We start from the raw sequence: 57,671 nt of genomic DNA on the forward strand, positions 1-57,671 counted from the left end.
AAAGAACCTGCGACCAGACCTCGGTGTGGGCGATGTGTCGGGCAGCGCTACCCGCGTGATCGCCGGACGCCCAAAGGCCCGTTCGAGTTCTCCACCGCTGCCCAGGGTCGCGGACAGGTAAATGCGCTGTGCAGCGTGCGTGAAGACGGGGTTCTTGCTCGTGGGCGGGATGCCCGGCCGGATCAAAATGGCACCATAGGAGACGTATGCCAGGCAGCTCGGAATAGCGTCCCTGATCATGGAGTATCGGTACGTCCAGGGCGCTGGGAGCTGGGCGAGAACCCTGTCGATCTTGCTGACCATCTCGGGCTGGCGCAGGGGGACGACCAGGCGAGCGCTGCGGTACATGCCGGGATCCGGCGTGTAGTCGCGCAGCCGTTGCAAGGGGATGCCGTCGATCGCCGGCGCGAGGACGTCGAGGAGATCGTTGTACGCCTTCTCATTCGCCGATCGCCGGATCTGGATGGCGTACTGCTCGCCGACGTACTGCTCTCCGGCGTGCGCGTCGTCGAACAGGAGCAGCTCTGGTACCGCTAGGTGCGGGTTGCTGTTGAAGATTGTGTTGTAGGTGGTCACCGCGACTGCGTCGGCAGCCTCGTACGCCGCGCGGTCCGCGATGGACCAGCTTGCGTGGCTGCCCACGAGGGTTACGGCAGGAACGCCCTCCCGAGCGGCCACTTTCGCGACCTGTGAGGCGAGCTGTTGGGTAGGGCAGGCATAGGCAACTCGACCTGCTCGGGTGGCCCTGACCCAGTTGGCGATTACGAGTCCGGGCAGCGTCTTGCCGGTACCGGTCGGTAGTTCCAGCGCGAGGTCAGGATCTGTGGTGTGGTCGGTGGCATACCGCCGTAGAAGATCCCCTTGGTGAGTCCATAGCCCCGGCACCGCATTGGGCCTGCGTGGGAGGTCGCGGTACATAGCTTCGGGGTTGGCCGCCGTAACAGCCTTCTTCGCCCCGCCCTTGAACGCCACGCTCGCCCCTTCCTCCCCGGTTGCCGTCCGGGGATTCTATCGGTGGGCCGGGTGGGCGGCCGAGGTCGCGGGCGCATCGGGTGTCGTGTCAGGGTGAGCCAGCCGCGCGGGTCGCGGCGGTGACGTCCCCGCGCAGGGTGCGGTTCTTGCCGTCGACACGGATGGTCAACTGAATCCAGTCGTACCGCTCCACCTCACGCGGGCCAACCAGCTTGACCACCAGCAACACCGTGCCCGGTGCTCCCCTCGGTCAGCACCAGATGAGAACCCCGACATATCTTGACTCGGCCGAAGCGAACTGGTTGCGCCGTCGGCCGCCACCAACGATCCTGTAGAGCTGGCATCACGCCGGCCTTTCCAGCAGGGAATACGAGAAGTGAGGTCGGCGTGACCAACCCAGGTTTCGATGAGCGGGCAGCAGCGGCCGAACCGCTCGTGCGAGCGGTGCTCGGCAAGCTTGCCAGCGAAGTGGGAACGCCTCGGATAGACCGGCTCCCGGACAGCCAGCATTGGTGGCGCTACGGGCAGGAGTCGTTTGTCGGTTTGCGCCCTCGCGCCTGGCTGATGCCGCCGGACGTCCCGATTGTCGGCTGGCTCGACCGTTTTCCGGAAATGGGAGCCGTGCGTGCATCCTATGCTGCGGACCCCGTGCGCGGTCCCCGAGTCGATGCGTTGCTTGGGACCATCGCCTCCCGAACCGCTCGCAACTTCGACTGGCTGCTCATCCAGCACGTTATCGAGCCGATGGTGCTGTCCACCGGCAGCTACGAGTTTCGCGAGGATGTCTTCTGGCGGGTGTACGCACAGTTCGAGCTGGGCTTCGGGGCCACCACGGTCACGATGGTGGAGTTTCTACCGCTTAACGGCTTCGAGTCGGCGATGCCCTGTCTGGAACTGCCCGAAGGTCTGGTCCTGCAGCCGATGAGCGACGCGCAGATGGACCACGCGATCAGCGCGCTCGCCGTGCCACGAGTCGCTGCCAGCGGTGTCAATGGGGTGCAGGTCTCGCGCCTGGATCAGTGGGCGCTGACCCGGTCGCGCGTCGTTGAGGTGGTCGCCGGCCATGTTGATGTGGTGCCGCCCGACGCGGATCAGTTTCCGACCCTGCGGGAGCCCGCGTCGTTGCTGATCACAGCGCTGCGGATCGTCTGCGGTGGTTCGGCCATTACCACCCGTCAGATGTACGCGCAGGCCGACGACGAGTTCCCCATCGTGCTGGGGGCGCGTGCCGCGCTGACATCGTTCGGTGCAGCGGACAACGCCCGCCCGACTCACCTGATGCCGCAGGACGCCGACGCCGTCCGCATCGTCTACCTGGCGCTTGGCCTGCACACCGTTCAGCAGGACCGCTCCCTGCAGGTTGCAATCCGGCGCCTCGTCGCCGCCGGCACGAGAAACGACGACGGCGACCGGCTGATCGATTTGTCGATCGCCGCCGAGGCCCTGTTCATCCAGCGTGGGAACCTCGCCGGGGCGAGCAAGGGGGACAAGATCGCGGCCGGGGCCGCGCAGATGCTCGGCAACGACCCGCAAGTGACTGCGGACCCGACTGAGATCAGCGATTTCATGGCCGAGATCTATCGGGCACGCAGCGCCGAGATCCACGGCGACGGCCAGCCCTACGGTCGGCTACGGCGACTCTCCGGGGTGCCGACCGAATCGCTAGCACTGGCCGTCGCCGACGCGGAACTCGTGATGCGCCGTGCGGTGCACTTGGTCTTGCAGAACCACGTCACGGCCCGCGAGTTGGCCCTCGCGGCACAGACCAGATAGGTACGCGCACCGGCACTAGCCTGCGTGCTCGAGGATCGATCGGAGCGACGCCACGAGGGCAACCTGGCATCGAGACGGCCTGCATCGGTGCCAACCCAGGCTCAGGTACGCAGCTATCCCCTAGATCCACCGGTCGGGCGCGCCGTGGCGATGCTCTTCGCCGCTGCGGTAGACGGCCCCCGCCGCCGCGCACCCCGCGCCGGAAACGCCGGCGCGGAGTGCGCCGGTCGGTGGCTTGCGGGCCGGGCCGGCTCCACCTGCACGCGACCGTGGCCAGCCACCCGGACGGCGAACTCTATGCTTGCCGGAGGTGTCGGATGATCATCTTTGCGCAGCGGTCGGCGTCGCGGACGATCTCGCCGCCCCAGAAAGACAGCACCGTCCATCCGGCGGCGGCGAGTTCATCGCGCTTGGCTTTGTCGGATGCTTGCCGTTCAGGGGTGTGGTGGTGTTGCCACCCGTCGCAGAAGACCGTGACTTTACGTTCGGGCCAGGCGAAGTCGGCGATGGTGACGGGGCGAGGGGTGCCGTCGGTTGAGCCGAGGTCCCCCCATGCGTATTGGGCGTACCCGCGGGGGGCGCCGGCGTTGATGAGTGCTCCGGCGAGGAGTCGTTCGATTGGTGAGCGGGGTAGTCCGATGATCCCGTCGGTGAAGACGGGGATGCGCCGCCCCTCCACGTCGGGCGCACCTGCTAAAGTGCGCAGGAAGTCAGCAGCGACGTGCCGGTCGAGGAGATCAGCTTCTACTTGGTTGTTGTAGGAGCGGAGGCAAGCGTAGCAGGACTGTTCGCAGGAGCAGCCATCGAGGACAGGGACAAGGGTGGCGGCTACCTCGCCAAATTGCTGTGCGAGTTGCCGTAAGTAGCCGGCGCCGCCCGGTACTTCCTCATAGAGAACGGCCAGCCGCATCAGGGCCTCGTCGCTGTTTGGGTCGGGGCGCGGCCAGTCGAACCCCGCCACTTCGGCGTCGCCAGCCTGCAGCACTGTACGGCAGCCGAGGTCCAGCGATGCGCGGACGCTAGCGAGAAACGCAGGTAGCTGTGCCGGCGGGATACCGACAGCCTCCATATCCGGCAGCAGCTGGAGACAATCGACCTTGCGTTCGGTCATGAGGACGCTGAGCTTCAGGTCTTGGTTGGTGCACCGCTTGTCGTGTCGGGCGAAGCGCTCTCGCTGTGCCCTGGTCGGTTTGGGGGCCGGCTGCGCTTCGAACCACATGCCGCATCCGGTGCACACCAGGAACTGCTCGGGTGGCATGCCCGGCTGGCTGTTCTGACTGATTCGGCCGCGGTTGAGGACGGTCAAGGCGGCGCCGCGTTCCCATTGCAGCAGGAGACCGGGGCGCTCGAACAACCATGTCTCGGCGGTCATCGGGGCGCCGAGGTGGTGGGTGACTTCAAACGGCCGACGCGAGCGTGCCTCCTCGTCGGCCGTGATCCGCTGGCGCCGCTCAGCGCGTAGCGCCCGCATCGGCACGGTGACCTGCGGCACCAGGTTGAGGTTGTCGCAGGACAGGCACGACGCGGCAGTGTTGTCGTTGACGGTGTCGCAGCGCGGGCAGATGTTCTTGCTCGGTATGGCGCCGGCGCCGTCGGCGTTGACGAGGTTCGCGCGGCGCAGGTCGATCTCGTCGACGAACCACTTGGCGCCCCGTGCGTACACGAGCTGACCGGGTGCGTAGTCCTTCAGAGCCTGCACAGAGTCGTGCGACAGCTCCACGCTTTCCCGTTCCAGTGACAAGGTCGTGGTGTCCGTGGGAAACGCGTATGACGGCAGGAAACCCATCGAGTTCAGGTAGGACAGCACATAGGCGCGGGAGCGGTCGGTGTATCGCATCGCATCCAGGCTTGCCCCGATGCTGGTGATTGCTCGGGTCGCCTCGCGGCCGGGCTTGGCTGCCGCTTGCTGCCACTCCTCCAGGAGGGTCTTCTGGCGAACCCGGTACGGCTCGATCGCCTTGTCGAGGTCGGAGACGAAACCGTCGATGACCTGCCGGCACCATGGGAGCGTAAGCCACGGAAGATCGTCGTCGCCGAGGCCACACCTGAATACCTCATGGATCCGGGCGGCGATCTCCTCGGCACGGCCAGACAACGCGGCCTGAACATCTTCGATGTTGAGAAGCTCGCCGGCCTCTTCCTCAGAGACGAGGTCTCGCATCCACAGCGGGAGATCCTCCCCACACAACTCCAGGGCGAGTGAACGGGCGTGCCGTTGAATAACGCGGGCGTTGTCCAACAAAAACGTAGGTGGCCGGATCGAGCCGCGAATCATCTCCACGGGACGGGCGTAGTAGTAGCTGTCATGAGGCATGGTTCCAGCGAAGGTAACGATGAGCGCCACCCGCTCCTCACGCCGCCCGGCTCGCCCGGCGCGCTGGGCGTAGTTACTCGGGCGCGGCGGCACGTTGCGCAGGATGACCGCGAGGAGCTGACCAAGATCGACGCCAAGTTCCAGGGTCATGGTGCAGACGAGCAGGTTCAGATCACCGGTCTTGAACCGCTCTTCGATCTGTTCACGCATCTCCAGAGGCACCTGCCCGGAGTGTTCCTCGGCCTTGACTACGAGAGGGTCGTCGCCGCATGCGAGCTGCCGCTCGTGGTCGGAGGGGTCGCCGTCCCACGGTTGCACCACGCCTTTGCAGTTGTAGGTGGAGCACCTGGCTCTCGGGGAAGGGCCGGGCTGTACCGCGCGGCAGGCCAAGCATCGGTGCAGCGTCTCCGACGGTGGCCTGACCTCGATGGCTTGAGGTTCTACCTGCCGTAGCCGCACCTGCGCTTTGCCGGTTCCGACCTGAACGTCATTGAGTAATCGGTGTTGTATGAGAAGCTCCACGGCAGCCTTGATGGTCCGCTCGATGGCATCCGGCGTGGACACGGAAAAGACCTTGCGGACCATGTTGGCCAGCGAGCTGCGGTAGCCCATGCTGATCGGCTGCGTGCCGGGGATCTTGACGGTTGTCTCGCCGAGTCCCGCAACCGGGGCACCGACACGTACCGTCGCGCCGGCATCGATCAGGTCGGCCTCTGTCTTGGCGTCCAGCCGGGCGCGGAGCAGGTCGTGGCCGACCGCGCGGCGGGTCCGCGCGAGGTCCAGGATCCGTGCGAGGAACCACCGCGCCCCGCTCTCGTCGGCGCCGGTGTGGACGAACAGCGGGTCGAGGTCGTCTGTCGTTAGCGCGTCTAGGCCGGGATAGCCGACGCTGATCAGGCCGAGGCGTTCCAGCGTTGGTGGGCGCCGCTCGTCGTTGGCGACCTCACCGAGCACGTCCCACTCACATACCCGCAGCACCCGCTGCCGAGCGTCAGCCCCGACTGGGTCGTCATACAGGCCGGCAGCCTGTCCACGCCGGAACACATCCTCAACAAGTCCATTGAAGCTGGCCGGCGGTTGGTCCCGGTGCTGACGGTCGCGTACGGCCTCGACGATGAATCGCCGTACCTGAATTGCACGGGATCGTGCCCGAATGTATCCGGCCTGGAAGGCGGTGTCTTGCCGGGAGTCGGCGAAGACCAGCAACCGGCGAAGCTGCTCGTCGTCGCTCTGCCCGGCCAGGCCGCTGTGCAGGCTGAACGCGGTCGCGGTCACCGCCGCGGCGGTCCGCGCAGTGAACCCCTCCACCGCACCCGCGCTGCGCCCGTACCCGCACACCGGACACCGGGTTAGCTCTTTACCCGCCTCCGGGACAGCGACGATGACTCCCCGCATCGCCGCTCCGCAGCCCTGACAGTAGCTGCCATTGCCGGCCTTCCCACAACGCACGCACCGCAAGCTCGGATACCAGTCGGGGCTGCGTCGGTCCGGATCCTGGACCGGATCGGTGTGCAGCCGACGCGCCAGGTACCGCACCACGGGCCCATCCGGCTCCGCCCGCTCCAGGTCGTAGTCCTGCCCGCAGCCCAAGCACACCCCGAGCGGGAAGGTCGCCTGCGCCTCACACCCCTCCCGGTGGCACACCGTCGCACCGTTGAGCAGCAGGTGCTCACGATCGCCAGTGCAGCGCATCAGCCGCGGCAGACCACGCAGGAAGAGGTGGACCTTGGCCTCCAATACCGGCGGTCCTGCCGGAGTGTGGGTACTGGCGCCCAACAGCAGCCAGCCGGCCACCTCATCCCGCAAATCCTCGACAGCGACACCGGCACGCTGCGGCAATGCACCGAGCACGGCTTCGAGCTCCGCCACGGTACGCGGCTGGGCCAGCTCCGCTCGCAACAGGTCCACCACGGGGCTGTCTTGTGGGTCGCCCAACAGGGCACGCAGCCGTTGCGTGTCCCCACCGTCGGCCAAGGCGGCCCGCAGCGCTGCTGCGTCCGGTGCGGCGCCGATCCGAGTCGAATCGGCGATGGGCGCTGGCACCGGTGTTTCCTCGACGATGCCATCGACATCTAACGGCGCTGCGAACAGGGCGGACGCGAAGGTGGCCGTGCGCCGTAGGTCCGCATCGTGATCTCCACCCGCGCTGACTGTTGCGGACAACCCGACGCAAACCAGGCCCTCCTCCGAGTCGACGTGCCCACGCAGCCGCCGCACCAGACAGGCGATCTCGGTGCCGAGCGCGCCCTGATAGGTGTGGATCTCATCGAGAACCAGGTGACGCAGTACGCCGGCGCCGAACAGCTTGCGGTCCTCACGCCGGGTGAGGATGAACTCCAACATGGAGTAGTTGGTCAACAGGATGTCCGGCGGGTTCTCTTGCATGTCGTCGCGCTTGTGCTGCGGGGTCGCCCCGGTGTAGACGCCGTACCGAAGGCCCAGCGCCTCGCAGGCGATGCGGACCCGGTCTTCCTGGTCGTTGACTAGAGCGTTCATGGGATACAGGGCGATTGCCTTCACGCCCGGCCGGTGCCGCGTCCGGTAGGCGTGAGCAACCACGGGGACCAGGAACGACTCGGTCTTGCCCGAGCCGGTTCCAGTCGCCACCAGGGTGTCGCCGCCCGCAGCGATTCGCTCTATCGCTCGCACCTGATGCGTGAACAACCGATCTACCTGCGGAAACGCCCGCACCAGCTCGGGTGGCAGCCCGATCCGGCCGACAAGTTCATCAAGCGTCTCGTCGAGCTGGAATCGCGGCTGCACCGACAGATACGGCCCCCGCCACAACAGCGAGTCCTCATCGGTCAGCCGTTCCAGCCTGCTCTTCAATCCCGGGTCCGCGACCGGGTAGGTCGTCCAGGTGAACCGCCGGTAGTCATCCCGCAGCCGATCGGCCAGCTCCAGCGGGTTCATCAGGCACGCCCTCCAACGCTCACATCATGAAATGCCGGCGGGGCCGGGGGGTTCCGCGGACACGCCTTCCGCGGCGGAAGGCGGCTCCACGCTCACACGGTGAGGGTAGTCCGCACCACCGACAACAACAGTCCGCGAGGCGGCCTGGTTTACTCGGCCAAGGCGGCGAAGTACTGCCGTACAAGATCCTTGTAACCTTCATCCGGGCGTACCGGGCTGCTCTCGGCGCTCTCTGTCCGACGAAAATCCGACAAGATCACTTCGAGGTGCTTCGCTGTTAGGCCGTATAGGTGGGCCACTCGTGCATCGATCTGGGCTCGTAGTTGGCGCTCCTCATCGAGTGAAATCGGCACAGATTCAACACCCAAAACCCTTGCCAGCTCATCGAACTCCGGCCCTCGACAAGTCAAGCGCGCAGACAGACGAACAACCTCCGCCCCGGGCCCGACAACGAGAGAGGTGTCTGCGATAGGGAGCGCCGACATGATCGTCTTGCTGACGGTGGTTGAGACCTTTCGCCGTGCCACAAAGTCGAGGACAAGGCTGTTCAGCAGGCCGACGACGTACACCATGGCTTTTGCGCCCAAGACGGTTTTGTAACCATTGGCAGCGTGGTCGAATTCGGATCGATAGAAGAAATGCATCTCGGTAACCGCAGTTCCGGGCGGAATGATTGCGGCAATAAGCGTCCGCTCGTCGCCAGAACGCGCCTTTCGTCGGACTACGGGGCGATACGAATCCATCGGTACCTCCAGGACGTTCAGCCGTGGCCCCGGCACGCTAAGAAATGCCTCGCCTTTGTTGCGCTTAACCGATCGTCCGTCGCCCTTACTGGCAAGCTTTCGCGCGCGCGACACCAACGCATTTTCGCCCGTTTCCTCAACCAGCCGGTAGGTCGGGTCTGCGAAATTGTGGACGTACTGGTGAATGTCTTTTCCGTCGCGCATTGGCGGACCGCCGCCATCCGGCGCGAAGTACCGCTTGTCGTCACTCAGATGAAACTCGCGACCCCAACTGATCCTCCATTGGCCCACCGGCATCGCATCCAGGAAGAGAGGGCGGTTAGTGCTGAGAATCTCCATCAAATCAACAAGGATTGGATCGCGGACGTCAGGAACGGCCATTGTCTCTGGGGACAGCACCTCAAGGGTTTTACGAGAGATATTCAACGTCCGGCTGTCCAGTTCGACCAGATGTTCGAGGCGGGAGACGCCGCTTGTAAAGCGGAGCGGGTCGGTCAAGCCGCCCCTTTGCGCAACAAGGATTAGAAACTGCTCCCGACTATCGATTGGAAATATCTTGTTCGTGTTGTCACAAAGGACGAACCAGTCGACCGTGCACTCGTCGAGGAGGGCTCGTCGGTGTGCAGTCGTTGCCGCATCTGAGGCCACGCCGGAGTCGATGGTAACGCCAAGCCGGCCAACCGGAGAGAGTAGTTCCAGCTCGCGTTCGAGAAAGATGCGGTAGTAGTTGAACGTTGTACCGTGGCCATAGAGCATCCGGTATAGGCCGGAGTTCTTGATGAAGCTCTTTACGCCGGCGAGCCTTCGGTCCGCCCCGGCCCGTACGGCACTAACATTGGCGAGTGCCATAAGGAAGGCTTCGCGCTGTTCCTTTTCGTCCTTCTTTTTCAACAACGTGTACGACGGATCGAACCGTCCGAAGAACTCGGCGGATTTGAAGGTAACTCCCTCCCAAGGAGGATTCCCGATGATGGCATCGAAGCCGGCGTCCGGTCGACGGTTTCCATTTGATTCGAAGAAGACCTCGGGGAACTCGATATCCCAATGGAAGGGTCTAATCTCATGCCGAATGTAGTCGGCTACGCGCTGGCGTAGATCGGCAATTGCTGGATATGGTGACGGCTGGTTATGGGCAATCTGGCTTCGCCCTTGGCGCCACCCACCGGCGTAACGGGCGAACTCCGGAAGGAAGAAGGGGGCGACCCACCAGTCGCCGAGGGCGCGTAGGCGGGTGAAGTCGTCGCCTTCGATGAGACGAGCGAACCTCTTCTCCTTGGCGCGCACGTGGAGCCGGTCCTCTGACGGGGCCTCGGCCAACGCCTGGCGGACGTTGATAATGGTCGTGAGATCCGGCTCGTCAAGGTCGAAGAGGCTGTCCTGGGATTCGCTGAGGTCGGCACCGGTGTCCCGATTGTTTTGAGCGGGTAGCGGCACACCCTCCCATGTGGCAATCGAGGCGCCAATGACGCTGTTGCCGCAACGGAGATGCGCGTCGAGGAAGGATAGTGGCTTGCCGGATGCGGCGGTTGCCAGCCAGAGGGAGACCTTCGCTAGGTCGACGGCCATGGGGTTGAGGTCGACGCCATAGATGCAGCGTTCGACGATGAGACGCCGGTAGGCGGCGCGTTCGGCGTCGTCGAGCTTGTGGTCGATGTCTTCGCCGGCGCGGGCGAGGGCTTCGCCGTAGGCTTCGGTGAGTTGGTGCACTGCGGGCACGAGGAACGCGCCGGAGCCCATCGCGGGATCGCATACCCGTAGGTTCAGGATCTGCTCCGGGGTGGCGTTCTCGACGAGCGGGCGCAGGGTTTCCACCACAACGAAGTGGGCAAGTGCCCGTGGGGTGTAGTAGGAGCCGGATCCCTTGCGTTCGCCGGTGGCCTCGAACTGGTAGAAGGTGCCCGTCGGGAGCTCGGCTAGGATCTCGGCGTTCTGGGGCACCTGGTCGGCGTTAATGACTTGCTCGATGGCGCTTTGCCCGCGCCCAACCCGTACCACCGCCTTGGGGCATTCGGCGATGTGGGGTTCGTATGCGAGGAGCCCTTCGTAGACGCTGCCGAGCTGCTCGACGCCAAGTTCCCGGTAGTTGATGGGGCGGCGGCCCACGGTGTCGCGGCGGTTGATGCTGCGGGTGGGTTGTGTGAAGGCCAGAGCATCGATGGCGGCACGTACGAACGTGTCGCCGACGGTGAGGTTCGGGTGGTCGAGAATCGGGCACTGGTCGGTGTCGAACAATCCGCCGTTGAATCCGGTGATCTTCAGTTCCCCGGCATCGGCGCCTTCACGTAGTAGACCCCATTGGGCGCGGAGCGCCTGCCAGAGGTGGCCGCTGTCGGGTTCCCAGAAGACGGTGCGCGGGTCGGTGATTTCGGTGCGCAGACGGCGGAGGGAGTATCCGCTGTCGTATATCGGGGTGCCGACTGGAAGTAGGCCGCGGTCTTCGGCGTAGGAGACGAACAGCAGTCGGTAGGCGATGCGTAGCACGTCGGCGAACAGGTCGCGCGCGGCAGGGTCCGGCACGCCGCGGAGGCGCAGATCGGCCAGTGCACCGTTGGCAATCGCTGCGATGGCGATGCGGACACCTTCGGAGAGGTTTTCGCTGACCCGGGTTGCGGCCTGGAGGCTAGCCTGCTCGACCGCATCCCACAGGATTGTGCCGGTGCCATCAGGGGTGAACGCCTCTGGGCGGAGCAGCGCCCAGATGACATTCCATTCATGATCGTCGCCCAGTTCCGCGAGCCCGGCCAGATCGATGGCGAGGTAGTTCGCTTCGCCGCCCAGGCCAGGATCACGTCGGATTACCCGCAGCTCGGTGCCATTGGTCACCAGCACGGCCGGTAGCGTGCCGCCCCGTACACAGACTTCGGCCTGGCGCTGTGGGCGTAGCTTGCCAGCACGCCGCCCGGTCGGGGATGCGTCCAGGTGCTGTCCGGGCGGGGTGACTAGCACCCAGGCGCGTTCAGTCTCAGCGTCGTCGCATCCGGGCAACGGTTCGTCCAGGCCATTGACTCGGGAAACGAATCGCCATCCGAAGCACGCCAGCCAGCCGAGAATGCGAGCGCGAGCTTGCCCAAGCGGAGTGGTCTCGTCAATGTCCGCGGCAAGGCGACGCAGCTCCTTGCGTGCGTACCGGAGGTCGTCGGTGGCTTCAGCGCCGATGCGGGCGCGTTGCTCGCGTAGAAACAGGGCCGGGTCAGCCAGGTAGTAGGTGGACAGTGCGGTCCCCGTGACGGTGATGTTCAGCACGAGCCGACCTCCACGCACAGCAGGCAGCCGACCGGTTCGGGGTCGGCCACACCGGCGACGCCGAAGCCGCGTTGGAGTGCGTCGCGGCGGCGGTTGAACTCCTCCTCCACGATCTTTTCCGCCTCGTCAATGGTGTGGAAGGCGCCGTGGCCGGCGTCGGCGAAGATGCTGAGCTGGACGGCGTCACCGAACCCGGTGGCGAACCGTCGCCGTGCCTCGGCGAGTTCGGCCTGGAGCCACCGTTCCAGGTCCGCCGCGAGCCGATCCGCGTCGGCGGCCAGCTGGGCGCGGATCTGCTGCGCACGTTCGGCCAGCCGCCGCGCCGCCTCTCCCATGGCGGCGTGCCGGGCAGCGGCGAAACCATCGGCCAGGCGGTCCCGGGCCGCTGCGACCACGTCACCGGAGCTGCGCGCGGAACTGGCGCGTAGGAGCTTGGCGTCCGCAGTCTCATCACGGCTCGGCCTGCCAGGGGTGCCATCATCCATGCGGGGAACGAACACCGGGATCAGCGGTTCCTCCAGCAGGCGGCCATCGTCGGCCTGGACGCGTCCTGTCGCGGTGAACAACCAGCCGCTGCCGGTGCCCGCGACCGGGCGCACCGCCACCCGGTCTTCGGCCCGCGCGTCATAAAGGCGGGTGCGCACGCGTTGCAGGACCGCGCGCACCAGGGGGTGTACCGGGGTGAGGAAGGCGACCCCACGGTGTTCGGGGTCGAGGGCGACCGCCCGTAGGAACGTGGCGGGGAATGGTTCAGCAGGAACGTGCGGATACTGGGCCAGCAGCGGGCCCGCCGTGATCGTAATGATCATGTCGCCGCCATGGATGTGACCGCCGCACTGCCTCACGACCGAGGTCACCAGCTCCCGATACTCGTCGAAATCCGGCAGAAGCCATGAGGCACGCTGCCGGGAGTCGGCGGTGTCGGCCTCGGCTTGCCCTTCGTTCGGCAGGCTACGCAGCACCTCGAGGGCGCCGCTGGTGGACAGGTAGTCACGGACCTGCTGTGCTGCGCGCTCCAGGCGTGCCTCCAGCTCCTCCAACGGCAGGTCCTCCAGCAGGGCGTCAATCACCTGGCTTTGCCCGCCGACGCCGAGCACGTCACTGCTGGAGCCAAGCTGCCGGGCGATCTCGGCGAGCTTCTCCCGAAGTCGCTGCAAGATCTCCTCATCGCGGGTGTCCGCAAGATACAAGTAGGAGATCTCTACAACGTTGACCTGGCCGTAGCGGTCCACCCGGCCATTGCGCTGTTCCAACCGGTTGGGATTCCAGGGCAGCTCGTAGTGAACGACGACGTGGCAGGCATCCTGCAGGTTCAGGCCCTCACCGGCGGCGTCTGTGGCCAGCAGGATCGCGCCGGGCGTGTGTGCGAACGTCTCCAGCACCTCGCGGCGCTTGCGCAGCGGCAGGCTGCCGTCGATACGCAGGATCGGCCCAAGCCCAAGATGCTCCTCTAAGTAGTCCAGGGTGTCGCGGTACTCGGTGAACACGATGACCCGATCACCACGACGCCCTGCCCGAAAGCCTTCCAACCAGCTGTGCAGCCGGGTCAGCTTGCTGTCGTCGGCCGGGGTGACGGCCTCCACCAGCTCCAGCAGCGTTCCTACCAATCGCTGCTCTTCGCGTAGGTCATCCTCCGGTAGGTGCGCAGCGACGCCGGACAGCGCCAGTTCCTCCGTCTCCCACAGGTCAGTTTCGGTAAGGGCAATGTCACCGCGGTACTGCTGGAGAGCCTCCAGCCGGTGCCGCCCAGCGCGATCGAGCTTCGCAACGCCGAGGCTCGCCGCCCGCCGCTGCAAGCTTGTCCGCAGCGCACGAGGACTCGACAGCGCACGCTTACGCAGCACCTCCAACGCGAACGCTTCCACGTGATAGGAGTCTGTGTCGCGCAGAGCACGCAGTACCCGCTTGCTGTGCCCACGTAGCCGTCGGTGGATCTCCTTCTCCCGCGCGGTTGGCGCTACCTCAATCGGCTGCGGCGGGTTGCGGCGGCTGATCGGCTGCGGCGGATTCCCTCGCGCCACGTCGTCTTTCAGCCGGCGCACCACATACGGCTTGACCATCTCCGGATCCAGCCGGCCATCATCGGCTGCCAGATGCACTGACAGCAGTTGCAGGAGGCTAGCGAAGGACTCCTGGTAGCCGTTGTGCGGCGTGGCCGACAACAAGATGAGCTCCCGGGTGTGATCAGCAAGCGTGCGCGCCAACCGGCTACGGTCGGTCGCCGTGGAGCGACCTTCACCCGCGTAGGCCCGGGCAACGTGGTGCGCCTCGTCGATGATCACCACATCGAACGGCGGAGCAGCCTGGATAGCCGTGAGGTTGGTCTTCAGGTAGTCGATCGACGAGACCGCGAACGGTGCAGCGGTCCACGGGCTTACCGTCGTTGGATAACTGCGCCGCAGGTCGAGCCACTTGCGGCTGTCAACCTTCGTGAACTCAAGATTGAACCGGAAACGCATCTCATCAACCCACTGGTCCTGCAGACCCGCCGGACAAGCGATCAACACCCGGTCGGCTCGGCCACGCCGAGCCAACTCCATCAGGACCAGACCCGCTTCGATCGTCTTACCAAGACCGACGTCGTCAGCGACCAGCAGCCGCACCTTCGGCTGGCGCATCGCAGCAAGCACCGGAACGAGCTGGTAAGGCTCCACGTCGATACGGCCATGCTCCACCGCGAGCAGGTCCGCTCGGCCGTGCGCCATCGTCAGCGCGAGCGCGTTGTGCAACTCGCTCAGGCGGACCGGATTACCGACCTCAAACCGTAGCTCGGTGGCGGGCTCTAGACGCAGCGTCGGTTCAAGCCCCGCAACGACCGTCAGACGGCGCGGCCCCGGTCGCTCGTCAGCCCGCCGAAGATCGAGAAGCGCCTCGGCGCCGGCACCCTTAACGCCCTCGACCTCCCACAGGCGGTCCCGCAGCCGCACCCGCATCCCGCGCTCGAACATCCCGACAGCTCCTCGCCCCCACCGGCTAACCAACGAAGAGTACTTAGCGTGCAGCCCCCGTCAACTCACAGGCGGGAACACAACGCTGCGGCTGTCCGGAGCGACCTCGGCCGTTCGCCTTGCCCGTCGGACGCCGCTCAATGAGCCCGTCGACCGGCGTCGGATGCGAGTCAAACTACCCCGGCGCCACACGACACCCACGCGCCATGTGGCCGGTAGGAGCGACCGGCTCAGCGGAATCCCTCGCGGATCGGCACCTCGGCCAACCCTCGCAAGTCGCCCGCATGTGGCGTCAGCTTGTACGAGGCAAGTTCGTTGCCCAGTCCATCCCCGCGGTGGGTGTACCAGTTCCCGATTCCATCCAGATAGTCAAGGCATGCAGTACGTCGTGGACGTCGCCAATGCCCATCTTGTATTGCACCGCCTTGCCGCCTTGCTCGGCGAATGCGGCGCAGTTGTCAGCGCGGTCGTCGATCAGTGCAGCGTCGGCGAAGGTAAAGCCATGTTTGGCGAGCCAAGGTCCGAAGAAGCGTTGGGGGTCTTCGGCCTTTAATGCTGCGACTTCGCTGGAGCAGATGATGTCGTCGAGAATGATCGCCCAGTCCGCCAGTGTCTCGGACTGCGGCGTTGGGCGGCGCCTCTTGGCCCGCGCTCGGTCGAACGTCTGCAGAAAGCAGTCCATATTGTCGGTCGCCAAGACAACTAGGACATGTGATTTGATTTTACGGAGGGCTTCGAATAACTCGGCGTTGACTCGCATCTTTGCGCAGTCGACGTATAGTCGTCGCGTGAGGAAGTCCTCGCGGAATCGGCCATCAAGCTCGATATCCATTGACTTGATGATCTCTTCCGAGGAAAGCAGTCCTTTCATCCACTCGTTGGCCTTGCTCTTGAATACCTCGGCGAGGTTCGCTTCGAGTTGCGCTTTCAGTGGATGTGTGGCGCTCTCGCGTATCGACATCCAGAAGGGGTCGCGTGACAGGACGCTGTGCCAGTCCACGAAGACGACCTTGCCGGCTAGCGGCACCTGTATCACGCGGGCGGCCCTCCTAGTTCGCAGCGGCTGCCGTCAGTAGGCCGCGGACCTGGGCTTGGGCGAGTTCGACCAGCTCGCTGGGGTCAAGCGTCGCGTCGAGCCACATGATCTTCTGATCTCTGGTCATCTCGGTGTAGTACGACCGAATCCCTGCGTTGAACTGCGCGTCGATGAAGATGCTGTCGTCGGGGAACTTCCCCCGGTTGCGCTGGTGCACCGTCGCCTGGGGCACGTCTAGGTATAGTACGAGATCGGGCCAGGATAGAAGGCGTGCCTCGGCCACGGCGCGCTGGGCGGGACCGAAGCATTGCAGCCTGGTGACCTGTTCGATGGCGTAGCGATGTGCGAGGAAGGTGTTCGGCCCCCGGTCTAGCAAGATTAGGTCGCTCTCGGCGTGCAACGCCGGCTCGGTTCGCGCCCGCTCGATGTGGATCAGCTCCTTGAGCCCGGCGGTGTCTTCGTCGAGGGTTCGGGGTACGGGGTTGGGAAGATATCGGCCACCGCCGACAAAGTCGGCATAGCACCGCACGTGTGCGATGGTCAGCTGCGGCAGCGCCTTCAGCAACCCTCGGCTGAGGGTTGTCTTGCCAGCGCAGCACGGGCCCTCGACGGCAACGATCACAGTTTGTGAGTTCATGGTCTACCGGCGCTCGGTTTTCCCGATGCCGGAGCCTCCTTTCACAAGGTTGGTGGCGCCGATGAGTCCGCCGATGCCGAACAGCACGGTGGCGAGGGGGCAGGTCAGGACACGAATCACACGCCGCCGCAGCTTGTCTGGCGCACCGAGGGTGCGGTCGGTAGCCACGAGTTGGGCGAGGTAGATCACGGCGACCGCGGCAGCCACGAGTTGGAGGGGCCCGGATGCGAGGCACAGCGTGGCGAGGATTGCCGGGGCCGTGATGGCGCAGCCGAGCCATTCGCCGGCCGAGCCGAGTGCGGAGGCTGCTTGGAGCTGTGCGCGTGTGCCGGGCTTGGTCGACGGTTGGCGGAGGTAGCGCAGGGCGCGGGCCGGTCCGAAGAACCAGCGCGACGCCTGTTCGACCTGGGTCGTGATGGTGTCGGGGACGGCAGCGTGGTCGAGGCTGGCGACTGGCACCATCTCGGTGTTGTGCGATCCCAGGTGGAAGCTGTACTGCATGTCCTCGATGGGCGAGCCGGCCGGCAGCGGGTGGTCCAGCAGGAACGACAGCCGGACGCACAGTCCGTGTCCAGTGACGTGGGCGTAGACGTATGAGCAGGCTGCGCGCTTGAGCCGTCCTACGTTGCTGGATCGGTTGATCAGTCGGGGGATCTCGAATCCGAGGACGAAGCGGTTAGCGCGCAGCGCGCCGCCGTCGCACACCGCCCGAGTCAGGCCATGTAACGCCCCGTCCTCGCGGTGGGTGGGCGCGCGTAGCTCGAACCGAGACGACTGGTGGAACACGTGTGCGTTGGGATTGACGGCGATGGCGGCTTCGAAGCGGGTCAGCGCGTCGAGTGGTGGTCGTGAGTCGGCGTCGTAGCAGACAAGGTACGCGTCTGCGGGTGAGTCGTCTGCGAGCAGAGTTGACGCGCAATGGTTCGCTGCGAAGTTCAGCTGATCGCCCTTGAGCCCGCTCGGGTGCGGATAGTGCAGGTGGGTGAACCTCCCGGAGGTGGCGAGTTCCTTCACCATCGTCGCGGTGTCGCCGTCCGGCGATGGCTCGGTGGTTTCCCGTGCGGTGGTGACGATGATGACGTGTGCACGGTGCTCTTCCGTGAGGCTCACCATGTGCTTGATCGTTTCGGCGATGATGGCGGTCTCTCGCAGAACCGGGATCACGACGAACAGGGCTGGCTTTTCTCCGGCCGCATCCACCGTCGCCGGATGCGGCGCGGCAGTCAGGAACGCCCTGGACCGCACGATCGCGGTGAGTATGAACAGCTGCCGCACCAGGATCGTCAGCATCACGACCGTGGCGATCATGAGCGGCTCGGGCGTTGCCGTTTGACACCGGCTCTGCTGTCATCGCCCACGGCGAGCCGGGTCGCGGCAAGCGATTTCGTATCCACTCCCCCGCTATGCTCGCCTGTGCCCGTGTAGCGGATCTTGCGCTGCTGCTTGACGAAGTGTGTCGGGTCGTCGATTAGCGGCTTGTCGTAGGGGCGCGCTTCGTCTGCGCCCCATCGCGTGACGTACTGGGCATGGAAGCCGTCGCAGACTTGGCGGAGCGCGCAGTCGCCACAGGCCGGGACGTGGACGTAGTGGTGGCGCTGCTGCTGCCTGCGTGAGGCGTCGAGGTACCACGCCGGGTCTGGCTCGCCTTCGTGTCCGGTGTCGTACCAGGAGTTGTAGTCCCATTCGTGCGGGTCGTAGGGCAGTTGATAGCCGGTGTAGACGTGTGCTTCGTGGCCGGGTAGCTGGCAGGGTGGCATGTATCGGACGTTCGCCTCCACGCCGAGCGCGGTGCAGCGGTCGATCGCGCGGGCCAGATGAGGGGCGATCTCGGAGTGCCGCGCCTGGAAGGAGATTTCTGGGTCGGCGGTCCACTCGAAGTAGGGGTTGAAGGTCAGGAAGTTGACGACACGGGCGCCCGTCTGGCCGGCCAGCTCCGCGATGGCCTCCAGCTCAGTCAGGTTGTCCTTGATCATTGTGACGTTGAAACGGAACGGAATCCCCAGCTCGCGCAGGTTGTCAAGTGCCGCGATCTGCTTGGCGTAGTTGTCTCGGCCACGGCCGTGGATCTCCCGTACGGTGTCGCCGATGCCGTGGATCGAGACGAGGAAGTCGTGGATGCCGGCGTCGGCGAAGGCACATGCGTTGTCCATGTCGGCCAGTCGCATGCCGTGGGTGATCATCGTTGGGCGCAGGCCGATGTCAGCCGCGTGGCGGACGATCTCCAGCGCGTTGGGGTGCAGGGTCGGTTCGCCGCCCATGAAGTCGACAAATTCGTTGTGGTAGAAGTAGCGGAACTTGTCGAGGGCGGCCCGCGCCTCGGTGGGTGGCATCCATGCCTTCGCGTTCAGGGCGACCTTTTCGTCGTAGCAGAACTTGCACCGGACGTCGCAGGTGAGCCCGAGCCACAGCACACCTCGGCGGGTGATCTGCCGTTGCGTGGTCCAGTCGGTCGCCAGCGGTGCTGACCTCATGAGCTGTCTCCTCGTCTGCCGTCAGATTCGTGGTCTGGTCACAGGTAGAGCTGTCGGAATCGGATGGCCCCTTCGACCTCGCCCGTGAGCACTCCGACGGCCTCGATGAGTTGAAGGATCATCCGCGAGGCAGGGCCGACATCCCCGCGTACGAGTCGTACTGCCGCGCGAGGGCTGTCGAGGATCGCTTGCGCGGCACGCCGGAATGGGTACGGGTCGAACACGCCCCGCTTGCCGGAGTGCTGCTTGTACTTGGCGAACAGGAGCACCTGGTACACCGCGTAGAACCGAAACCGGCGGAAGTGCGCCCGCACCGTGGGCCGGTCCTCGTGCCACACCACCGCGTCGGCCACGATCGCGGCGCTGCTGCCCGTCAGGCCGAGCTTGTAGCAGATATCCACGTCGTTGCCCGAGCGGAGGTCTTGGTCGAATCCACCGACCTCGCGCAAGCGGGCGGTCACGAAGCCCGCGTTGGCCCCCGCCACATACGGCAGGTGCAGCGCCGGAAGGTAGTTGAGCCTGTCTTGGCCGTTGACGATCGTTATCGCGTGCCGCTGCGTCCAGGTCGTCGGCGCGTACGGGCGGATCACGCCACCGATCACCGACGCCGGCCCTTCCTCAAGCGCCGCCGTCATACGCTCGACCCACGGCGGATCGACCACACAATCCGCGTCCGTGAGCAGCAAGTACCGGCCACGCGCCACCGCCAGACCGGCATTCCTCGCCGCCGCCGAGTTCGCATCCGGAAGATGCACGTACCGGATCACGTCCCTCGCAGCAGCCAGGTCACCGAATCGCTGGCTGCCGTTCTCTACGACGATGACCTCGTACCGGTCGCGCGGCAGGCTCTGGTGCCGCAAGCTGTCGACAAGGCGGTAGATCCGCTCGTCGTCCTTGACCGGTACCACCACGGTGGCGAGCAGGTCCTCGGTCATGGGCGGAACTGCCGGCACATCTTGGGCACGAGGCCGAGGGTCATGTTCCGCGGCGACGAGCACCGCTGACAGAACGGGATGCGCTTCTCACGGAACTGCTCGAACGCTTCGCCGGTCCACACCTCGGCCAACGGCGTATCCATGACGTTGCCGACGACGCCGACGTGCGAGATCTCCACCAGGCAGCACGGCAGCGCCGAGCCGTCGGGCTCGATCAGGGTGTAGAAGTCCGGAACCCGGCAGGCCGCCTTGACCGACGCCGTGTCCGGCCAGTAGATGCCCTGGGCGTAGTTCTCGTCCGAATTCTCCCGAGAGAAGAAGGTACCCATCACGTACTCGGCGTTGGCCTGGACGATCTCCGGCACGTCCTTGGCGCGCAGCACCGCATGGATCGCGGGCACGACCTGGTCTCGGAACTCGTTGATCTCCGGCACGGTCAGCAGCGATGCGCCGGTGTTGTCACCGTATACGTTCATGAAGTAGATCGATGCGATGCCGGTATCCACGCAGTGGGCGACCAGTTCGGGGATCTCCCGGAAGTTGTGCCGGGTGATGACGCACATATAGTTCATGCGGAATTCCGGGGCGTCCGAGCCTGCCTCACGCACCACTTCGATAGCCTTCATGATCGCGGGCAGGGCGTTACGGACGCCGCGAAGCTTCTCGTACCTCACCGGGTCCAGTGTGTCCACAGAGAAGTTCCACGCGCCGAGCCCGGCATCGATGATCTCCCGTGCTTTGTCGACCGTGACACCGGTGCCGACCGAGTTCATGAGAACAAATACGCCGGGATGCCTCTTCGCTGCCTTGATCACGTCGATGAGGTGGGGGTACAGCAGCGGGTCGCCGCCGCTGAGCTGTAGCTCTTCCATCCCCAGCGCGGCAGCCTCGTCAATCGTGCGCAATGCCACGTCCAGGGGCATGTGCCCTGGGTTAGGCATACGGACGCCGGCCTGACGAGGTACGACCTTGAGAGCTTGCTTTCGCTCTGCGACCATCCCGGTGTAGAAATCCTGCCGAAGATCGCAGTACGGGCATTTGTGGTAGCAGTAGACGGTGGGCTTTAGCACGAACTGCTTGAGCTGGCGAGCATGTGTCTGCATCGAGAACATCTCCCGTCGCTGGCGCTGGCATCGACCCTTACATCTATGTACGACCAATCGTGATCACTGTTCCGGTGGTCTCGGCGGCTCGATCAGCGGCGAATCGCGCATCAGTCATCTGCGCTACTCGCTACTCCCTTCGGCGCGGATTGGTCAAACACCTTTCTGACTCGGAACGGACGGCCAACATCGGCGTTCCAGCCATGTTCCGCCGTCCTGACCCGGGCGGCCGGCGGCAGCGGGACGGGGGATGCCCGCTGCCGCCGGCCCGGGGACCGGCCGCCGTCCGTTGCCGCGTCCTGCGGCCGGTCGAGTAGGCGCCGTACGGCGACTACCGGTGTGGACTGCTGAGACGGACCGGGATGGGCTCGGGCGGTACGCCATCGGCGTCGGTGTGACCCCGCTGGAGGATGAGGACGGATGAGAACAGGCCCGACTGGGGTGCGGCGATGCGTTCCTGGGCGGCCAGCAACTCGCCGGTGACCGGGTCGATGATCAGCGTGGTGGTCGACCGGTCGGCGAGCACCCGGAAGGCGAGCCCGGCTCGCCCGGCGAGGTCGCTGGTGGTTCCGCGGTATTCGATGCCGGGCACCGACGCCAGGACATGCAGGGCCGTCGTCCGTTCGTTCTGGGCGAGGTATTGGCTGGTGGCTAGGCCGATGAGGCCCCAGGTGAGCAGTCTCGGGTAGGCGGGTTCGGTCGCCAGTTCGGGTGGTGCGAGCAGCCCAGCGAGGGTGGTCGGGTCGGTGGGCAGCGGTGTGGGCAGGTACGGGTGCAGATCGCCCTGGTGTTGGGTCGTGATGGGCGAGGCTTTGGCGAATAGGTTTCGCTCCTCGGGCGTGGGCTGGTGGTCGACGCCTCGCACGTCCGGTGCGCGGCGGGTGACCTCGCGTCCGGTGCCGTCGCCGTGTCGCCAACGCCGCAGGTCCTCGCGGCGGATCGCGCCGCTGCTGCGGGTCCACCTCTGGAGGCGCAGGTATTCGTAGGGCAGGTTGGTCGTGCTGTCGGCAGGGACTGGACCGATGCCGCTGGCGATGGTGGCGAGGCGTTGCTGCGGGGTGAGACCGGGTGCGGTCGCCGCAGGTGCGGGCGTGGCGGCGGGCTGCTGCCCGCCGAGCGTCGTGGGCGGTGCGGGTGCGGGGATGGCAGGTACGGTGTGGCAGCCGGCGAGCAGAGCACTGCCGAGAGCGGCGGCCACGCGGCCGGCGGGTGCGGTCAATCGGAGCATGGGCTTGGTGTCTCCTTGCTGTGGTTGGTGTGGCCCCGAGGGCTGCGCTATTGAGGCAGCCTCCGCGACCGGACGTCGAGGTGACGGTTCAGCCGGCTGACGTGGTGAGCGGAACTGGTCGGCCGGCGCGACGTAGAGGCCACAGCGGTGGACCGTCGGCGAGGCGCAACAGGATGCCTGCGTGGTAGCCGTGCCTGGTCAGGAAGTCCCGAACCGTGGTAGTGGCGATGGTGTCGACCGGATAGCCGAGCTTGTCGGCCCGCTCGTGGTGGTGGGCGAGCAGCGCCTGACCGATGCCGTGGTGGCGAGCGTCAGGAGCGACGTGCAGACAGGCGAGCCAGTGGTGCGGGGCACCGGAGCGGTACCGGCGGGCCAGGGCGTAGAGCTGCTGGAAGCGGGGTAGGTGTCGGCCGGTGAAGGTACTTAGGTGATAGTCGGACAGCGGTGCCGCCTGTGGCGCTGGGTGGTGCCGCCATACGGCGACGGCCGTCATGTCGAGGGCGATGTCGACATGCCCCCACTCCACGGCATGGTCGACCTCCATCGCGAGCAAGCCGTTGAAGATGTGCTGCCGCTCGACCGGGTCGGCGACCAGCCATTGCGCTACCGGATCAGTGGCGACGGCGTCGGCGAGCAGCGCGGCGATCGTGGCCACGTCGCTGGCTTCAGCGGATCGGATCGGTGTGGTCGTCACGGGGCCGGCGGTCACAGTGGCCGCCGACGTGGCAGGGTGCGCGGGAACGGAGTCCGGCCGCTGCTGGTGGGGGCGCCGCGCCACATTCGCCAGATGATGGGCCCACCGGTGGGGAGCACGATGGTGGGGCCGGCGGTGTAGCCGAGGCGGAGGTAGAGCCGCCGGTTGCGCATGTTGGTGGCTTCCAAATATGTCGGCAGGCCGAGATCGTCCAGGCGACGGTGATAGTCGGCGAGAAGCGCAGCGCCGATACCGCGGCTCTGCTGTACCGGGTCGACGGCGAGGTAGGCGAGGTAGTGGTGCGGCTCGTCGGGGTGGAAGGCGTCGAACATCTCCTCCAGCAGCACGAACTTCGGCGCATACGCCCCCGCGATGTGCTCCAGTACCTCCAGCCGTCCACCCGTGTCGGTCGAGGTGCGTTCGAGACGGGGGTACCAGATGGCCACGGCCGTCTGGTCGCCGGTGGTGTAGACCTGCCCGTGGGCCAGGCCGTGGTGGAAGGCGTCGGTGAAGTACCGGTAGTAGACGGTTCGCCGGTCGGTCGGGTCGGGAACGAGCCAGTCGGCGACGGGGCCTTCGTGGAACGCTTCGGCAAGGACGCCGATCAGTGGTCCGGCGTCGGCTTCGGTGGCGGGGCGGACGAGCAGATTCTTGTTGCTGACGGTCACAGCAGCTCCCTGGTCAGGCGGGTTGGCGAACAACATCGGGGGCACGCAGCGGACCGGTGTCGCTGTCCGCGCCCAAGCCGATCGCCGCATACACGTCCGGATTGGTGGTACGCCGGACCAGCGCCCAGGCGATGCCGAGCAGCGCGGTGACGGCGTACGCGGCAGGGAACGCCCAGCGCAACGGCGAGTCCGGCGCCACACCGAGAAGGGTGTCGAACTCCCGCAGGGTGACGGTGAGGATCCCGCTGAGCGCCGCCGAGGCGATCCCCGGCGCGATCACCGACCGCCACGCTCCCTCTGCATGGGTGGTGCGGGCGAAGAAGCCGATCACGGCGGCGGAGGTGAGGGTCATCAGGATGAGGACGCCGAGGCCGCCGGTGACGGTGATCCAGAAGAACAGGTGCACGATCGGGTCCGCCCCCGCCAGGGCGTAGCCGACCAGCACGGCGAAGGCGAGCCCACTCTGGACAAGGGAGCCGACCTTCGGCGCGCCGGTCCGCCGACTGGTGCGACCGAACGCCGCCGGGAGCACCCGTTCGCGGCCGAGGGCGAACAGGTACCGCGCCACGGTGTGGTGAAACGAGAGCAGGGCGGCGAACAGGGAGGTGATGAACAGGACCCGGGCGACGGTGATGACACTCTGGCTCAGGTACGGCGACACCAGGTTGAAGATCAGGTCGGTGCCGTCGGTGCGGGCCGCCTCCACGATGCGGTCGGGGCCGGTGGCCACGGACATCGCCCACGCGGACAGCCCGTACAGCAGACCGGTCACCGCGACGGCGATGTACGTGGCGCGGGCGATCGTGCGGCGCGGGTCCTTCGTCTCCTCCGAGAACACCACCGTGCCCTCAAAGCCCACGAATCCGGTGATCGCGGTGACCAACGCGGCACCGATCCCGGCGGCGAACACGTGCGACGGGGCGAGGGTGTCGAAGGAAACCGTTCCGTCGGCGGGGTGGGTCACCATGATGGCGTCGAAGGTCAACGCGACGACGCATTCGGCGATCAGGACGACGGCGAGAACCTTGCCGTTGAGGTCGATCCGCGCGACCCCGAGCGCGGCGACGATGGCCCAGACGGCGAGGGCGCACATCCACCAGGTGAGCTGCCAGCCGTACCGGTCGTTGAGGAACTGCGCGGTGACCGCGCCAGCACCGCCGTACAACCCGATCTGCATCGCGTTGTACGCGAGGAGGGCGACCATGGCGGCGCCGACCCCGGTGGGGCGACCGAGTCCCCGGGTGACGTAGGTGTAGAAGGCACCCGCGTTGACGATGCGGCGGGACATGGCCACGTAGCCCACCGCGAACAACGCCAATACGGCCGCTACCAGCAGATAGGCCACGGGGATGCCGGTGACGCCGGTGACCGCGTACCCGGTGGTCGCGCCACCGGCCACGACCGTCAGCGGTGCGGCGGCGGCGATGACGAAGAACACCACCGACGGGATACCGAGCCGCCCACGCGCGAGGACAGCGGACACGGTGTCAGGTTTCGAGTGCAACATCGGTTCTCTCTCAGCGAAGAGGGATGGATAGGGAGTTGGCTCAGGAGGTGCGGTGGCTCAGCACGGCACCGCCGACGACGGCACCGAGGTCAGCGAGGAGATCGCGCAGCGGGGCAGGGACCTGGTCGACCTGGTGGCGCAGGAACGCGCGGACAGCGAGTGGTGTGCCGTCGAGCAGGATCGGATCAAGCTGCGTGTGCAGCGCCAGGCCCGCAAGGGTTTGGTCGAAGGCGGTCAGCGGGTGGTAGTTGCGCAGTTGGAAGGAGAGCCGTGCCCACGACCAGGCGGCCGTGTTCACGTCGGTGGGGACGTAGACGGTGCGGTGCCGCCACAGCCGACCGACCTGCTCCGGCCGCAGCAGCCCGAGCTGCCACATCCGGGTGGCCACCTGCTCGCAGGCGGTGGTGGCAAGGAACGCCAACCACGTCCGGGTCGCCGTGTGACGCGGCTCGGCCACCAAGCGGTCCAGGACAAAATGTTGCAGCCAATCCTTCGGCGGCGAGGCATTGAGCACCCGCACATGCCGGCCCTCGAACGTGACCCGACCCTCCCGGTACAGCTCGGCCAACAACGCGGCAGCCAAGCCGTGCGCCGTCGCCGACTCGAACAGGCGCGGACGGCCGGTCTGGTCGTCGTGGGCCAGATAGAAGAACTCGTCGGCAAGACGCGTGGTGGTGTGCGCGGCGGCGCTGCCGACTGCGCGCACCGGCCGGGCCGGCTCTCTTGGTGCCTGATGCTCGTACAGGTGGGGTGCGTGATCGTGGGATGCGCCGGAGGGTGGGGTGTTCACCGCGGCTGACCTTCCTCGGTCGACTTCGTCAGAGGAGATGGGAAACCCGAGCTGCCGGAGGAGCTTCCGGCCGCCGGGGTGGCGGGCCAGTTCCTCGATCGCCCAGGCGTGTTGCCGGCATCCACCGGTCTGGCAGTGGAAGCAGGTGCTGCCGTCGCGGTGCTGGAGCGCCGTGTTGCGCGCCGCCTCGAAGCGGTCGACGGGGCGGTCGCCGTCGTCGGTGCTGGTCATGAAGTGGGTATCCGGCGGTGCAGCGCGGCCACGCTGACCCGTATCTCCATGCACGGCGGGTGCCGGTCGACGTGTGGGTAGTCGCACTCCGGACGGTGGCCGAGGATCCAAATCCACTCGTCGCTGCGGTTCGGGAGATCGCGAACGTCAGCGACGGTGACAACTACTGCGGTGCCGGGGGTGAGGTCACGGCCGTAGGACCAATCGTTCGCATCGAGCCGCAGCAGCGTGCCAGCCGCGACCTCGGGGAGGGGCTGAGGGCTCCGGGTCACGGCCGCGTCCTTCCCACGCCCCGAGCGCTGCCCGGGCCGCTGCTCAGCGTCGGCCGTTCTGGGCTCGCCCGACGGGTTTGGCAATGCCTGGCGAGGTCGGTTGCCACGGCGGTGTCGTCGCTGCGGCCGTTGAGCGTTGGTTCGCCACTGTCGCGGTACAGCGCCGCCCCTTCACAGCCGAGGCCGAAAGGCTTGAACGACTCCTCGCCGCTGGGGACGAACCACTTGACGCGCACTGCCTTCACCTTCCTGAGTAGCTTGAGATGCGCGGCCGGGCCCTCCCCGGCACCGCCCGCGCACCTGACCGATGGGACGCAGTGGCCGTCGCCGATGGGTCGGCGGGGCACTGCACCGGCTTGCTCGTGGCCTCCGACGAGTCCCTGGCCTATTGGAGGGGGTCGGGGCCAATGTGGAAGCGGTTTGACCATGGCAACCGGTGCCGGTGGCATGGAACCCGCCCGGCAGGTCAGACCGCCCGGATTAGCTTGGGCTGCGGCGGACGACTAGCGCGACTAGTCGCCTTGACTGGTGCGTTGGCGAGTGGGGTGGCTGGGCGATGACTGCCGGTTATGCTGCTCTCACTTCCCTCCGTCGATGGGGCTGTCGTGAACGTGGACCGCTTTTCGCAGATGACGCATCCCGATCAGTCGTGGTGGGATGAGCCGGCGATGCGAAGTGCCCTGGCACGTCGGGACGTAGGTCAAATCTTTATGCTGTTGAACCGGCGTCACGGCATGACGCAACGCCGTATCGCCGAGCTTGCTGGGTTCGCTGCGTCCGAGGTCTACGAAATCACCCGTGGTCGGCAGGTCATGGCATACGACGTCCTCGTGCGAATCGCAGAGGGACTGGGCATACCGCGCGCCTTGATGGGCCTCGGATACGGGACAGAATCGGCTCAAGAACATCATCCCGAGCCGCTGCCCCTAGCTGAACCGGAGCACCGGAAGCAATTCGTTGCCGCCCTGGCCGGCTTCGCCGTTGGCGGCTCACCAGACATCGAGGCGTGGCTCCCCCGGCGCGGTGAGCGGCCCCTCTCAGCGCCGGAGGTCGTGAACCCGGAGGCCATCGCCACCGTACGGGAAATTACTCAACGGCATCGAGAGTTGGATGCCGTGTATGGCGGTGGCTCGTGTCGCGACTCGGCGCGGGGCTACCTGGCATGGGCGAGCTGTCTCACCCGTAGCCGCTGCCAAACCCCGCAACTGTCTGTCGAGCTACATGCCGAGCTGGCGGACTTGCACAATCTTGTCGGGTGGATGTCCCATGACCTGGGTGAACACATGGAGGCGCGCCGCCATCTTGCCCAGGGGCTCGTCTACGCCCAAAAGGCGGGTGATTCAACGCTGATGGCGGACGCCTATTACCGTCTGGGCCGAGTAAGCATCCACCAGGGCAACCCCGCAGAGGCGCTGCACCTATTCCAGCTCGGCCAGATCGTTGCCACGAACTCAAACTGCCTGACTTCAGTAGCGATCCTGCACGCGAACATCGCCTGGGCCCACGCCAGAATGGGAAACGCGCCTGCGATGCGCGACTCACTGGCGCGCGCTCGTGACGAAATCGGCAGAGCCGACACCGCGCAAGCACCCCAATGGACACGGTTTTTCTGCGAGCCAGCCGACCTGGAAGGAATGTCAGGAGTCGTCCACTCGGCGCTGGCTCGCTATTCGCAGTACCGCAAGCAACACGCCGCCCTCGCGCTGACCCACGCCGGCCGGGCGTTGGAACGGCGAACCGAGACGTCACGCAGTGGCGCGTTCGACCACGTGACCATGGCGCTGGGATACGCGCTCCTCGGAGAACAAGACAAGGTCGCACCCCACGCACAAGCAGTCCTGGATGCCGCGCGGCATGTGCGATCCCGGCGACTGCTCGACCGGCTCAGCGACGTCGCGGACGTCATCGAACCGCGCCAAGACAAGCAGTTGGCGGAGGTGGTGACGGCCATCCGGGCACGCGTAGCCGCGTGACCTAACCTGGCGGGTATGTCGACCACCCTGACCGCTGAGGCTGCCGACGAGATCCAGCGGGGACTCGACGCCGTCCGCCAGCAGGCCGGACTCGCCTCCGGCGAGGCACACCTCATGCGGTACACGATCAACGCGGTCTATCGGATCGGCGACAGAGTGCTGCGGCTCTCGCATGGCGAGGTGGCACGAGAGCGGGCACGGCGGGTCGTCCGTGCAATGGCTCTACTCACGAAGCACGAGGTGCCAACGGTCGAGCTGGACACCAGCGTTGAGCAGCCCGTGGTGGTGAACGAGTGGGTGGCCACGGTTTGGCACTACATACCTCATCCGACGCGCCGCCCCGATCCCGTCGAGCTGGCCGAACCGCTGGCGAGGCTGCACGCCATCGCCGAGACACCGTCGTTCCTGCCTCGCTGGTCGCCCGTCGCCACGGCTCGACGCCGACTGGCCGGGCTCGCCAGCCTCCCCGCCGACGAACTCCTGTTCACGCAACAATGGGCGTCCCGAGAAGTCGAGCTATCTCTCGACGACCTCGTGGCACGACTCCAAGCGCGCTGCGAAAACCTGGAGCCCCGCGTTGCGGCTGCCACCTGGGAACTGCCGATCGGCGTCGTGCACGGTGACGCCCACGTGGGCAACGTCCTCGCGGGCCGGCTATGTGACTTCGACTCACTGGCGATCGGGCCGCGCGAGTGGGACCTCGTGCCATTGGTGCACAGCGCCATCCGCTTCGGTGACCCATCCGAGCCGTACGAGAGGTTCGCCGCAGCCTACGGCTTCGACCTCGCAACGTCACCGTCCTGGCCGCTCCTACGGGAGGTGCGCGAACTCCAACTCGTGACCAGCGTGATGGACAAGCTCCCGGGCAGGCCCGAAGTGGCGCAGACCTTGGGCCATCGGCTACGTACCTACCTGGCGGGCGACAATTCGGCAGTGTGGCAGCGCTACCGATAGCGAGGGGCGCGAGGAGGTAGGGCGTTGTCCTTGATCGCCGATGTCGTCGCACGGCTCAACGCGATCCGCGTCGACCTGAGCAAGCAGCGGCAGCAAACCCTAAGCCTTGCCGGCCAAGTCGATGAGGCCACTCGTCGACTGGCCACAGTGATCGGCACCTCCACCAACCCGTACGCCCGAGCGGCCCTCGCCCGCCTCGCCACCGGCGGACAGCGCTTACGTGAGGGGGCGCAACTGGCCCACGGTGCCGAGGAAGCCGTCGCGTCGTACGTCGGCATCATCACCGGGACCAAAGCCGGCGTCGCCGGCGGCGAACCCGCCGACTCGATCGCACCCGCTGTTACCCAGACCCGGCCACAGAAGGCGGCAATCGACGAGATCCGACCCCACGTCGGACGCGATGTCGCCACAGGACGGCTGTACGACACCGACGGGCGACCGTTGACCCCGCTGGTCGGACCCGGGGACACCGGAGCCGGCACAGGACTCGCTGCTCCCCTGCCGTCTCTTCGGTTCATCACGCATATCGAGTCCAACGCCACCGCGCACATGCGCCGACACCGCGTCCGGCACGCTGTGCTCTACACGAACATGCGCCCCTGCCTCGGCGATGACGGCTGCACCCAGAACATCAAGGCCACGCTGCCGGCAGGCTATAGGTTGACCATCTACCAGGTACGCCCCAACGGGGGCGTACGGGTCTGGCTGTTCGATGGAACCGGGGAAGGAATCACCGATGATCCAGGCTGACGAGCACCCCGTCCAGGGCGACGAAGCCGCCGTGGCGGACCTGCACGAGCGGGCCCACAGCCTCGACACCGCCGCACTGACCGCCCACGCGCTGACGCTGGGAATCCGCCCTCCCGATGCGCGGCCCGGCTGGCTCATCGTGCTCGAATACGCCGAAGATGGGGCCGAGCGGGGTCTGTTCTGGATTGGGCCGGACGACCAATAGCCACCCATCGGATCGATCGATGCGACGTGCCGTGAGTCCAGCATCGTTGGCGTAAGTCGGCTGAGCGTAACGCCGGAGGACCGAGTGGTACTCGCCGCCTGATCTGCTTCCGGTGAGTGATCGACAGGTGACGTGAGCGTGATCCTCATGTTTGACTATGTCGATGGGGGCGGCAGACGTTCGGCTGTCGATTGACTGCGGTAGTGCCAGCACCGTGGCGGTGTTGGCGTGGGCTGACGGTCGCGCCTCGGTCCTTTCCTTCGATGATGTGCCGTTCCTGCCAAGCTCCGTGTACGTGGCGAGCGATGGGCGCGTGTGGACGGGACAGCAGGCGTGGCAGGCTGCCGAGGAGCAGCCGGGCAGGTTGGTGCCGAGCCCACGACGGCCTGCCGACGGGGATCTGGTGGTCGACAGGACGCGGGTGGAGGCGGTGGAGCTGGCTGCGGCGCCGCTGCGCCGGGCCGCAGCTGAAGCCGAACAGGTCGCTGGTGGGCCGGTGCGGGATGTGCGGTTGGTGGTACCGGCGGAGTGGGGGCCGCGTCGGCGTACCTGGATGCGGCAGGTCGCCCACCGTGCGGGTCTGACGCAGCCCCGTCTGGTGGAGGCTCCGGTGGCGGTGGCCGAACACTTGGCGGCGACCGGTGTGCGGCTACCGGTGGGGTCGTCGATTGTCGTGTGTGACGTCGGCGCGGGCGCTGAGGTGACGGTGCTACGTCGGCGGCCGACGGGCTTCGAGGTACTCGCGACTCTGGCTGACCCTACGGCCGGCGGCACCAGCGTCGACTCGACGCTGACAGCGACGCTGACGAACGGTCGGGACATCTCGGCTGACGGCATAGCGCCATGGGCTGCGGCGGAGAGCGTACGCGTGGCGAAAGAGGCTCTGATCTCGTACCCGGCGGTCACGGTACCGCTCGCCGACCAGCCGCCGGTCATCGCGAACCGCGCCATGCTCGACGACGCTGCCCGACCCGTGGTGCGACGCGTCGCGGACCTGACGCAGCAAACCATCGCCGCCGCCGAGCTCGCCACCAGCGACCTGGCGGGGATCTACTGCGTGGGCGGCAGCGCTCACCTACCACGCCTGGACTCGGCCATCGCCGAGCAGACGGGGATCACGCCGACCATGGTGACCGAGCCTCAACTCGTCGCGGCGTTCGGCGCTGCCGAGGCCGGTTCCGCGAACCCCGGCACAGCGGCTGCGGTGGACGTGCCGGTGCCGCCGGTGCGCAGAGCTATCGGGATCGCGGTACCAGGCTTCGCGTCGCTGGCGCTGATCTGGCAGTGCATCGTGACCGCCGAGCGCAACAGCGTCCTGAGCCCGCACTACTGGGTCGACTTCAACTGGGGTGGGCTGGCGATGGCGGCCGTGTTCGCCCTGCTGGCATGCCTCGCGGCGGGAACCGTCCTCGGTTCCCTGATCGCTGCGCGCAGCCCCACGCAGGACATCCGCACCGAGGGCGGGAAAGTCAGTATCGGCATACTCGCGGCCGTCTCCCTCGGGGCCGCCATCGCCGGCCTCTACGCGGTGGTCACCAGCCAGTACTTCAACCTTGCCGTCGGTAGCTTCCTGCGCTGGGCGCTGTGGCCGATCGTCCCCATCGCGGTGCTGGCGACGGTAATGGCAGTAGTTGCCGCCCGCCAATGGCGCACGCCGCACGGTGGCTGGTCCGCGCTGCTGGCCGCTCCGACCGGCTCGATCATCGCTGCCGCCCTCGGTATGGGTCTGATCCAGTACTCACTGACCGCTCCCCGATGGCCGCACATGGTGATGTGGGTCGACCTCGCCGGACGGGTCGGCGGACTGCTCCTGGGCGCCGGGATCGTCATGGCGCTCGTGGCACCGCTGATATTCCGCATCATCCTGGCCGCACCCGTTGCGGTGATCAGCGCCGCGATCGTCAGCACGCAGGCCACCGGCATCCTCTCCGTCTGCTACGCCATCGCCGTGGCGCTGTGGTGGGCGGCCCGAGTGTGGACGCGCATCGTCCATCCCACGACCGCCACCGCGGCATCCGTCCGGCCTCCGTTCGGAGGTGGATGAGGTGCGCTGGCCACGGCAGCTGATGTCACTCCTGTTCCTCCTCGCGCTGTTGGCCGGTCCGCCGCTGGTGTTACTGACCCTCATCGGCCCACCTATGAAGGGCTGGCCGAGCACGGCGCAGGTGCGGGCATGGGTGCAGCAGCCGTTGACCGAGCAGACGCTCACCGCCGCGCTGACGATCGCGGCATGGCTGGTCTGGCTGATGCTCACCTACACCGTCGCCGTCCGGATACTGATCCGTCTCCGCGAGACCTCGGCATGGCTGCGGCGGCTTCCGCTGCCGACGCCATTGCAGGCAACGGCCAGCGGAATGGCCGGCGCAGCCGCCTTCGGCGTCACCACCAATGCCCTCCCCACCGCCCCACCGCACCCGGTGTCGTCGGGCCCGGTCACGCTTCAGGACAAGGCCAGCCCGGACGATCACGGCGAGGCCGCACACGATGACGGGATCGGGGTATCCGGTGGCTGGCTGCCCCGCGACGTCGCCGAGCAGGTCGCTGCCGCCGCAGCACTGGTATGGCTACGCCGCCGCCGCGACTACCAACCCGGCCCCGCCAGCCGCAACGATGCAGACCTCGCCCCGCTGCCTCCCACCGTCACCGCCGTGCAGGCCGCGCTCGCCGACAACCCCACCCCACCGACGCCGACGGACGGGATTACTACTGGCGTCGAGGCCCTGCCAGCCGGCGGCGTGGGTCTCACCGGACCGGGCGCGCTGTCCGTCGGTCGAGGACTGCTGGTCACTGCCCTCCTCGCCGGTCAGCGCCATCCCAAGACATCCCTGATCACCACCAAGGCAGCCCTTGCCAGCCTCCTCGGACCCGCCGCAGAAACACTCGGCCGGCGCCTGCCGCTGACGATCATCGACAACCTCGACGAAGCCGCGCAGCTCGTCCACGCCGCCCACCAGGGCGCTTATCCGCACGCCAACACGCAGCGCCAAGACGCCCCGTCAGGTACGGCCAGCCATCGGCGGATCGTGCTGCTCGACGAACATGACGGCGACGAACCCCAGATGAAGCGCCTTGTCGAGGCGAGCGTCGCCACCGCTGCCGTTGTGGTCGCGTTGGGGCAGTGGCCGGCTGGCCCGACCTGGCACGCCGACTCAGCGGGCAACCTGCACCACCCACGCCACACCCATGCGACCGGACCACGGCTGTGCGTCCTGGACCAGATGGCAGCCACCGACCTGCTCGCCATCATCGCCCTGCCCGACCCGTCACCAGCCGCCCCGCGCGCTTCCCTGCCCGACGGAGGGTCAACGGACCTGCGGTTGCCACGACAGGTCACCCGACGCGAACCCCGCCTCCAACCCTCGAAGCCCCGCCAGCGGCTACACCTGCGTGTCCTCGGAGATCCGCAACTCTTCGTCGATGGTGAGCCCTTCGCCGTCCGCCGCAGCGCCGCCCTCCAGATCCTCGTCTACCTCGCCACCCACCCCACCGGCGCCAACACCGCACAACTCACCGACGCCATCTGGCCAGGTCTGCCCCGCCGTTCCCTCACCGGGCGGCTCTATACCGCTCTCAGCGATGTACGCGGCAGCGTCCGGGCCGCCTGCGGCCTGCACGTCATCGACCACGTTGACGACCGCTACCGCCTGAACCCCGCACACGTCGACGTCGACCTGTGGCACCTGAACGCCGCCATTCACCACGCCACCACCACGCACATCAACACCCACACCGCTTGGCAGGCCGTCCTCGACGCCTACCCCGCCGACCTCGCCGCCACGCGCACCTGGCCCTGGCTCGGCCCCATCCGCGAAGCGATTCGTCGACGGATCATCGACATCTGCGTTTCCCTCGCGACCGCGGAACCTGACTCGCACCACACCTTCCAACTACTGCAGGCCGGAATCCGCATCGACCCCTACAACGCCGACCTACACAAGCACGCCAGCCGCGCCCTCACCACCCTCGGCGACCACGAGGCCGCCACCGAACTCCAGGACCACTACCGACAAACCCTCACACGCGCCGGCCTCGACGACACCATCACCCACCATCTCTCGCCCACCATCCAGCAGTAGCCCGTCCGGCTGCCGCTGTGACGCTCGCGGCCCTTCCATGATTCGAGCAGGTCGTTTCAGTAGCCAGCGCACCAACTTCCGACCGCCGCACGTCGCTCCCCGTCGGCCGCCGTTCCCCGAAGGCGGTCGAACCAGGATCGCCCGTAGGTGACGCCCGTGCCGCTCACCGCCCCGGCTTGGTAGTGTCCTCACCCGCGCGGCTGACGGTTCGATGGGAGTGCCGGATGGAGTTCAGTCTCATCCCCGACCAAGCAATCGGCGAGGCCCATACCCGCAACGACGACGGACTCGGTTTCGACACCTATTCCCGAATCCTGGCCAGCGCCGCGACGAACACGCGCGGCCCGTTCACGATCGGCGTCTTCGGCGAGTGGGGCACCGGTAAGACGAGCCTCATGCGCCTGATCGAGCGGCGTCTCGCCGACGACCCAAACGTGGTGACCGTATGGTTCAACGCCTGGCGATACGAGCAGGAAGAGCACCCGATCATCCCGCTCGTCGGCACAATTGTGCAGGCGCTGGAAAAACACAAGGGATTTGCCGCTAACTTCGGGGCGGCCGGCAAGCGCCTCGTCCGGTCGTTGCGGGCGATCGCGTACGGGTTTTCGGCCAAGTCGAAGGTGAAGGTACCAGGCTTCGCCGAGGTGGAAGCGTCTTTCGTCGCCAAAGATATGATCGAACGTGACGAGCGGCTCACGCCTGACCCGCTACTCGACCGCAGCCTCTACTTCGGAGCCTTCAACAGCCTGGACAAGACGAAACTCAAAGACACGCTACGGGTCGTCGTGCTCATCGACGACCTCGACCGTTGCTTTCCGGACCAGGCAATCCGACTACTCGAGAGCATCAAACTGGTCCTCGCCCAGCCCGGCTTCATCTTTGTGCTCGGCGTCGCCCGCAAGGTGATCGAGGGATATCTGCAGCACCGTTACACCGAGGAGTACGGCATCGCGGACTTCAAGGGTGAACTCTACCTTGACAAGATCGTCCAGCTGCCGTTCCACATCCCGCCGTCAACGGGCCGGATGGGCGCCTTCTGTAAGCTGCTGCTCGCCGACCAACCGATGACGGTTGCTGCAGAGCTCGACCCGGTGCTGCCGGTGGTGGCACAAGCGCTGGGAGGAAACCCGCGTGCACTGATCCGGTTCGTCAACAACATCCTCATCGACTACGCGATCAGCCAGGACCTCACCGGCTTCGTCGAACCGGGTGGCATTCCGATTCGATTCTTCGCCGTGACCCGTTGCCTGGAACACCGATGGCCGGAGGTCTTCGACGCACTGACCACATCGGATGAGGTCGCCAAGGCGGTGAAGACCTGGACGCCCGACTCATACGCGGCACATGCGGCCGGCACCGGCCCGGCCGCGACGGTGGCGACGCAACTGCTATCCGATCCAGAGCTGCGGCTGTTGCTGAAGGGCGTGCACGGCCACGAGTGGCTGACTGATCCGGTACTACGGGGGGCGAGCGTGAGCTTCCTCTTCGCCCAGCAGCGGCTCTCTCAGTTGGACACGTCCGAGGTCAGCGTTAAGTACGACGCCTTCGTGTCCTACGAGTCCGAAAACCGCCGCGAGGCCATCCAGATCGTCGAGGGGCTATCCCAGGCTGGTCTGCGAATCTTCTTCGACCAGCACATCAGTCCCGGCGCGGACTGGCAGGAGACGCTGTCAAGCGCCCTGCGTTCTTCAAGTGTCCTGCTCTTCTGCGTCGGGCCGCGCACCGGCGAGTCGCAATGGCAGACCCAGGAGCTGGACCTCGCAATCGACCGCGCGGAAGCGCTAATCATCCCCGTCCTGCTCGCCGGCGCGGATCTCTCCACCGCTCCCGACTTCGTGCGGCGCCGGAATGGGGTAGACATGCGCGATGGCGTCTCCGTGCAGGGCGTAACACGGCTCATCCAGGCCATTGAGTCCCGGCGCCGCCGCCCCACATCGTAGGCGGCAGACAGGGAAAAGCGGCGACAGGCCACGATGGAGGCTGTGGCCATAGTCCCTCGGTCGGAGGAACTGTGGCCGGCGAGGGAATTGCCGGTAGTTGTTCATCGTCTGCTGCTGGGATGCCCGCGTTGGTCGTACTACCGGGAGACAATTCGACTGGTCGCGCCGACGGTGCTCCGTGCGCCGCCAGTCTCACCGTCCAGTTGCAGCTATCCACCGCAGTTCCACGGCCAAGCGGGTGCGCGTCCGCACCTCGACGAGCACTGAACCCGACATCCGCTAGCGCGGACGAATATCGCGGAATGGGCACCCGAGGCGCTGCGCCTCACTCGGAGTTGTTGGCTGCCGCCGGATGGACGCGACTGCGGAGCGGACCGGCTTCCCACCGGCCCACGCGGTACGGCAAGCACGGGTCGAGTTAGCCGGCTGGCTACGGCCGCCACGCCCGCCGAGGTGGGTTCAAACAACATGCCAAGAAGCGTCCGCCGATCCCACCAGTCCCCAGAAAATCGGAGCGGTTGGCCGGAACAGGCTCGTACGGACACTCCCTGCCACCGCATGACCGAGAAACGCGGGATTGCCGAACAAAGCGCGACGCGCCCGGCGACGGCCGAGTCTCATGCCGCTACCCATTGCCCGCTGGGCTGCGTGGGCGTGGCATGGCCCATAACGCTGTGACCTGCGGTTGTGAGGTGGTGTGAGGAAGTGTGAGGTGCTGTCAGGTCCTTCACCCACTGCGGCGGCGTACAACGCTCCTACGGTCTGTCTCATCAACCGCTGCGACGCCGGAGGGAGAGGGGCCATGGAGAAGCGCGCCTCGACAGCAGTCGTACGCACCGCCACCGCTGCTCTTGCGCTGGCACCCCTAGCGCTGCTCTACCAGGCCGGCTGGTTCACCATCGGTGAGCTATCTACGGACCGGCTTCAGGCGTGGGTGCATCAGCCACTGACGACCGGCTTCATCACCCTGCTGGCGTATACCAGCGCCTGGCTGCTGTGGGTACTCCTCATGACTGCCGTCGCCGGTCACACTTACCGGTACCTCGCCGCCCGCCTGCGGTGGCACCTCACTTTGCACCTCCCCGGCCCCTTGCAGGCACTCGCGGCGACGCTGCTCGGTACCACCGCCGTCACCACCGCCGCCCTTCCCGCCACCGCGCACGGCCACACCGCAGCAGATACCGATCCCCCTGCGGTGACACCACCAACCTCCGACGACGCCCCGATCCGCGATACCCCGCCGGCCTGCCCTGCACCCTCCCGGCTAGGACTCGCGGTCACCTCGCCCCCGACAACCCCCGCCGTACCGACTCCAGAAACCCTGGACAGCCAAAGGGATTTCACCCGTCCCACCACCCCGCCCGCCCTCGTCCGAGGCCACACCGACGCCCGCGCCACAGATCGAAACCCCGCCAGGACCATCGACGTCACCGCCGGAGACACCCTGTGGGACCTCGCCGCCACGCACCTCGATGACGCGACCCGGTGGCGGGAGATCTACACCCTCAACCAAGGACACCCCCAGGCCAACGGCTACGCCCTCACCGACCCCGACGAGATCCATGTCGGCTGGACCCTCGCCCTGCCCGCCCGCCAGACCACCCCAGCGCCCGACTCCGAGACCTCTGCCACCAGCGGCCCCAACGCCAGCACACCGGAGGCCACCGAGTCTGCCCCACCGACGACGCCGCCCAGCGCCACGCCAGCCCCCAGCAGTTCAGAATCGAGCCCGCTACCGCCGAGCACCACCGCACCCAGCACGCCCGACGACCAACCCGATGAGCCGACACCCGTACCCGGCACCGATACATCCCAGGACGAGCCTGACGATGCCGGGATCGCCCTGCCTACGCAGGGCTGGATGAGCCTCGGCCTGGCCGCCGCCATCGCCGCCGTCGCGACACTGCTGCGCCTGCAACGACGCCGCCGTGCCCGGCTCACCGTCGCAGCGTCTCCCAGCGTCGCGCCGCAGCCCTCCCCGATGCCGCGATCCCTGGCCGGAGTCGACATGATCGGCAGCCGCCACCTCGGCACCGGCAGCGGCGACCACCGGCCCGCCACACCGGCGGTGCCCGCACCGGTCGGTGTCGGCCCCGACGCGACCGAGATGAGCCTGTTTGACCTGCCCGGCCCCGGTATCGCTCTGCACGGTCAGGGAGCCGTCCCGGCGGCCCGTGCCATCCTCGCCGCCGTCCTGAGCACCAACGCGACCGAGACCGCCGTTCTACGGCCGGTGGTCGTCACGACCACGGGCCTGCTCGCCCGGCTTCTGCCAGAGGACGCCCCGGCGGTCGGGCTGGACCCCGACGGCACCGCCTACGACGGAGAACGACTCGTCGTGCTCGCCGACACAGCCGCCGCCATCACCCACGCCGAAGAGGAGATGATCGGCCGTAGACGGCTGCTGGACACCTTCGACGCCGACACGATCACCGACCTCAACGCCCGCAGCGATCACGCCGAGACGCAACCGCCGTACGTGCTGCTCATCGAGTCCACCACCCGGCACGCCGCCCGCCTCGAAGCCGTCGCCGCCCACCACGCCGCCTTGGACCTGCATTCGGTCATCCTCGGCCCGCACGACGGCATTCCCACTATCGAGATCACCGCCGAGGGCACCGTCACCGGCGACGGAGGGCACCAGGTGGCCCGGCTGTCCACTCTCGGCGCGGATGACCTCGCCGCTGTCCTCGCCATGCTCACCGACGCGCTAGCCCGTCCCGAGGCCGGCGCTGACGTCGACGACCCACGCGCCGAGACCTTGCCCGCCGCGGTGACCGTCGAGGCGGCCGAGCCGGTGCCGGCCCAGTCCGAGGACGCGGCGGCCCTGGTCCGGCTTCGGGTGCTCGGCCCGGTCACCGTCATCACCGACGCCGGTCCGATCGCCACCGGAATGCGCAGCGGCTCCTACACCGTGCTCGCCGTCCTGGCCGCTCACCCCGCCGGTCGCACCCTCGACCAGCTCGCCGCCGCCCTGCACCCCGACGTCGACCCGGCCGCTGCCGTCAAACGCGTCCGCACCGACATCACCTCCGCCCGGCGGGTGCTGCGTGCCGCGACCGGCCACGACGAGCCCATGTTCATCGTCTACGACCCTGCCACCGGCCGATACCAACTCGACCCGCAGACCGTCACCGTGGACCTCTGGCAGATGCTCACCGCCATCGACCAGGCCACCAGCAGCGACGACGAGGCGACGACGCTCGCTGCGCTACGCCGGGCAACCGAGCTGTACGCAGGTGACTTCGCCGAAGGTCACGACCACGCCTGGGCCACCGACTACGCCACCAGCTACCGCCACCAGATTCTCACCGCCTACGCCCGCATCGCCGAGATCCTCGAGCCCGACCACCCCGACCAGGCCATCGCCGCCCTCGAACGCGCCGCCGACCTCGACCCCGTCAACGAGGAGCTGTACCAGCGGATCATGCGCATCCACGGCCGGCAGCAGCGCCCTGATGCCGTACGACGCACCCTGCGCCGGCTGGAGGAACGCCTCGCCGACCTCGGCGACGCCGAACCATCACAGGCCACCCGCCGCGTCGCCGAACGCCAACTCCGACCCGTCGCCTCGGCCAATGGAGGACGGCGATGAACGAGAGTCGGCTCCAGCGAATGCAGTGGGCCGTGCGGGCGACGCTGGCCCTCGGCGTGGCCGCCTCGGTCACCGCGAACATCCTGCACGCCCAAGCGAACCCGATCTCCCAGACCATCGCGGCATGGCCGCCCCTGGCCCTCCTGATCACCGTCGAGCTGGTCACCCGCATACCCGTCTACCGCCGCGCGCTCGGCGTCATCCGGATCGTCGCCGCCTCGACCATCGCCGCCATCGCCGCCTGGATCAGCTACCACCACATGGTCGGAGTCGTCGCCCGATACGGCGAAACCGGCACTGTCCCCTACCTCCTACCGCTCTCCGTGGACGGACTGATCATCGTCGCGTCGGTCTCCCTGGTAGAACTGGCCGCCCGCCGCCGGGAAGCCGAGAAGACACCGTCGGCACCGGCCACAACGGCGACCGCATCCGCCGCCCCAGCGTCGGTGCAGCAGCCGCCGGAGCCAGGTGACGCCGGACCCGCACACCCACGTCCGGCACTTGAAGGCCAGAGCATCGACGCCGACACGCCGCGCCTCGATGTCGTACGCGAGCCCAACCAGCGCCCAGCCACCGACCGCAGCTCGGGCGACACCAGGCTCAATCACGCTCCCGACAGTGCGTTGCACGGGGATGACCTGCCCGACGTCGGAGACGACGCGGACGAGGACGTGGATCTCGCTGCGGATCTCGTGCCGCTACTGCCCGCCGCGCGCGTCGCCCGGGACGAGCTGATCCGTGAAGGTCTCACCGTCAGCCGTGATGCCCTCGCACGCCGGCTACGCAGCAACGGGCACTCGATCCGCAACAGCGCGGTGTCAGAGCTGCTCGCCGCCCTTCGACAGGAGACGCGATCGGTCAACGGTTCCCGCCCCACTGCCCAGCTCTAGCGACCCCGGCCTCGTCGTTTGTCTTCACCACAGAGCTGTGTCCCCGGCCCGGCCCGCGATGGCGGGCGGTCTTGATCGGCGCGTGGAGGTCGGCGTGGATAGGCCGGGGTGCCCGACCGGACACCACGACGAACGCTGTTAGGAGGAACCACGCATGACTGACCAGCCATCCACGCGCCGCACTGTCGAGGTTGACGCTGACGTGTACGACGTGTTGGAGCGTACGGCCGCCAACCGAGACACCGACGTCAACGGTGTGCTGCGCTACTTGATCGAGGTGCCGACGCCCCGGGCTTCTGCCGACGACGAGGACTGAGTGCGCGCAAGACAGGTCGCCCGGCGCGCCATGGCGGGCCGGGCGACGCCCGTCAACGCTTGTGCCGTCTACCCGGTCGAAGCGACGGCAGCGGCGAGCAGGCGTTGGGCGGTGCGCTCAGTGATGTCGAGTTGCCCGGCGAGCGTCACACCGAGCCCGCGCCGATCCTGCCCGGCGGCGTCGGCCTCGGCCAGCAGCGTGATAGCGGTGTGGAGCCGAGGGTCGTCGGCGTACGGGTGTGGTTTGCGGGCACCGGTCGTGCCGGGGGTGCGGCCGGTGGACTGCCTCCCGGTACGGGCATCCGCGACGGCCCACACCGTGCGCCGATACCACAGGCGACGGACCCGTCCGTCCGACAGTTTCTCGATCCGGTCGGGGTGGTCGAGCAGGGTATCGGGCAGGTTGCGGTACGAGCTGTATCCGAGGACCCTCGCCGCCGCGCCCGAGCCGATGAGATCCTCCGGGTCGCCGCGGCGGTCGACCTTTGTCAGCTCGGCGCGTTTCGCCGCCAGGTGCGCCGTGTGGAACGCCTCGATGTCGTCGAGCCAGTACCACTCCTTGCCGTCGTGCGTGAAGCCGTGTGGGAAGCCGAAGCGGGCGCGGTGGCGGTGCCAGTGGTTGACGGTGGTGTAGGCCGCGCCGGTGTGCGCGGCGACTCCGGCCCGGTCGAGGGCGGTCCGTCCGTCGATGATGCGTCGTGCCACGTCGTTCATCCTCCCCTCCGGCTAGCTGGGAGCGGGGCCCGCGTGACCGAGGTGGGTGTGACTCGGGCCGTAGGATCGGCCATACGCCTGTCTCGGGTAGAAGCGGCCGTGTGGTCCGCAGGTGACCCGGGTGGGCGAGGTGGCCGGTTGGGGTTGCGCGCACCCTCGGGTGTGCCCGCCGGCCACCGCCCACCTCGTTACTCCCGTGGGCGCAGTACCTTCCATGCCACGTGTGCCATGTGGTCGATGCGCAGTGCGGCCAGTTTCGCGCGGGTGGGGGGTTTGAGCGCGTCGTACACGGTCAGGATCGCGGCGGCGGTGGTCGCGTCCACCAGCACCCCGTCGATCTTGCGGCACGCGCCGCCCTTCGCCTCCCGCAGCAACTCGATCAACCGTGGGTCACCGGCTGTCGCGTCGTCGGGGAGCGCGTCGATGTCGGCCAGTCCTTCGCAGTCGGGGCAGGTCACGAGGTGCGGGTCCTCGGTGACGCGGCTCAAGGGCACGCTGTCTGTGCCGCACACTGGCCCCATCCGGCGGCGGGCCTTTGCGTGAGTGAAGGCGGGCCACCCGTGCCGCCCCGTGTTGTCGGTGGTCATGTGCCTCTCCCGTCGATTAGGTCCAGATGCCGAGTGGGTGGCCGGGGGCGATGCGGCCTCGGCCGGGGGCCAGGGTGTGGAACACGTCGGAGTACCTGTCGTGGAGTTGGCCCCGGGTGCGCATCAGGTGTTTGCCTCGGGTGAGCTTCGCGGGCAGGGACTCGACCACCCGGCCGATCAGCCCATACAGGTCCCGGGCCTCGACGAGGTCGGCGCACCCCTGGCACGCCGACCAGCATTCGCCCCACGCCTGGGTGAAGGCGTGCTCGGTGTCGGTGCGGCGTACCCGCGCCGCGTGGTGCCGAGACTGGTAGTCGCCCACGGCGACCACCTGGGCGGTAACTCGGCGGGCGTCGGTGACCTGGTTCGCGCACCGGTAGATCCAGGCCGCGCCGGGTGCGGAGCAGAAGTCACACTCGATGATCGGGGCGGGGATCTCGGTGAGCGGTGCGGGCTCGGGGCGGTGGTCGCTGGGCTGGCCGCGTTGCTCGGCCGCGTGCAGGTACTCGACGATCATGCCGAGGTTGTTGAAGCGGATGTTGAGCGCGCGACGGCAGCGGCGGCAGTAGAACGACTCCGGGACCGGCGCCGTGCTCACGTCGATAGCTACCGCCTCAGGGCCAGGGGCGGATTCCTCGGGGTCCGGGACGTGCGGCGCCATTACCGGCCGCCTCCATCCTGGTTGCGGGTGTGCTGCGGCCAGGCGGGGTTGGCCGGGTCGAGGGTCAGCCCGAGACGCAGGCTCGCGAGGTCGACCACCCGCCGCAGCAGGCTCGCGGTTCCGCTGCTGAGGTCGGCGTCGTAGTCGTGGGCGATGCGGCAGGCGAAGCGCAACGCCACGCACGCGGAGGTGAGCGCGGCCTCCAGCGCGGCGCGGTCGTCCGCCCGGGTGGCTCGCCTGACCTTCGCGGCCGGGTAGGTGCGCTCGTCGCCCTTGGGGAATCGGAGGGTGTATCGGCGGGCGTAGGTGGTGTGCGGGGTGGAATAGTCGACGTCGGTGACAGTTCCGAGGCGGTACTCGACCGGGTCGGTCGGCTTGATCACCCGGGCGGTGTCGCCGTACTCCAGGGACCGGTACATCACAACTCCGTTCACGGGGTGAGGGCTAGCTGGTGGGGTGGTCGACTTCGCCGCCGCCGTTGATCTCGAAGGCGATGAGGCGGTCGTCGGTTTCGGTGGTGTCGGCGTGCAGGTAGAGGTCGTCGGGGCGGCGTTTGACGCCGATGGAGACGCCGTGCACGTCGAGCACCACGTACGCGGTGCGATCCCCGGGTTCGCCGGGGTAGACGCGCAGGTTGAGCCGGGTGATTACCTCGGCGCAGACGGGGTCGATCGAGCCGAGTAGGGCGAGCGCGTCCGCGAGTTGTGGGCCGTTGAGGGTGCGTTGTCCGTCGCCGAGGCCGCCTGTGTCCTCCGGCGGATCAATCGGGGGCGTCATGCCGGCCGCCCCTCGTCGGTCGTCACGGGCTCGTCGCCGGGCGGATTGGGTGGGAAGGCGGGGAGGATGCTGGCGAGGGTGCTGCCATCCGGGTCGTCGGTGATGGCGGCGCAGGCGATGAGCGCGACTGCGGCAGCGGTGGCTTGGGCCGGGGTGTAGCGCACGCGCACGGTGCGGGTGCCGTCCGGGGTGGTGGCGCGGACCTCGACCCGGCCCGGCTGCCAGGTCGCGACCGGCAGCCGCTCGTCCGGCACCGCCTTGACGGTGCCGCGCAGCGCCTCGCGAAGTGCGGCGCGCAGGTGCTCGCGGCGGCGGGCGGCAATCGCCTCCCACCTCGACGCCGCTTTCTCGTGGGCGGCGCGGTCGTCGCCGGTGGCGACCGCCGCGCGGGCGTGGAAACGCTCGGCGTTGCCGGTGGCGTGGGCGAACTCGGCAGCGAGGTCGAACAATCGGTCTGGATTCATGCGGGTACTCCGTCAGCGAGTCGAAGGGGTGTCGCCGGTGGTGCCGCGCGGCCTGGGGTCGAACCGTGGCCGCGCGGCACACGTCGCGGCGGTCAGGGATGGGCGGCCGGTGGCCCGTCGGCACCGTCGGCGGTGGACGGTGGCCATGCCGTCCCGCAGTCAGTGGGGAACGGTGGGGCGGCCTTCACGTGAGGTAGGCCGGGGTCGAGTTTCTGACCGGTGCGGTCGAGGCTGATCGCCCCGTACGCGGTCAGGTGCGCGCCCACGGCGAGGGCCTGCGCGCCGGTGAGCAGCACGACGAGGCGACGGCCCTGCCTGTCGTGGACGTGCAGCTCGACGTGGCCGTTGGTCAGTGGCCGGACCGGCAGGAACCGCTCGACCTGCGCGCCTTCGGGTGCCGTCGCCCAGATCGCCGAGCAGAGCTGGTCCCACTGCTCGCTGCTGAGGGCGTCCCACTGCTCGGCGCGAGTGGTCAGGGTGGCGTGTTCGGCGTGGGTGGCGGAGTGTTCGGCCATCGCGTGGGCGACCTCGGCCGCCGCGAAGTGGGCACACACTCGGTTGGCCAGCGCAATCATCGAGGTGGCCGTCGGCGCCGGAACGTGCAGAGGCGTAGCGGCGGGCTCCGGTTCCGGCGCAGCCGCAGCGGCGGGAGAGGCGGGGACGGATGCGGTACCGGTAGCGGGGTGTCCGCCGGTACCGGGGCCGGGCGTGGTGGCCCGGCCCCAATGCCGGCCCACCTCAGACCGCCAGCAGCTCGAACGCGCGGGCCTTCAGGTCCGCACCGGCACCGGTCAGCGCCCGCGTCGCCCGCACTCGGTCGGTCTTGGCGGGGGCGAAGTGATCGACATACTCGGTGATGGCCTGGTATCCGGCCCACCGGGTGCCCGTGATCGCCTTCTGCGTATCCGCGTCACGGATGAGGTACCGCAAGGTGTTCGTGCGCTGCTTCGCGTTGTTCTTCGCCGTGTCCGAGGCGTCGTCCGCGAGGGGCCACACCTGCGCGACGATCTTCTCGAACTCGCCCATGGTCAACGACTCGTTGATCATCTTCTCGGCTTCGGTCTCGAAGTCAGCGAACGCGCGCCACATCAGCCCGAGGGCCTGCCGCGCCTCGGCCATCTTGCTCGTGACGTTCGAGGTGTGCCGAAACGTGTACGAGCTGCGCGACCGCTGGTAGGCCAGTGCCTGGGTGTTCGCACACACGATCCGCACCGGGGTCGCGTCGAGGCGAAGAGCTGCCGTGCCGTCGTGGCTGGTGGTGGCCGCGAGGTAGAGGTCCATGTCGTCCACCCCGGCGATCCGCATAGCCTGCGGCAGCTTCATGGTGACGAACACCGAGCGACCCTTACGCATCGAGCCGGCGGTCTCGAAGTGCGCGCCGGAGGCGTCGACCAGGAGGTTGAGCGTCTCGGCAACCTGCTCGTTCTGCACCACCGAGTAGTCCTCGCCCACCACCCCGAGGTACTCGGTCTCACCCGTAACCGGGTTGGTCCGCACGGTCATGTACTTGTCGGGGCAGTCGACCTTCGTCACCCCCCGCTCGGTGACCTCGATGCCCTGAAGGGCGATCTTGCGGACCTCCCAGCCACCGAGCCACGCCTTGCTCATGACCTCCTGCGCGGTCATGCACGAGTCGGTGACCGTGCCGAGCTGGTGCCAGGCGGTCAGCCTCGCGGAGGCGAACGCCGTCTGACCGTTCGCCAGCGTTTCGAGTTCGTGTGCCACGGTGGCACCCCTTCCGGTTGTGGTGTTCAGGTGGGCGGCGGGCCGGGGGTTGCGACCCCGGGCCGCGCCGCCAATAACAATGTTTCCTACCTCCATCGGCCGATCAAGGCGATCGGTTCGAGTCGATCGAGGTTTCTGCGGCGAATCTGACGCCCGCCGCCGGGTGTGGCCTACCGGGTGTCGGTGGCCGGGCGAATGCGCCCGTCCGGGCCGTACACGTACGTGCGGACGGTTTTGAACGGGGCCGGTAGGTAGACGGTGAATCCGTGTTCGGGGATGAACCGGGTTCGGTAGTCGCGGGTGATACCCAACAGGTACCGGTCGGGTTTGTCGCCGTGCGACCCCGGCGGGATGATGCCCGCCCCGGGCCGGTCAGCACGGGCGCGACGGTGCCGACCGATCGCCAGATGCGGGCACAGCGACAGGGCGGCGGTCATGCACTCGGGGTGCCCCGGCGGGTCCGAGTAGCGCATCAGCTCGGCCGCGCGAGGTCCGCCGAGGAACACCACCCAATACCCCATCGGCTCACCGCACAGCGAGCACCGCCGTTCGACGGCGAGGCGGGTCGAGACGGTGGTGTTGATCGTGGTGAAGTCCACATGCGACCCGCCGCCGGGGTTGGGGTGGATGTTGACCGGTGGGATGGGAGGCCGCGCCGCGCGTCGTGGGGACGCGCGGCCAGCGACGGCGGGATATCGGGCCGGTCAGCGGGCGGGCCGGTGGGTGAGGTGCCGGTCACCGCACGATCGGTCCGGGCGTCGGTCACGGTGACGTGTGGTTGCTGTGACCGCAACACGGCGTACGCCTGTTCCCATTGCGCCTCGGTCAGGTACCGCGTGACCGGTTCGAGGTTCGCGCCGGTCATCGTCGTGGCCATGACGCCCGCCTCGTCCGCCGAGTCGAACACAGCCACCCGGTCGCCCCCGGCGACCATGTACACGCACGCCTCGTCGGCGGGCCGGGACATCGAGGCGGTACGGCGGTGCTCGGCCAGCCACCGGCCCACCACCTCTGCCGGGTCGCCGGTCAGCGTCCCGGTGTCGTACGCCTCGTCATCGAGCCAGGCGAGGTGATCGGCGACCGTCCAATCGGGGTGGATGAGCCAGGACTGCCGGACGGCCTGCCAGATGGTCAGCCGTGCCTGCGTCGGTGTGTGGACGTGGTGGTACGGGTTGGTTTGGTCGTGGGGGGTAGTCATGGTCCGTGCCTTCCGTTCGTTGTGGGTGGGCGTGCGGGTGCCGGGGCCGGGCATGGTGCCCGACCCCGGCGGGGCGGTAGGTCAGGCCGCTACCGGCGCGGCGGTGGCCTCGTCGGTGCCGGCCTCGTCGGTGCTGGTCTGGTCACCGGCGGGCGGGGTGGTGTCGGCCTGCGGCGGGGCCATGAACGCGCGGACCTCGGCGGTCGGGGCGGGCGGGTTGTCCGCGAGGGCGTACGTTTCCGGGGCCTCACGGGTCAGGACCAGCACCCCGAACCCCGTCAACTTCTCCATGCCGTTGCGGACCGCCCCGGGGCTCCGCCCGCCGATCTCACGGGCGACGGTGCCGGGGGTCACGTCGTGGCCGGGGCCGAGGTCACGCATGAACGCCTCGACCCGGTTACGCAACTCGTTCTTGCCCAACTTGGCCGACCCGTCGCTGTTGATCTCACCCGTGGTGCGACCGATGCCGGTGGCACGGCGGGCCGAGGGACGGCGGATCTTGCGGGTGTGCCCGCACGTCGGGCACGTCGAGTGCGTCGGCGCGTTAGCCGGGTCCACGGTGGCGAGGTCACCGTCCCCGATGACCCACAGCTCGTTACCGTCCTCGGTGACTGGCAGGCGACGGGCGGCACCGGCAACCTCCATCGCGGCTAGGATGGTGTCACCCATCGCCACCGACAGGCCACTCTCCCCGATCGCCGCGTCAGCCGTGACCCCGTCCGGATGCCCACCCAACACCCCAGCCATGATCAACACCTTGAGGTCAGGCTGACGCGGGCCGACCGGTGCCCCGGACACGGGAGCACCGGACACCGGGGCCTCGGGCAGGGGTGCCTCGTCGGCCGCGTCCGGCGTCGCACCCGTGCTGGCCTCGCCGTTGGTCGTGGCCGTCGTCGGGTCGGTTGGCGGGGCGTCCTCGGTTTTCGGCTCGTCGGCGGTGGCCGGCCCGTCGTTGTCGACGGCGGATTCGTCGGCCGCGTCTCGCGTCGCGTCCGTAGTGGCCTCGTCGTCAGCGGTGCCCGTCGGCGCGTCGGTGGCCGGGGTGTCGCCGGTGGGCGTCGGCTCGTTGTCGGCGCTCTGGTCGGTGGTGGCCTCCCAGGTGTCGGCGCTCCTGCGGTTGCCCTTGGCCGGGTCAGGGGTGCGGGTGGCGGTACCGGCGGCTTCCATGGCGGTGAGCGCCTCGGTGACGACCGGCAGCGGCAGGTTCGCCGTTCCGGCCAACTTGCGGGCGGTGACGCCGGGGTGCTCGCGCAGCGCCTCGACGACGGCGGACCGGGCCTCGTCGGTGCCGGGGGTCAGAACGATGTTCGCGGTCATGGCAATACACCTCCACAAAAAGGGGTCGACAAACAGCGATTCCACGTACGCGTGATGCGTATTGTTTGCGGTTTCGCCGGGGCGGTTTTCGTTGCCCACGTCCATGGACGCTCGATGACCAATGGTTGTCAACCCCGCCACCCAAGACTCTTTACCGGGGGCGACACAACACCGCTTCCATCCTCCTATCCGGAAACCCTTACCGCCGCACGGTGCGCCATTAAACGACCCCAATTGGACGCTGCGCCACGTTCGGCGCACCTCCCCACCCCGCACAGGGTCGGCACGGGTGCGACCCGCATACGTTGTCTTACGGGGTACCGGTTTTCGGGATGTCAACCATGACGCCACGCGTCCGGCAAACCCAGACGCGCGACGGTCACCGCACCCCACGGAAGCGAATTCACATGGTGCGGGAAAATCACTTCACGGCTTTACAGCACTACGCCTCTTTGCCGCATGAACGGCACCGGGTCAACCGCATTGTTGCCGCCCTCGTGGATCTCGTAGTGCAAGTGGGGGCCGGAGGAGTTTCCGGAGCTTCCGACGCGGCCTATCGGCTGCCCGGCGATCACCGTCTGCCCGACCGTTACCGTCGGCTGCCGGACCATGTGGCAGTAGCGCGAGACGATGTCACCAGCGTGGCGGATGTCGGCGTACCAACCGCACCCGCCGAGGCCGGGGTACCCGTCGCTGTCGCACGGCATCGGCGCGCCGGTCGGTTCCCATGACTCACCGCCGACGTTGCACCGTACGCGCACCACCACGCCGTCGGAGGCGGCACGGATGACGGTGCCTTTCGGGGCCATGATGTCGACCCCGTCGTGGCCGGGCCGATCGGCGGTACGGAAGCCGGAACCAGCCGTGCCCACCACCGGGCGAGCCCATCCAGAGGCGCTGATCGGCGCAGCGCCACCCCCGGCCCCACCCCCGCCGAACACCGACGAGACGACTCCTGCGGTAGCGGAGGTGAGCAGCAGCAACGCCACAGCAGCCCCCACCGCGACCCACAGCGCTACCCGTCCCACGCCGCACCACCCGGTGCGGGTAGGTCGGCCAGACTCACCCGGACGGGGTGGCCGACGATGCGCCAGACCGGCCCCGTCGGGCCGCCGGACGCGGCGGCGTGGTCGGCGGCGGCGGTGGCCATGCTCATTCCGTCCGGCAGCCCGGCCCGGCGCAGGTGGGTGTGCAGGTTGGTCTCACGGGCGGCGGTGGGTAGCCAGAACAGCACCGGGTACGCGCGGCGGGGCGGTAGTACGCCGTAGCCGGTCAGCTTGCCCACCACCCGGCCCAGGGTTTCGGTGCCGAGGTCGACCTCGACCCAGAACGGCACCGTTCGGCCGTTGTCGGCCCACACGCCGTGCCCATCCGGGCGGACCAGGTTGCCGCACGCCTCCCGGCAGCGTGCCTCGTTCCACCACCTGACCAGCCGCGCGGCGGGGCGGGTGCGGGCATGGCCGGTGAGGGCGACGAAGAACCCGTTCACCGTGAGCAGGTGGGTCAGGGTCGGGGACATGGCGAGGCGGGCTGTGGCGTCGCGCACAGCCGCCGGACGGGGTAGCGTCTCGCCGCGTCCGGCCGCCAGCAGGGCCGCCCCGACCGGGCCGAGGGTCCACCTCCACGCTTGCGACCCGGGCCGCTGGTAGTGCCGGAACCGGTCGAGGATGTCTCGATCATGAAGGGTGTTGAGGCGGTTGCGGGCACGACCGACGGACCCGAAGGCCAGGTCGACAAGCTGATCGGTGGTGAAGGTTCGGTGCTGGTCGAGCAGGTCGAGCAGGAGCCGGTCTCGGGGGGTGAGGCGGCCGAGTTCGGCGGCCACGACGGACGCCGTGAGGCGCAGACTGCCGGTGGCAGATGTGCGGGTAGGAGGGATATCTCTTATCAGTCGGTTCCGGTCCACGGGTCCTCCTCACCCCCGTCCACGTGCGCGTACGACGTATTCAAGGGGGCGTGTTCACCCGGCTGTTCGTGGTCGTTGCGTTCCTCGTTGGATCGCTCGTTAGACCTCTCGTTAGAACCCTCGCCCCGAGCAGCGAAGGTGTTGCGACCCACCAGGTCACTGACCGCAGCGTCGACCGGGACGGAAGACTCGGTGGTGGCCGTGGCGGTAGCGGCTTCGCTGAGCAGTCGCCGCCGCTGCTTCACCGGCAGGCCGGTGTGATAGCGGGCCGCGCGGCGCAGCTCGCCGGCACGCCCCGCGATGGCCGGCGGCGGGGGCTCAGTGTCGGCGGTAACCGGTGGGACGACCCGGCCACCGGCAACAGGGCGCAGGACGACTTCGTAGCCGCCGAGGCGGATCAGGTCCCCGTCGTCCACATAGGGCCGCAGATGCCGGGCCTGGTCGATAGCGTCGCGGGGGGCGAGGGCGAAGTACACCTTGTTCCGGGCGTTGGCGTCGATCGCCTCGACCATGTCCCCCGACAACTGCCCGAGGTACTGATGCGCCAGGACGAACGAGGTGTGCAAGCCGCGAGCCTCGGCGAGGGCGTCATCGAGCCCGATGGGCAGATGCAGGATGTTGTGACACTCGTCCAGCACGATCATGGCGTCGGGGCGGTCGTCTTCGGGGATGCGGGCGCGGGCGGTGGTGGCCTGCCACAGCCCTGCGAGGAGCAGGGAGCCGACCAGGCGGGTGCCGTCCTCGCCGAGAACTCCCTTGGGTAGGCGGGCCAGTAGGACGCCGCCGTCGAGGATGTCGGCGAAGGAGAACGTGGTGGCCGGCACCCCAAACACGCTGTTCGCCATCGGGTGAGCGAGGACGAGGCGCAGTCGGGACAGCAGCGGGGCGATCAGGCCAGAGCGCTGCGTGGCGGGCAGTTCGTTGAAGCCTTGCCAGAATTCGCCGAGGGTGTTGCCCTCCCAGGCGTTCAGCCTGCTGGTGGCGGTGTCGACCCGCGCGGTTCTCCACTCGGAGTCGGACAACAACCGCGGTAGCTGGGTGAGGGTGGCGCCTTCGAGGTGGGCGAGGGTGAGTAGGCCGTGGTAGCAGATGTCGGCGGTGCGGTGTCCCCACCAGCGGGACCACACCTTCGCCATCACCGCCGTGAGGTTCGCGGCCACGTCGTGCGGACTGCCGCCGTGCACGGCCGGGTCGAGCAGGTTGATCGCCGGTGGCGCGGCTCGTTCGTCTGGGTCGATGAGGACCAGGCGGTCACCACAGTCTTTTGGTAGCCGGGCGAGGAGGTCTCTGATGAGGTCACCCTTGGCCGGGTCGAACGCGGCCACGCCACGCCCGGCTGCAACGTCGTCGAGGATCATCCGCATCAGCAGAGTCGTCTTGCCCGTGCCGGTGGGCCCGAGGGCATGCAGGTGGTAGCGGCAGTCGGGCAGGGAGATCCCCACTCGCATCGGCGGTCCGGCGTTGGCGACACCGATGACTTTGCCGCCGAGGCCGTGCCGCTCATCAAGTGGTACCAAGTTCAGCCTGCGGCTGTCCGGGTGGGAGGTGCGCACGGGTGCCGTGGTGTTGGTCTTGTTCATGGGGAGCTCCAGGCGGTTGGCGAGTCGTCGTTTTCGGTCGCACCGGACTCCGCCTGCGTCGCTGAGCGGCGGGTTATCACCCCACCGGAGGTCCGGAAGATGTCGCGGGTGGCGGCCCGGCGGCGTGACGCCGCGCCAGGCAGGCCGTAGACGGCCGGTTCGGCGGGTAATCCGGCGAGGGCGGCGGCTTCCACCACAGAGACGAGGCTCATCCGGGCCTCGGACATCCATCGGTCGGCTGCCGCGACCGCACCGCGCCGTAGCCGACGGCGAGTGAAGTGCGCCGACAGCAACCCGAAGCCGGAGCTGACATCAGCAGCGGCAGCGCGGGCGGCGGCCTTGGTGGGACCGGCGGCGACCGTGCGTACGGCGACGAGCAGGTGAGGTGCGTCGGCGTACTTCGCCCGCGCCTGCCGGGCCAGTTCGGCCGTGTACGGGTCGGTCGGATTGCTGCGCCGCTTCGGGCTCGACGGGCTGGGTGTGAAGATGTTCAAGACGCCGATGATCAGCATGTGCAGCCCATCGGCGAGCAGCCCGACGGCGCGGGATGCCCCACGGGGGCGGCGGGCGCGTTGCGGGTTGGTCATCGCCCGGCGTAGCACCCGCAGACGATGAGCCGGTGCCCGGCCGAGGTGGACTTGCAGGATTGCGGCGCCGGTACGCCCAGCTGAGGCGAGCCCGCCATAGACGGCTCGCAGCCGGTCTTCTTCCGGTGCTCCCGCGTCCACGCCTCGGCGCGGGGCCGATGTGGTGTTCTCGACCAGGGGCAGCCACTCTGGCTGGGTGGGCCAGACCGCGAGGGTAACGACGGCTCCGGTCGTCGGGACGGCCGGTGGGCGGGTCTGTTCGGCTCGTGCGCCGGGCCAGCCGCGTTGCAGCAGCCGCACCACGGCGGTCGGGTTGACCCCAGGCGGTAGCCACAGCCCGCAGCGCATCCCCTCCGGGTCGGCGGCGACCTCCCATACCAGCCGGGCCGGACGCAGCGCCCACCGGCGAGGCGCGGGCAACACGGTAGCGAGCAGCCGCCACAGACCGACCGTCGCGGCCGGTGTGGCGGTCACCGGCGGGGTGATCTCCAGCCACCGCGCGGCGGCAGCGTGCCGCCGCCAGATGTGCCGCCGCCACCACGTCCACCCGATCCGTACGCCGATGAGCGCCGCGACAGCGGCGAGGATCATTGGCCACCGGTCGCGGACAAGACGCCATACGGCGTCGGTGGCGTCGTTACCCCAGGAGCCGCACAGCAGCTCACCCACAATGGAATCGGGAACGCCGCCCTGGCCGGGCATACAGCCAGCGGGAACCGAAGGCGACGACGGCGGGGGTGGAACCAGCGTGAAGGAGGCAACCATCGCGAACTCCGATCGGCAGTGGCGCAGGGCGGTTCACAGTCCAGGTCAGCGGCGGCGAGTGGGCGTGCCAGTGACTGGGCCGGTGACGATCAACTCGTGCTCGGTCGCGGAGGCGTGGCTGTGGAAGGCCACCCGCGCGGACCCGGCCGCGAGCAGGGCGTCTCCGCGTTGGCAGGACAGCAGGAATGCCCGCTCGCCGTCGGTGAGCCCAAACGCCTCGGCGACGGCGTCGATCGCTTGCGGTGCCTGCCTGAGCAGCACTTGGGTTGCTGCGTTGGAGACGACGGCGCGGCCGGTCTTGGTGGCGAGGACGTCGGCGGCGTCCTGAGTGACGACGGTCAGGCCGGTGCCGTACTTGCGGGCGGACTTGGCGAGGGTCTCTAGGAACCGGCCGCCGCGACCGCCGGAGAGCAGCTTCCACGCCTCGTCCACCAGCACCATCCGCAGCACATCCGGCCGCTGACCGGAGGCGGTAGCGCCGCGTACGGTGCGCCAGATCGTGTCCAGGGTGAGCAGTGTCCCGACCGGATGAAGTTGCTCGGGGAGGTCTTTGATGGCGAACACCACCAGGTGCCCAAGTGGCGCGGTGGTGGTCGGCCCGTCGAATAGGCCCTTCATGCTGCCGGCGACGTAGGGATGCAGGCGGGCTGCTACTCGACGGCCGGCGTCGTCGGTGTCCTCTAGCGCGGCCACCACGTCGGCCAGCAGCGGCGCCGGTCGCTTCCAGGTGCGCGAGTCGGTGGTGATGCCCTTGGCCCGATACGCGGCCAGCACCGCCACGTCGAGGGATCGAGCCTCGTCGCCGGGCAGCGGCGGGCTGACGGCGGTGTCGCCGCTAGCCATGACCGCGACCAAGGTCTGCATGAACCGTGCCCGGTCGTGGAGGGCATCGTCGCCGGGTGGCAGGTCGAGCGGGTTGATCTTCACCCCTGACGCGCCGAGACGGATGACGGTGCCGCCGACCGCGTCGGCCAAGCGTAGGTATTCGTCTTCGGGGTCGATGACGAACGCCTCCACGCCGAGGCACAGGTTGCGTAGCAGGTCGAGCTTGGCCAGGTACGACTTGCCTTCTCCGGAGCGGGCGAGGATGACGGCGTTGTAGTTGGACTGCGCCCACCGGTCCCAGACCACGACGCCGGCCGAGTGCAGGTTCAGCCCAAACAGCACCCCCATGCCGCTGTCCCCGGCGGTGTCGGGCAGGACGGGGCTGGTGAACGGAAACGCTGCGGCGAGGGCGTCGGTGTCGAAGACCCGTTTCATTCCGAGCGCGTCGAACGCGAGGGGTAGGCCGCTGATCCAGCCCTGCAACTGCCGCCACGTCACGGGCGCGGTGTCCAGCAGCAGCGAGGAGGCCAGGGACCGCACCTCGGCCACCCGCTGTCTGAGGTCGTCGGGGTTGGCGCCGTGGACGGTCAGGTAGAGGCCGAGGCGGAACAGCCGCGCCTCGCCCCGGGCGACCCGCGTGGCCAGCTCGGCGGCGTCGGCCGCGGCGGCGTCGAGTTCGGGATCGTCGAGGCGACCCCTGGCCGCATCCTGCCGACGGGAGGACTCGAACCGGCCGCGCTGCTTACGCAGCCGCTCGGAGGCCACCGCCGGCGCGACGGGCTCAATGTGGAACGCTGCATCGACCAGGCCCGGATAGGACAACAACGGCTCGGCCCACCCCGGCCCGACCTCGGCCGGGTAGCCGACGACAGCCAGGGTGGCGCTGTAGCCATCCCCGACCCGCACGAACCGGCCGTCGACCTCGACGGCATCTGGAGAACCGGGCAGGATCGCCGCCCTCTCGGGCACAGTGGGCCGCCGCGTCGGCAGCAGTGGGGACAACAGGCTCACAGGTCGTCACCTCGGTCAGATGTGGAGTAGGGCGTGAGGGCCGGGGCGGCGGGGTCGAGGCTGGCCGCGAGCCGCACCGCCGCGTCCGGCCCATCGAGCAGCCGGGCGGGCACCTCGCAGCCGGCGAGGGCGCGCACGGTCTCGGCCGCTGTGTGGGCGGTGTGGTGCGCGCCACGTCGGCTGCGTACGGCGACGGTGATCTGTCGGTGCAGCAGTTCCCGCCGCGCGGCCAGGTCATCGAGGAATGCCACGTGCGCGTTAGCGGCCTCTTCCAACGCCGAGTGCGGCAGTCCCGGGGCGGCGGCGAGGAACCGGTCGGCGAGGTAGGTCAGGTCCACCCGCTGCGCCCGCACCACGATCTGCGCCGGACCGTCGAGGCTGTGTAACCACCGTGCGAACCCGGCCACCAAAGCGTTCTGCTCGCCTGAGGTGCGCAGCCCAAACGCCACCGTCGAGGCGGCGACCAGGCCCGTCGTGCCGTCCGAGCCGAGGTCGATCAGCCCATCGACGGTGATGCCCTTCGCGGGCAGCCGCAGCGGTGCGGGCAGCGGCAGCCGGTCACCCGGCCCGGCGGCGGTCTGCACCCACGCCGGAGCGGGGATGACCGGCCCATCGGCCGGCACGAGCCGGCGCGGGCTGCGGCGGTGCCGCAGCGCCGCGAGGACCCAGGCGTCGAGGCTGATGCCGTCACGGCGGCCGACCGCGAGCAGGAACGCCCCAGCGGCGACCGGCATCGCCCCCGCGAGGAACACCACCGGATGCACGAGCGTCGCCACCGCCGTCCACGCCGCATACAGCAGCAGGCCCGCCACGGCGAGGATCACCAACTGCCGTCCCGACATGCCGAACGCGATCCGATCAGCGCGCTCGATATCGGCGGGCACCCGAGCCCGCAGCGGGGCCTCTTCGCTGCGGCGGCTCATCGCTGATCACCCCTCGGCTTCGATGACGAACGCCGCACCGGACCGGACGGTCGAGCCGGCGGTGGGGACGGTGACGGGCCGGTAGGGACGGCGCGCGGACCCGCCGATGTCACACCGCCCGACGGGGAGGGGCGCGGCGGGGCCGACCGCTGACCGTCCGGGGCCGGGGGGACGGACGGGGCCGGTGGCCGGGGCCGGGGCGTGCTGGGCGTGGCTGCCCGCCGGGCGGTGGACGGCTGCCCGGGTTGGCGACGGGTTGCCCGCTCGGGGTGGCGCGCCGCGCCGCCGTGGGCCGTGTCCCCGGGGTCGAGGTTCGTCGTTGCCCGCCGGGTGCCGGTGTGGCCTGGGCTGCGGAGAACACCGGCGTAACCGGGGCAGGTGGCCGGCGTGGGGCGCTCTGGCGTGTTGGTGCCGCCGAGAACGTCACCGCTGGTGCCGGACCGCCACGCGTGGGTCTCGGGGTCGTGGTGGTGGCGTCGCTGAAGGCGACCCTGGCCGGTGGCGCGACCGGGGACGGCTGACTCGGCTGGGCCGGGTCCGGGTGAGAAAACTGCACGGCCGGGACACCACCGGACGGCGGTGCCGCTGGTGTGGACGGGGCTGCTGGGCGGCTGAAGGTCGGGGCGGCGTTCGTCCCGGACGGCGCGGACAGCGGCGTATGGGTGACCGGTGCATGACTGAACGCAGCCGGTCCCGGCGGGGACGGCGGGACCGGAGCCGTCCCCGGACGGGGCGGGCGAGGTGGACGGGCCGGACGGGGGCCACCGGGCAACGGACGGGGACCGGACGGACGAGGTGTCGTCCGTCCGGCGGTCCGCGCCGGGCTCGCGCCGCCAAGGAGGCCGGCCGCTGCCCCGATCGTCTTGAGCATCAGGAAGGCGTGGACGAGTTGCCCGAGCAGTCCTCGGCCGTTGCGCTGCCCGAGCGGGCCGAGGACGAACTGTCGCATCCAGCCCGGCAGTTTGATCAGCAGCCACAGCATCGTCAGGCACACCACGACGCCGAGGAGGCCGTGCCCGGTGGCGGGTATGCCCATCACGGTCGGTCCGGCAGGGGTGAGGAACACCTTGATGGCGGCCATGACGACGATGGCTTGAGCGAGTTGCAGGCCGAGGCAGGCCAGCGTGCAGCGCCACCACAGGTGGGCCACGCCCTCGGTGAGCGGGCTGGCGTGGCAGATCAACGCCGCCGGGGCGACACCGAACAGGATGACCAGCGCCGCCAACCGCAGCACGAACGTGAACTCCACGACGAGGCACATCACGATCACCGCGATGACCAGCAACGCCATCAAGAACCCGCCGCCGCGCAGGGCGTCATCCACGACCTGCCGGATCACCGTCGCGGCGCTCGGGCCGTCGATCGTGTTGCCGGCGATGGCCACGGTCAGCGCGTTGGTCAGCTCGATGGCCTTCTGCCCGATGATCAGGCTGCAATTGGCCAGGACCACGCCCA

44 protein-coding genes and 1 pseudogene (2 of these 45 cut by a window edge) are annotated in these 57,671 nt (G+C 68.2%); 11 read left to right on the plus strand and 34 right to left on the minus strand.

Features of this window, described 5'->3' with window-relative positions:
* Positions 1–972, minus strand: partial view of a DEAD/DEAH box helicase gene (locus ENC19_RS16805; RefSeq protein ID WP_208020934.1) — the beginning only. It extends 1,599 nt beyond the left edge of the window; the window shows 972 of its 2,571 coding nt (coding positions 1–972); it begins with the start codon at positions 970–972; its stop codon lies off the left edge, out of view.
* An 88-nt stretch (positions 973–1,060) separates the two neighbouring features.
* Positions 1,061–1,192 (minus strand): hypothetical protein, encoded by a 132-nt coding sequence (locus ENC19_RS31000; protein WP_268968042.1) that lies wholly within the window; start codon positions 1,190–1,192, stop codon positions 1,061–1,063.
* Between the two features lie 167 nt (positions 1,193–1,359).
* On the opposite strand from ENC19_RS31000, the gene ENC19_RS16810 reads away from it, so the two are divergent.
* Complete coding sequence (locus ENC19_RS16810) at positions 1,360–2,745, plus strand: hypothetical protein (RefSeq protein ID WP_164448105.1); 1,386 nt, start codon at positions 1,360–1,362, stop codon at positions 2,743–2,745.
* Positions 2,746–3,040: 295 nt separating this feature from the next.
* On the opposite strand, the gene ENC19_RS16815 is transcribed toward ENC19_RS16810, so the two are convergent.
* From ENC19_RS16815 to ENC19_RS16880, 14 genes are all read right to left on the minus strand, one after another.
* Entirely contained in the window at positions 3,041–7,972 is a 4,932-nt protein-coding gene (locus ENC19_RS16815; RefSeq protein ID WP_164448106.1) for a DEAD/DEAH box helicase, read from the minus strand.
* Positions 7,973–8,121: 149 nt separating this feature from the next.
* Positions 8,122–11,958, minus strand: a complete 3,837-nt coding sequence (locus ENC19_RS16820; protein ID WP_164448107.1) for an Eco57I restriction-modification methylase domain-containing protein — start codon at positions 11,956–11,958, stop codon at positions 8,122–8,124.
* On the minus strand, positions 11,952–14,906 hold the full coding sequence (locus ENC19_RS16825) for a helicase-related protein (RefSeq protein ID WP_164448108.1): 2,955 nt from the start codon (positions 14,904–14,906) through the stop codon (positions 11,952–11,954). Before ENC19_RS16825 ends, ENC19_RS16820 begins: the two co-directional genes overlap by 7 nt.
* A 292-nt stretch (positions 14,907–15,198) precedes the next feature.
* Entirely contained in the window at positions 15,199–15,942 is a 744-nt protein-coding gene (locus tag ENC19_RS16830; protein ID WP_164448109.1) for an HAD family hydrolase, read from the minus strand.
* Between the two features lie 13 nt (positions 15,943–15,955).
* A complete protein-coding gene (locus ENC19_RS16835; protein ID WP_235944845.1) occupies positions 15,956–16,507 on the minus strand; it encodes a nucleoside/nucleotide kinase family protein in 552 nt (183 codons plus the stop codon).
* 75 nt (positions 16,508–16,582) lie between these two features.
* The gene (locus ENC19_RS16840; protein ID WP_164448111.1) at positions 16,583–17,887 is read right to left on the minus strand and encodes a glycosyltransferase family protein; all 1,305 of its coding nucleotides are present in this window, start codon (positions 17,885–17,887) and stop codon (positions 16,583–16,585) included.
* On the minus strand, positions 17,884–19,050 hold the full coding sequence (locus ENC19_RS16845; protein ID WP_164448112.1) for a radical SAM protein: 1,167 nt from the start codon (positions 19,048–19,050) through the stop codon (positions 17,884–17,886). The genes ENC19_RS16840 and ENC19_RS16845 overlap by 4 nt, the downstream gene beginning before the upstream one ends.
* 38 nt (positions 19,051–19,088) lie before the next feature.
* On the minus strand, positions 19,089–19,985 hold the full coding sequence (locus ENC19_RS16850; protein WP_164448113.1) for a glycosyltransferase: 897 nt from the start codon (positions 19,983–19,985) through the stop codon (positions 19,089–19,091).
* Positions 19,982–21,088, minus strand: coding sequence for a radical SAM protein (locus ENC19_RS16855; RefSeq protein WP_164448114.1), 1,107 nt, complete (start codon positions 21,086–21,088; stop codon positions 19,982–19,984). Before ENC19_RS16855 ends, ENC19_RS16850 begins: the two co-directional genes overlap by 4 nt.
* A 331-nt stretch (positions 21,089–21,419) precedes the next feature.
* On the minus strand, positions 21,420–22,316 hold the full coding sequence (locus tag ENC19_RS16860) for a hypothetical protein (RefSeq protein ID WP_164448115.1): 897 nt from the start codon (positions 22,314–22,316) through the stop codon (positions 21,420–21,422).
* Positions 22,317–22,404: 88 nt separating this feature from the next.
* Positions 22,405–23,010, minus strand: coding sequence for a GNAT family N-acetyltransferase (locus tag ENC19_RS16865; protein WP_164448116.1), 606 nt, complete (start codon positions 23,008–23,010; stop codon positions 22,405–22,407).
* 11 nt (positions 23,011–23,021) lie between these two features.
* Positions 23,022–23,678 (minus strand): GNAT family N-acetyltransferase, encoded by a 657-nt coding sequence (locus tag ENC19_RS16870; protein WP_164448117.1) that lies wholly within the window; start codon positions 23,676–23,678, stop codon positions 23,022–23,024.
* Between the two features lie 13 nt (positions 23,679–23,691).
* Positions 23,692–25,185 (minus strand): APC family permease, encoded by a 1,494-nt coding sequence (locus ENC19_RS16875; RefSeq protein WP_164448118.1) that lies wholly within the window; start codon positions 25,183–25,185, stop codon positions 23,692–23,694.
* Positions 25,186–25,225: 40 nt separating this feature from the next.
* A complete protein-coding gene (locus ENC19_RS16880; RefSeq protein ID WP_235944846.1) occupies positions 25,226–26,206 on the minus strand; it encodes a GOLPH3/VPS74 family protein in 981 nt (326 codons plus the stop codon).
* Positions 26,207–27,083: 877 nt separating this feature from the next.
* Here ENC19_RS16880 and ENC19_RS16890 point away from each other — a divergent pair.
* From ENC19_RS16890 to ENC19_RS29345, 10 genes are all read left to right on the plus strand, one after another.
* Entirely contained in the window at positions 27,084–28,451 is a 1,368-nt protein-coding gene (locus tag ENC19_RS16890) for a helix-turn-helix transcriptional regulator (RefSeq protein WP_164448119.1), read from the plus strand.
* A 15-nt stretch (positions 28,452–28,466) separates the two neighbouring features.
* A complete protein-coding gene (locus ENC19_RS16895) occupies positions 28,467–29,405 on the plus strand; it encodes an aminoglycoside phosphotransferase family protein (RefSeq protein WP_164448120.1) in 939 nt (312 codons plus the stop codon).
* 30 nt (positions 29,406–29,435) lie between these two features.
* On the plus strand, positions 29,436–30,155 hold the full coding sequence (locus ENC19_RS30320; protein ID WP_235944847.1) for a DddA-like double-stranded DNA deaminase toxin: 720 nt from the start codon (positions 29,436–29,438) through the stop codon (positions 30,153–30,155).
* Positions 30,142–30,360 (plus strand): hypothetical protein, encoded by a 219-nt coding sequence (locus ENC19_RS30325; protein WP_235944848.1) that lies wholly within the window; start codon positions 30,142–30,144, stop codon positions 30,358–30,360. The genes ENC19_RS30320 and ENC19_RS30325 overlap by 14 nt, the downstream gene beginning before the upstream one ends.
* A gap of 295 nt (positions 30,361–30,655) precedes the next feature.
* Positions 30,656–32,404: an Hsp70 family protein gene (locus ENC19_RS16905; RefSeq protein WP_328824274.1), complete on the plus strand. Its 1,749-nt coding sequence runs from the start codon at positions 30,656–30,658 to the stop codon at positions 32,402–32,404.
* Position 32,405: 1 nt separating this feature from the next.
* The gene (locus ENC19_RS16910; RefSeq protein WP_309245952.1) at positions 32,406–34,436 is read left to right on the plus strand and encodes an AfsR/SARP family transcriptional regulator; all 2,031 of its coding nucleotides are present in this window, start codon (positions 32,406–32,408) and stop codon (positions 34,434–34,436) included.
* Between the two features lie 224 nt (positions 34,437–34,660).
* Positions 34,661–36,376 (plus strand): P-loop NTPase fold protein, encoded by a 1,716-nt coding sequence (locus ENC19_RS16915; protein ID WP_028674704.1) that lies wholly within the window; start codon positions 34,661–34,663, stop codon positions 36,374–36,376.
* A gap of 802 nt (positions 36,377–37,178) precedes the next feature.
* Positions 37,179–39,971 (plus strand): BTAD domain-containing putative transcriptional regulator, encoded by a 2,793-nt coding sequence (locus ENC19_RS16920; RefSeq protein WP_164448123.1) that lies wholly within the window; start codon positions 37,179–37,181, stop codon positions 39,969–39,971.
* Positions 39,968–40,861: a DUF2637 domain-containing protein gene (locus tag ENC19_RS16925; RefSeq protein WP_164448124.1), complete on the plus strand. Its 894-nt coding sequence runs from the start codon at positions 39,968–39,970 to the stop codon at positions 40,859–40,861. The genes ENC19_RS16920 and ENC19_RS16925 overlap by 4 nt, the downstream gene beginning before the upstream one ends.
* Before the next feature lie 154 nt (positions 40,862–41,015).
* Complete coding sequence (locus ENC19_RS29345) at positions 41,016–41,177, plus strand: hypothetical protein (RefSeq protein WP_166458706.1); 162 nt, start codon at positions 41,016–41,018, stop codon at positions 41,175–41,177.
* Between the two features lie 68 nt (positions 41,178–41,245).
* Here ENC19_RS29345 and ENC19_RS16930 read toward each other — a convergent pair whose 3' ends face one another.
* The 18 genes and pseudogenes from ENC19_RS16930 to ENC19_RS17015 form a co-directional block, all read right to left on the minus strand.
* The gene (locus ENC19_RS16930; RefSeq protein WP_166458707.1) at positions 41,246–41,890 is read right to left on the minus strand and encodes a hypothetical protein; all 645 of its coding nucleotides are present in this window, start codon (positions 41,888–41,890) and stop codon (positions 41,246–41,248) included.
* A 188-nt stretch (positions 41,891–42,078) separates the two neighbouring features.
* The gene (locus tag ENC19_RS16935) at positions 42,079–42,477 is read right to left on the minus strand and encodes a hypothetical protein (protein WP_164448125.1); all 399 of its coding nucleotides are present in this window, start codon (positions 42,475–42,477) and stop codon (positions 42,079–42,081) included.
* A 16-nt stretch (positions 42,478–42,493) separates the two neighbouring features.
* Complete coding sequence (locus tag ENC19_RS16940) at positions 42,494–43,075, minus strand: hypothetical protein (RefSeq protein WP_309245951.1); 582 nt, start codon at positions 43,073–43,075, stop codon at positions 42,494–42,496.
* 62 nt (positions 43,076–43,137) lie between these two features.
* The gene (locus ENC19_RS16945; protein ID WP_164448127.1) at positions 43,138–43,557 is read right to left on the minus strand and encodes a hypothetical protein; all 420 of its coding nucleotides are present in this window, start codon (positions 43,555–43,557) and stop codon (positions 43,138–43,140) included.
* A gap of 25 nt (positions 43,558–43,582) precedes the next feature.
* Positions 43,583–43,915, minus strand: a complete 333-nt coding sequence (locus ENC19_RS16950) for a hypothetical protein (protein WP_164448128.1) — start codon at positions 43,913–43,915, stop codon at positions 43,583–43,585.
* Positions 43,912–44,379, minus strand: coding sequence for a hypothetical protein (locus ENC19_RS16955; RefSeq protein WP_164448129.1), 468 nt, complete (start codon positions 44,377–44,379; stop codon positions 43,912–43,914). The genes ENC19_RS16950 and ENC19_RS16955 overlap by 4 nt, the downstream gene beginning before the upstream one ends.
* 92 nt (positions 44,380–44,471) lie before the next feature.
* Entirely contained in the window at positions 44,472–44,954 is a 483-nt protein-coding gene (locus ENC19_RS16960) for a hypothetical protein (RefSeq protein ID WP_235944849.1), read from the minus strand.
* A gap of 163 nt (positions 44,955–45,117) precedes the next feature.
* Entirely contained in the window at positions 45,118–46,104 is a 987-nt protein-coding gene (locus ENC19_RS16965; RefSeq protein ID WP_164448131.1) for a DUF932 domain-containing protein, read from the minus strand.
* 170 nt (positions 46,105–46,274) lie between these two features.
* Positions 46,275–46,541 carry a hypothetical protein gene (locus ENC19_RS16970; RefSeq protein WP_164448132.1) on the minus strand — a complete coding sequence of 89 codons (267 nt, stop codon included), beginning with the start codon at positions 46,539–46,541 and terminating at the stop codon, positions 46,275–46,277.
* Positions 46,542–46,576: 35 nt separating this feature from the next.
* Complete coding sequence (locus ENC19_RS30330) at positions 46,577–47,302, minus strand: hypothetical protein (protein WP_235944850.1); 726 nt, start codon at positions 47,300–47,302, stop codon at positions 46,577–46,579.
* A gap of 81 nt (positions 47,303–47,383) precedes the next feature.
* Complete coding sequence (locus ENC19_RS16980; RefSeq protein WP_164448133.1) at positions 47,384–48,619, minus strand: hypothetical protein; 1,236 nt, start codon at positions 48,617–48,619, stop codon at positions 47,384–47,386.
* 434 nt (positions 48,620–49,053) lie between these two features.
* A pseudogene (locus ENC19_RS16985) lies at positions 49,054–49,527 on the minus strand (M23 family metallopeptidase); the annotation flags it as partial.
* Positions 49,528–49,634: 107 nt separating this feature from the next.
* Positions 49,635–50,444, minus strand: a complete 810-nt coding sequence (locus ENC19_RS16990) for a replication-relaxation family protein (RefSeq protein ID WP_164448135.1) — start codon at positions 50,442–50,444, stop codon at positions 49,635–49,637.
* 62 nt (positions 50,445–50,506) lie between these two features.
* Complete coding sequence (locus ENC19_RS16995) at positions 50,507–52,105, minus strand: type IV secretory system conjugative DNA transfer family protein (RefSeq protein ID WP_164448136.1); 1,599 nt, start codon at positions 52,103–52,105, stop codon at positions 50,507–50,509.
* Entirely contained in the window at positions 52,102–53,361 is a 1,260-nt protein-coding gene (locus tag ENC19_RS17000; protein WP_164448137.1) for a serine/threonine-protein kinase, read from the minus strand. Before ENC19_RS17000 ends, ENC19_RS16995 begins: the two co-directional genes overlap by 4 nt.
* Positions 53,362–53,502: 141 nt before the next feature.
* Positions 53,503–55,293 carry a VirB4 family type IV secretion system protein gene (locus ENC19_RS17005; RefSeq protein WP_164448138.1) on the minus strand — a complete coding sequence of 597 codons (1,791 nt, stop codon included), beginning with the start codon at positions 55,291–55,293 and terminating at the stop codon, positions 53,503–53,505.
* Complete coding sequence (locus ENC19_RS17010; RefSeq protein ID WP_164448139.1) at positions 55,290–56,216, minus strand: PrgI family protein; 927 nt, start codon at positions 56,214–56,216, stop codon at positions 55,290–55,292. The genes ENC19_RS17005 and ENC19_RS17010 overlap by 4 nt, the downstream gene beginning before the upstream one ends.
* A gap of 109 nt (positions 56,217–56,325) precedes the next feature.
* Positions 56,326–57,671, minus strand: partial view of a hypothetical protein gene (locus tag ENC19_RS17015; RefSeq protein ID WP_235944851.1) — the 3' portion only. 568 nt of this gene lie beyond the right edge of the window; only the last 1,346 of its 1,914 coding nucleotides appear in the window; its start codon lies off the right edge, out of view — the gene reads right to left on this strand; its stop codon occupies positions 56,326–56,328.

The organism is Verrucosispora sioxanthis (assembly GCF_010560025.1).
Classification (GTDB): Bacteria; Actinomycetota; Actinomycetes; order Mycobacteriales; family Micromonosporaceae; genus Micromonospora; species Micromonospora palythoicola.

Coding starts and splice junctions, on each gene's coding strand:
- ENC19_RS16850 (WP_164448113.1), bottom strand. CDS start 19,985: ATGACCGAGGACCTGCTCGCCACCGTGGTGGTACCGGTCAAGGACGAC.
- ENC19_RS16980 (WP_164448133.1), bottom strand. CDS start 48,619: ATGACCGCGAACATCGTTCTGACCCCCGGCACCGACGAGGCCCGGTCC.
- ENC19_RS30325 (WP_235944848.1), top strand. CDS start 30,142: ATGATCCAGGCTGACGAGCACCCCGTCCAGGGCGACGAAGCCGCCGTG.
- ENC19_RS16845 (WP_164448112.1), bottom strand. CDS start 19,050: ATGAGGTCAGCACCGCTGGCGACCGACTGGACCACGCAACGGCAGATC.
- ENC19_RS16920 (WP_164448123.1), top strand. CDS start 37,179: ATGGAGAAGCGCGCCTCGACAGCAGTCGTACGCACCGCCACCGCTGCT.
- ENC19_RS16930 (WP_166458707.1), bottom strand. CDS start 41,890: ATGAACGACGTGGCACGACGCATCATCGACGGACGGACCGCCCTCGAC.
- ENC19_RS16855 (WP_164448114.1), bottom strand. CDS start 21,088: ATGCAGACACATGCTCGCCAGCTCAAGCAGTTCGTGCTAAAGCCCACC.
- ENC19_RS16955 (WP_164448129.1), bottom strand. CDS start 44,379: ATGAATCCAGACCGATTGTTCGACCTCGCTGCCGAGTTCGCCCACGCC.
- ENC19_RS16970 (WP_164448132.1), bottom strand. CDS start 46,541: ATGACCGCCGCCCTGTCGCTGTGCCCGCATCTGGCGATCGGTCGGCAC.
- ENC19_RS16895 (WP_164448120.1), top strand. CDS start 28,467: ATGTCGACCACCCTGACCGCTGAGGCTGCCGACGAGATCCAGCGGGGA.
- ENC19_RS16995 (WP_164448136.1), bottom strand. CDS start 52,105: ATGAACAAGACCAACACCACGGCACCCGTGCGCACCTCCCACCCGGAC.
- ENC19_RS16950 (WP_164448128.1), bottom strand. CDS start 43,915: ATGACGCCCCCGATTGATCCGCCGGAGGACACAGGCGGCCTCGGCGAC.
- ENC19_RS17010 (WP_164448139.1), bottom strand. CDS start 56,216: ATGAGCCGCCGCAGCGAAGAGGCCCCGCTGCGGGCTCGGGTGCCCGCC.
- ENC19_RS16925 (WP_164448124.1), top strand. CDS start 39,968: ATGAACGAGAGTCGGCTCCAGCGAATGCAGTGGGCCGTGCGGGCGACG.
- ENC19_RS16880 (WP_235944846.1), bottom strand. CDS start 26,206: ATGACCAGCACCGACGACGGCGACCGCCCCGTCGACCGCTTCGAGGCG.
- ENC19_RS16945 (WP_164448127.1), bottom strand. CDS start 43,557: ATGTACCGGTCCCTGGAGTACGGCGACACCGCCCGGGTGATCAAGCCG.
- ENC19_RS16840 (WP_164448111.1), bottom strand. CDS start 17,887: ATGATCGCCACGGTCGTGATGCTGACGATCCTGGTGCGGCAGCTGTTC.
- ENC19_RS16960 (WP_235944849.1), bottom strand. CDS start 44,954: ATGATTGCGCTGGCCAACCGAGTGTGTGCCCACTTCGCGGCGGCCGAG.
- ENC19_RS29345 (WP_166458706.1), top strand. CDS start 41,016: ATGACTGACCAGCCATCCACGCGCCGCACTGTCGAGGTTGACGCTGAC.
- ENC19_RS16935 (WP_164448125.1), bottom strand. CDS start 42,477: ATGACCACCGACAACACGGGGCGGCACGGGTGGCCCGCCTTCACTCAC.
- ENC19_RS16875 (WP_164448118.1), bottom strand. CDS start 25,185: ATGTTGCACTCGAAACCTGACACCGTGTCCGCTGTCCTCGCGCGTGGG.
- ENC19_RS16825 (WP_164448108.1), bottom strand. CDS start 14,906: ATGTTCGAGCGCGGGATGCGGGTGCGGCTGCGGGACCGCCTGTGGGAG.
- ENC19_RS30330 (WP_235944850.1), bottom strand. CDS start 47,302: ATGACTACCCCCCACGACCAAACCAACCCGTACCACCACGTCCACACA.
- ENC19_RS16915 (WP_028674704.1), top strand. CDS start 34,661: ATGGAGTTCAGTCTCATCCCCGACCAAGCAATCGGCGAGGCCCATACC.
- ENC19_RS16860 (WP_164448115.1), bottom strand. CDS start 22,316: ATGCTCCGATTGACCGCACCCGCCGGCCGCGTGGCCGCCGCTCTCGGC.
- ENC19_RS16815 (WP_164448106.1), bottom strand. CDS start 7,972: ATGAACCCGCTGGAGCTGGCCGATCGGCTGCGGGATGACTACCGGCGG.